General features: G+C 60.4%; 55 protein-coding genes, 2 tRNA genes and 2 pseudogenes (1 of these 59 running past the window's edge). 25 read left to right on the top strand and 34 right to left on the bottom strand.

The window, feature by feature from the left end:
• From HMPREF2526_RS10505 to gyrA, 5 genes are all read right to left on the bottom strand, one after another.
• Positions 1-76, bottom strand: the start of a protein-coding gene (locus HMPREF2526_RS10505; protein WP_070547235.1) for a hypothetical protein. Its footprint begins 1,718 nt before the window's first position; only the first 76 of its 1,794 coding nucleotides appear in the window; its start codon is at positions 74-76; the stop codon falls past the left edge of the window.
• A 492-nt stretch (positions 77-568) separates the two neighbouring features.
• Positions 569-641 (bottom strand) — tRNA-Ala (locus HMPREF2526_RS10500).
• A 9-nt stretch (positions 642-650) separates the two neighbouring features.
• A tRNA-Ile gene (locus tag HMPREF2526_RS10495) sits at positions 651-727 on the bottom strand.
• A 101-nt stretch (positions 728-828) separates the two neighbouring features.
• On the bottom strand, positions 829-1,176 hold the full coding sequence (locus HMPREF2526_RS10490; protein WP_070512874.1) for a DUF3566 domain-containing protein: 348 nt from the start codon (positions 1,174-1,176) through the stop codon (positions 829-831).
• Positions 1,177-1,179: 3 nt separating this feature from the next.
• Positions 1,180-3,768, bottom strand: coding sequence for a DNA gyrase subunit A (gene gyrA / locus HMPREF2526_RS10485; protein ID WP_070547234.1), 2,589 nt, complete (start codon positions 3,766-3,768; stop codon positions 1,180-1,182).
• A gap of 79 nt (positions 3,769-3,847) precedes the next feature.
• Here gyrA and HMPREF2526_RS10480 point away from each other — a divergent pair, with 79 nt between their 5' ends.
• Genes HMPREF2526_RS10480 through HMPREF2526_RS10465 form a run of 4 tightly spaced genes read left to right on the top strand, consistent with a single transcriptional unit; the run spans position 3,848 to position 5,284 of the window.
• A complete protein-coding gene (locus HMPREF2526_RS10480; RefSeq protein WP_046648693.1) occupies positions 3,848-4,069 on the top strand; it encodes a hypothetical protein in 222 nt (73 codons plus the stop codon).
• Positions 4,066-4,326: a cell filamentation protein Fic gene (locus HMPREF2526_RS10475; RefSeq protein ID WP_070547233.1), complete on the top strand. Its 261-nt coding sequence runs from the start codon at positions 4,066-4,068 to the stop codon at positions 4,324-4,326. The genes HMPREF2526_RS10480 and HMPREF2526_RS10475 overlap by 4 nt, the downstream gene beginning before the upstream one ends.
• A 54-nt stretch (positions 4,327-4,380) precedes the next feature.
• Positions 4,381-4,827: a hypothetical protein gene (locus HMPREF2526_RS10470; protein ID WP_070547232.1), complete on the top strand. Its 447-nt coding sequence runs from the start codon at positions 4,381-4,383 to the stop codon at positions 4,825-4,827.
• Between the two features lie 10 nt (positions 4,828-4,837).
• Entirely contained in the window at positions 4,838-5,284 is a 447-nt protein-coding gene (locus tag HMPREF2526_RS10465; RefSeq protein ID WP_070547231.1) for a DUF6918 family protein, read from the top strand.
• A gap of 117 nt (positions 5,285-5,401) precedes the next feature.
• Here the strand turns inward: HMPREF2526_RS10465 and gyrB are convergent, their stop codons facing one another.
• The 5 genes from gyrB to dnaA form a co-directional block, all read right to left on the bottom strand.
• Positions 5,402-7,450, bottom strand: a complete 2,049-nt coding sequence (gene gyrB / locus HMPREF2526_RS10460; RefSeq protein ID WP_070547230.1) for a DNA topoisomerase (ATP-hydrolyzing) subunit B — start codon at positions 7,448-7,450, stop codon at positions 5,402-5,404.
• 129 nt (positions 7,451-7,579) lie between these two features.
• Complete coding sequence (locus tag HMPREF2526_RS10455; protein ID WP_049155655.1) at positions 7,580-8,122, bottom strand: DciA family protein; 543 nt, start codon at positions 8,120-8,122, stop codon at positions 7,580-7,582.
• The gene (gene recF / locus HMPREF2526_RS10450; protein ID WP_070547229.1) at positions 8,115-9,293 is read right to left on the bottom strand and encodes a DNA replication/repair protein RecF; all 1,179 of its coding nucleotides are present in this window, start codon (positions 9,291-9,293) and stop codon (positions 8,115-8,117) included. Before recF ends, HMPREF2526_RS10455 begins: the two co-directional genes overlap by 8 nt.
• A gap of 5 nt (positions 9,294-9,298) precedes the next feature.
• Positions 9,299-10,480 carry a DNA polymerase III subunit beta gene (gene dnaN, locus HMPREF2526_RS10445; RefSeq protein ID WP_046648700.1) on the bottom strand — a complete coding sequence of 394 codons (1,182 nt, stop codon included), beginning with the start codon at positions 10,478-10,480 and terminating at the stop codon, positions 9,299-9,301.
• Between the two features lie 574 nt (positions 10,481-11,054).
• The gene (dnaA, locus tag HMPREF2526_RS10440; protein ID WP_046648701.1) at positions 11,055-12,704 is read right to left on the bottom strand and encodes a chromosomal replication initiator protein DnaA; all 1,650 of its coding nucleotides are present in this window, start codon (positions 12,702-12,704) and stop codon (positions 11,055-11,057) included.
• Positions 12,705-13,500: 796 nt separating this feature from the next.
• On the opposite strand from dnaA, the gene rpmH reads away from it, so the two are divergent.
• Genes rpmH through HMPREF2526_RS10400 form a run of 8 tightly spaced genes read left to right on the top strand, consistent with a single transcriptional unit; the run spans position 13,501 to position 18,437 of the window.
• On the top strand, positions 13,501-13,644 hold the full coding sequence (gene rpmH / locus HMPREF2526_RS10435) for a 50S ribosomal protein L34 (protein ID WP_003847033.1): 144 nt from the start codon (positions 13,501-13,503) through the stop codon (positions 13,642-13,644).
• Between the two features lie 3 nt (positions 13,645-13,647).
• Entirely contained in the window at positions 13,648-14,016 is a 369-nt protein-coding gene (rnpA, locus tag HMPREF2526_RS10430; RefSeq protein WP_046648702.1) for a ribonuclease P protein component, read from the top strand.
• A complete protein-coding gene (gene yidD / locus HMPREF2526_RS10425) occupies positions 14,004-14,282 on the top strand; it encodes a membrane protein insertion efficiency factor YidD (RefSeq protein ID WP_175975006.1) in 279 nt (92 codons plus the stop codon). Before rnpA ends, yidD begins: the two co-directional genes overlap by 13 nt.
• Positions 14,283-14,291: 9 nt before the next feature.
• Positions 14,292-15,281, top strand: coding sequence for a membrane protein insertase YidC (gene yidC, locus HMPREF2526_RS10420; RefSeq protein ID WP_070547228.1), 990 nt, complete (start codon positions 14,292-14,294; stop codon positions 15,279-15,281).
• A 23-nt stretch (positions 15,282-15,304) separates the two neighbouring features.
• Positions 15,305-15,934, top strand: coding sequence for a 16S rRNA (guanine(527)-N(7))-methyltransferase RsmG (gene rsmG / locus HMPREF2526_RS10415; protein WP_046648704.1), 630 nt, complete (start codon positions 15,305-15,307; stop codon positions 15,932-15,934).
• A 10-nt stretch (positions 15,935-15,944) separates the two neighbouring features.
• The gene (locus tag HMPREF2526_RS10410; RefSeq protein ID WP_046648705.1) at positions 15,945-16,793 is read left to right on the top strand and encodes a ParA family protein; all 849 of its coding nucleotides are present in this window, start codon (positions 15,945-15,947) and stop codon (positions 16,791-16,793) included.
• Positions 16,794-16,799: 6 nt separating this feature from the next.
• Entirely contained in the window at positions 16,800-17,855 is a 1,056-nt protein-coding gene (locus tag HMPREF2526_RS10405) for a ParB/RepB/Spo0J family partition protein (RefSeq protein WP_046648706.1), read from the top strand.
• A 6-nt stretch (positions 17,856-17,861) separates the two neighbouring features.
• Positions 17,862-18,437, top strand: a complete 576-nt coding sequence (locus HMPREF2526_RS10400) for a hypothetical protein (RefSeq protein ID WP_046648707.1) — start codon at positions 17,862-17,864, stop codon at positions 18,435-18,437.
• A gap of 158 nt (positions 18,438-18,595) precedes the next feature.
• On the opposite strand, the gene HMPREF2526_RS10395 is transcribed toward HMPREF2526_RS10400, so the two are convergent.
• The 9 genes from HMPREF2526_RS10395 to HMPREF2526_RS10355 form a co-directional block, all read right to left on the bottom strand.
• Positions 18,596-19,780, bottom strand: a complete 1,185-nt coding sequence (locus HMPREF2526_RS10395; protein WP_070547227.1) for an N-acetylmuramoyl-L-alanine amidase — start codon at positions 19,778-19,780, stop codon at positions 18,596-18,598.
• A gap of 65 nt (positions 19,781-19,845) precedes the next feature.
• On the bottom strand, positions 19,846-20,169 hold the full coding sequence (trxA, locus tag HMPREF2526_RS10390) for a thioredoxin (RefSeq protein ID WP_046648711.1): 324 nt from the start codon (positions 20,167-20,169) through the stop codon (positions 19,846-19,848).
• 7 nt (positions 20,170-20,176) lie between these two features.
• Positions 20,177-21,103, bottom strand: coding sequence for a thioredoxin-disulfide reductase (trxB, locus tag HMPREF2526_RS10385; protein ID WP_049155640.1), 927 nt, complete (start codon positions 21,101-21,103; stop codon positions 20,177-20,179).
• Positions 21,104-21,157: 54 nt separating this feature from the next.
• Positions 21,158-21,700 carry an RNA polymerase sigma factor gene (locus HMPREF2526_RS10380; RefSeq protein WP_049155637.1) on the bottom strand — a complete coding sequence of 181 codons (543 nt, stop codon included), beginning with the start codon at positions 21,698-21,700 and terminating at the stop codon, positions 21,158-21,160.
• A 138-nt stretch (positions 21,701-21,838) separates the two neighbouring features.
• Entirely contained in the window at positions 21,839-24,349 is a 2,511-nt protein-coding gene (pepN, locus tag HMPREF2526_RS10375) for an aminopeptidase N (RefSeq protein WP_070547226.1), read from the bottom strand.
• Between the two features lie 186 nt (positions 24,350-24,535).
• Complete coding sequence (locus tag HMPREF2526_RS10370; RefSeq protein ID WP_070547225.1) at positions 24,536-25,069, bottom strand: YceI family protein; 534 nt, start codon at positions 25,067-25,069, stop codon at positions 24,536-24,538.
• A gap of 210 nt (positions 25,070-25,279) precedes the next feature.
• A complete protein-coding gene (murJ, locus tag HMPREF2526_RS10365) occupies positions 25,280-28,522 on the bottom strand; it encodes a murein biosynthesis integral membrane protein MurJ (protein ID WP_070547224.1) in 3,243 nt (1,080 codons plus the stop codon).
• A 9-nt stretch (positions 28,523-28,531) separates the two neighbouring features.
• Positions 28,532-30,673 (bottom strand): hypothetical protein, encoded by a 2,142-nt coding sequence (locus HMPREF2526_RS10360; protein WP_070547223.1) that lies wholly within the window; start codon positions 30,671-30,673, stop codon positions 28,532-28,534.
• A complete protein-coding gene (locus tag HMPREF2526_RS10355) occupies positions 30,670-31,272 on the bottom strand; it encodes an NUDIX hydrolase (protein WP_046648718.1) in 603 nt (200 codons plus the stop codon). The genes HMPREF2526_RS10360 and HMPREF2526_RS10355 overlap by 4 nt, the downstream gene beginning before the upstream one ends.
• A 28-nt stretch (positions 31,273-31,300) precedes the next feature.
• On the opposite strand from HMPREF2526_RS10355, the gene HMPREF2526_RS10350 reads away from it, so the two are divergent.
• From HMPREF2526_RS10350 to HMPREF2526_RS10335, 4 genes are read left to right on the top strand one after another with little or no spacing between them, the layout of a single operon-like run.
• Positions 31,301-32,734, top strand: coding sequence for a CCA tRNA nucleotidyltransferase (locus HMPREF2526_RS10350; protein ID WP_046648719.1), 1,434 nt, complete (start codon positions 31,301-31,303; stop codon positions 32,732-32,734).
• A 2-nt stretch (positions 32,735-32,736) separates the two neighbouring features.
• Positions 32,737-33,336 (top strand): YqgE/AlgH family protein, encoded by a 600-nt coding sequence (locus HMPREF2526_RS10345; RefSeq protein WP_049155619.1) that lies wholly within the window; start codon positions 32,737-32,739, stop codon positions 33,334-33,336.
• A gap of 35 nt (positions 33,337-33,371) precedes the next feature.
• Positions 33,372-34,088 carry an AzlC family ABC transporter permease gene (locus HMPREF2526_RS10340; protein ID WP_070547222.1) on the top strand — a complete coding sequence of 239 codons (717 nt, stop codon included), beginning with the start codon at positions 33,372-33,374 and terminating at the stop codon, positions 34,086-34,088.
• The gene (locus HMPREF2526_RS10335) at positions 34,073-34,405 is read left to right on the top strand and encodes a branched-chain amino acid transporter permease (RefSeq protein ID WP_070547221.1); all 333 of its coding nucleotides are present in this window, start codon (positions 34,073-34,075) and stop codon (positions 34,403-34,405) included. The genes HMPREF2526_RS10340 and HMPREF2526_RS10335 overlap by 16 nt, the downstream gene beginning before the upstream one ends.
• 10 nt (positions 34,406-34,415) lie before the next feature.
• Here HMPREF2526_RS10335 and HMPREF2526_RS10330 read toward each other — a convergent pair whose 3' ends face one another.
• From HMPREF2526_RS10330 to HMPREF2526_RS10315, 4 genes are all read right to left on the bottom strand, one after another.
• Positions 34,416-34,724 carry a hypothetical protein gene (locus HMPREF2526_RS10330; RefSeq protein WP_049155610.1) on the bottom strand — a complete coding sequence of 103 codons (309 nt, stop codon included), beginning with the start codon at positions 34,722-34,724 and terminating at the stop codon, positions 34,416-34,418.
• Positions 34,725-34,730: 6 nt separating this feature from the next.
• Positions 34,731-35,690, bottom strand: a complete 960-nt coding sequence (locus HMPREF2526_RS10325; protein WP_070512929.1) for a bile acid:sodium symporter family protein — start codon at positions 35,688-35,690, stop codon at positions 34,731-34,733.
• An 80-nt stretch (positions 35,691-35,770) separates the two neighbouring features.
• Entirely contained in the window at positions 35,771-36,142 is a 372-nt protein-coding gene (locus tag HMPREF2526_RS10320; protein ID WP_070547220.1) for a Rieske (2Fe-2S) protein, read from the bottom strand.
• A gap of 511 nt (positions 36,143-36,653) precedes the next feature.
• Positions 36,654-37,118: an SdpI family protein gene (locus HMPREF2526_RS10315; RefSeq protein WP_070517670.1), complete on the bottom strand. Its 465-nt coding sequence runs from the start codon at positions 37,116-37,118 to the stop codon at positions 36,654-36,656.
• Between the two features lie 156 nt (positions 37,119-37,274).
• Between HMPREF2526_RS10315 and HMPREF2526_RS10310 the strand changes: the two genes are divergently transcribed.
• A complete protein-coding gene (locus HMPREF2526_RS10310; RefSeq protein WP_070547219.1) occupies positions 37,275-38,510 on the top strand; it encodes a dicarboxylate/amino acid:cation symporter in 1,236 nt (411 codons plus the stop codon).
• Positions 38,511-38,870: 360 nt separating this feature from the next.
• Positions 38,871-40,076: an HNH endonuclease signature motif containing protein gene (locus HMPREF2526_RS10305; protein WP_246819111.1), complete on the top strand. Its 1,206-nt coding sequence runs from the start codon at positions 38,871-38,873 to the stop codon at positions 40,074-40,076.
• Between the two features lie 113 nt (positions 40,077-40,189).
• Here HMPREF2526_RS10305 and trpA read toward each other — a convergent pair whose 3' ends face one another.
• From trpA to HMPREF2526_RS10275, 6 genes are read right to left on the bottom strand one after another with little or no spacing between them, the layout of a single operon-like run.
• Positions 40,190-41,011, bottom strand: a complete 822-nt coding sequence (gene trpA, locus HMPREF2526_RS10300; RefSeq protein ID WP_070547217.1) for a tryptophan synthase subunit alpha — start codon at positions 41,009-41,011, stop codon at positions 40,190-40,192.
• Positions 41,011-42,225, bottom strand: coding sequence for a tryptophan synthase subunit beta (trpB, locus tag HMPREF2526_RS10295; RefSeq protein ID WP_070547216.1), 1,215 nt, complete (start codon positions 42,223-42,225; stop codon positions 41,011-41,013). Before trpB ends, trpA begins: the two co-directional genes overlap by 1 nt.
• A 45-nt stretch (positions 42,226-42,270) precedes the next feature.
• Positions 42,271-43,653, bottom strand: coding sequence for a bifunctional indole-3-glycerol-phosphate synthase TrpC/phosphoribosylanthranilate isomerase TrpF (gene trpCF / locus HMPREF2526_RS10290; RefSeq protein WP_070547215.1), 1,383 nt, complete (start codon positions 43,651-43,653; stop codon positions 42,271-42,273).
• Positions 43,631-44,668, bottom strand: a complete 1,038-nt coding sequence (gene trpD, locus HMPREF2526_RS10285; RefSeq protein ID WP_070547214.1) for an anthranilate phosphoribosyltransferase — start codon at positions 44,666-44,668, stop codon at positions 43,631-43,633. The genes trpCF and trpD overlap by 23 nt, the downstream gene beginning before the upstream one ends.
• Complete coding sequence (locus tag HMPREF2526_RS10280; protein ID WP_070547213.1) at positions 44,668-45,312, bottom strand: anthranilate synthase component II; 645 nt, start codon at positions 45,310-45,312, stop codon at positions 44,668-44,670. The genes trpD and HMPREF2526_RS10280 overlap by 1 nt, the downstream gene beginning before the upstream one ends.
• Positions 45,309-46,808 (bottom strand): anthranilate synthase component 1, encoded by a 1,500-nt coding sequence (locus tag HMPREF2526_RS10275; protein ID WP_070547212.1) that lies wholly within the window; start codon positions 46,806-46,808, stop codon positions 45,309-45,311. Before HMPREF2526_RS10275 ends, HMPREF2526_RS10280 begins: the two co-directional genes overlap by 4 nt.
• A 431-nt stretch (positions 46,809-47,239) precedes the next feature.
• Between HMPREF2526_RS10275 and HMPREF2526_RS10270 the strand changes: the two genes are divergently transcribed.
• From HMPREF2526_RS10270 to HMPREF2526_RS10260, 3 genes are read left to right on the top strand one after another with little or no spacing between them, the layout of a single operon-like run.
• Entirely contained in the window at positions 47,240-48,223 is a 984-nt protein-coding gene (locus HMPREF2526_RS10270) for an ABC transporter substrate-binding protein (RefSeq protein ID WP_070547211.1), read from the top strand.
• Complete coding sequence (locus tag HMPREF2526_RS10265) at positions 48,220-49,077, top strand: ABC transporter permease (protein WP_046648734.1); 858 nt, start codon at positions 48,220-48,222, stop codon at positions 49,075-49,077. The genes HMPREF2526_RS10270 and HMPREF2526_RS10265 overlap by 4 nt, the downstream gene beginning before the upstream one ends.
• Positions 49,078-49,080: 3 nt before the next feature.
• The gene (locus tag HMPREF2526_RS10260; RefSeq protein ID WP_070547210.1) at positions 49,081-49,869 is read left to right on the top strand and encodes an ABC transporter ATP-binding protein; all 789 of its coding nucleotides are present in this window, start codon (positions 49,081-49,083) and stop codon (positions 49,867-49,869) included.
• Positions 49,870-50,097: 228 nt separating this feature from the next.
• On the opposite strand, the gene HMPREF2526_RS13840 is transcribed toward HMPREF2526_RS10260, so the two are convergent.
• The 3 genes and pseudogenes from HMPREF2526_RS13840 to HMPREF2526_RS10255 all read right to left on the bottom strand — a co-directional run bounded on the left by HMPREF2526_RS13840 (position 50,098) and on the right by HMPREF2526_RS10255 (position 51,113).
• Positions 50,098-50,325: a DDE-type integrase/transposase/recombinase gene (locus tag HMPREF2526_RS13840; protein WP_371326150.1), complete on the bottom strand. Its 228-nt coding sequence runs from the start codon at positions 50,323-50,325 to the stop codon at positions 50,098-50,100.
• Between the two features lie 70 nt (positions 50,326-50,395).
• Entirely contained in the window at positions 50,396-50,620 is a 225-nt protein-coding gene (locus HMPREF2526_RS13835; RefSeq protein ID WP_371325943.1) for an IS3 family transposase, read from the bottom strand.
• Between the two features lie 150 nt (positions 50,621-50,770).
• Positions 50,771-51,113, bottom strand: a pseudogene (locus tag HMPREF2526_RS10255) (transposase).
• A 470-nt stretch (positions 51,114-51,583) separates the two neighbouring features.
• On the opposite strand from HMPREF2526_RS10255, the gene HMPREF2526_RS10250 reads away from it, so the two are divergent.
• From HMPREF2526_RS10250 to HMPREF2526_RS10235, 4 genes are all read left to right on the top strand, one after another.
• A complete protein-coding gene (locus HMPREF2526_RS10250; protein WP_231732355.1) occupies positions 51,584-52,945 on the top strand; it encodes an MATE family efflux transporter in 1,362 nt (453 codons plus the stop codon).
• A 151-nt stretch (positions 52,946-53,096) separates the two neighbouring features.
• Positions 53,097-54,254: an ABC transporter substrate-binding protein gene (locus HMPREF2526_RS10245; protein ID WP_049156259.1), complete on the top strand. Its 1,158-nt coding sequence runs from the start codon at positions 53,097-53,099 to the stop codon at positions 54,252-54,254.
• Positions 54,255-54,295: 41 nt separating this feature from the next.
• Positions 54,296-55,375: a FecCD family ABC transporter permease gene (locus HMPREF2526_RS10240; protein WP_049156286.1), complete on the top strand. Its 1,080-nt coding sequence runs from the start codon at positions 54,296-54,298 to the stop codon at positions 55,373-55,375.
• Positions 55,375-56,190, top strand: coding sequence for an ABC transporter ATP-binding protein (locus tag HMPREF2526_RS10235; protein ID WP_049156256.1), 816 nt, complete (start codon positions 55,375-55,377; stop codon positions 56,188-56,190). Before HMPREF2526_RS10240 ends, HMPREF2526_RS10235 begins: the two co-directional genes overlap by 1 nt.
• Before the next feature lie 28 nt (positions 56,191-56,218).
• Here HMPREF2526_RS10235 and HMPREF2526_RS13830 read toward each other — a convergent pair.
• Positions 56,219-56,437, bottom strand: a pseudogene (locus HMPREF2526_RS13830) (integrase core domain-containing protein); the annotation flags it as partial.
• A 90-nt stretch (positions 56,438-56,527) separates the two neighbouring features.
• Positions 56,528-56,879: transposase (locus HMPREF2526_RS13825; protein ID WP_371326149.1), on the bottom strand; the 352-nt coding region annotated here is incomplete at its 5' end.

Below are 56,879 nucleotides of genomic sequence, written 5' to 3'. Positions count from 1 at the left end.
CGGCAACACCGGAGATACCGGTGGCAACTGCGATAGCACCTGCGAGAGCGGCGGTGCGAACACGGTTCTTGAACATGTAATTCCCCTATGAGAGTTGAGGTCGGACTGTGAAAATTATCTTACGATAACCGTCGTGTAGGGCGACGCTAGCAATCGTTCTTCATGAATGATCTTCACATTCTCAACGAGTAGTGCAGCTTTTGTCGCTGCAGCAAGATTATCGAAGTCTGGCGGGTCTTTCCAGTCAAACACAACTTATTTTTAAACTTTTTCCAACCAGCTGGCGGCGATGCCTAGCATTTTAGCTGGTAGATGGCATTCTTCTATACAGGAGTTGAAATTGAAACTATTTCGAACCTTTGTGACAGCTGTGAATGAACTACCCCTATCTGGGTAATAATTACACGAATGTCATTGCACTTGCTAGGGTGTCGGCCCAACTTTCACCCCTTGCTCCCCCTGATACCTAGAACGGGTGATTCCTGTGGGCCTTCGTGGGGCTTAAGTGGAAAAAGGAAAGACACCCAGCTTCGTTGTCGTCGCTGAGCGTCTTTCCTTACTTATATTGTGGAGCATAGGAGAATCGAACTCCTGACCTTCTGCTTGCAAAGCAGATGCTCTACCAATTGAGCTAATGCCCCATTGTTCCGTGGTGGGCCTAGCTGGAATCGAACCAGCGACCTCATCGTTATCAGCGATGCGCTCTAACCGACTGAGCTATAGGCCCTTGACCGGAACGAGTAGTTACTCTACATAGGACTGGCGATTTATTACAAATCGCCTGGTCATATGCAGTATTTGAAGCTCTTTTTGCTTCACTTTGTATCGCTATTGATGCGGCTCATCTTGCAGGCGGATCTTGAATCCACCGAAGACGTCCACGATGGCGTTATATATAACAGCCATGAGTGGCGCCAGAATCGTCATCAGGACGGCGATGATAGCGCCGAACAGGGCGGCTGCAGAGACGACCAATCCGAAAGAGACCTCAAAACCGCCGCCGACACCGCCGACAAGGCTGTTGAGGGAATCCCAGATGCCCGCCTGGTCAAGGCCGATGTACAGCAGGCACACGGCGATGATCCAGGCCACGAGGCCGACGAGGGACATGGCCAAGCCAACGCGGAACGCCGACATGGGCGAAATCCGGGCTAGGTGAAGCTCTCGTCCAATCATGGGTTACTCCTCGTCCTTATCGGAGTCCTTGTCTTCGCCCTTTTCCTGCTTGGAGTTCTCTCCAAACTTGAGGTGCTCGGGCTTGACGTCCTCGACGGACTTTTCACCCTTGGCAACTGCCTGGGCGTCCTCTTCGCCGTCGTCCTCGACGTTGCGGTCGATGGCCAGCAGCTCGACGTCATCGGCCAGGTTGACCAAGCGCACGCCCATGGTGGCGCGGGAGCTCGGGCGAATCTGGTTGACTTCGGTGCGGACAACACCACCTGCAGAGGTGATGGCAAAGATCTCGTCGTCCTCGTCGACGGCGATTGCTGCAATGAGCTTGCCGCGCTTTGGCGTGTACTTGAAGGTCATCACGCCGAGGCCACCGCGGCCCTGCGGTGTGTACTCCTCAATGGCGGTGCGCTTGCCGTAGCCGCCGGAGGTAGCCACCAGGAGGAACTGGCCGTCATTGACCACGGACATGGACAACAGCTGGTCATCGCCGCGGAAGCGCATGCCCTTCACGCCGGCGGTAGCGCGGCCCATCGGGCGCAGCTGGTCATCGTCCGCAGTGAAGCGGATGGCCTGGCCCTGCTCAGAGGTGAGAAGGATGTCATCGCCCTCGTTGACCAGCTGGGCACCGATCAGCGCATCGCCCTCGTTGAGGTTGATGGCGATAAGCCCGGCGGAACGTGCGGACTCGTAATCGGTCAGGCGGGACTTCTTTACGCGGCCCTGCTGGGTAGCAAGGACCAGGTATGGGGCGTCCTCGTAGGACTGGATCTGAATGACCTGGGCAATTCGCTCCTCCGGCTGGAACTCCAGCAGGTTGGCCACGTGCTGGCCGCGAGCGGTACGGCCTGCCTCCGGGAGTTCGTAGGCCTTGAGGCGGTAGACGCGGCCGAAGTTGGTGAAGAACAGGATCCAGTCGTGCGTGGAGCAGACGAAGAAGTTCTTCACAATATCGTCCTGCTTGAGCTCCGCGCCGCGCACGCCCTTGCCGCCGCGCTTCTGTGCCTTGTAAGCATCCACCTTGGTGCGCTTGGCGTAACCGGTAGCGGTGATGGTGACAACGACGTTCTCGCGAGCGATGAGATCCTCATCGGACACGTCGCCGGAAGCGGCGACGATCTGGGTACGACGCTCATCGCCGTACTTTTCGACGATTTCCTCGAGCTCATCGTGGACGATCTGACGCTGGCGCTCCTCGCGGGCCAGGATGTCCTTGAGGTCCGCGATGATCTCCTCGATCTCCGCCAACTCATCGATAATCTTCTGGCGCTCCAGGGCGGCCAGGCGGCGCAGCTGCATAGCGAGGATGGCATCGGCCTGGACATCGTCGACGTCGAGAAGCGCCTTTAGGCCCTCGCGTGCCTCATCAACCGTGGGGGAACGGCGGATGAGCGCGATGACTTCATCGAGCATGTCGAGCGCCTTGACCAGACCGCGCAGAATGTGGGCGCGCTTTTCAGCCTCATCGAGGCGGAACTGGGTACGGCGGACAATGACCTCGATCTGGTGGGCCACGTAGTAGCTCAGCATCTGATCCAGGCGCAGGGTGCGCGGCACGCCATCCACGATGGACAGCATGTTGGCACCGAAGGAGGTCTGCAGCTGGGAGTGCTTGTACAGGTTATTAAGGACAACGCGTGCAACGGCGTCTCGCTTGAGGGTGACCACGATGCGCATGCCCACGCGGTCGGAGGATTCATCCTCAATCTTGGCAATTCCGGCAATCTTGCCGTTAACCACAGACTCCGCGATATTGGAGATCATGTTGTCCGGGTTGACCTGGTAGGGCAGCTCAGTGATAACGATGGTCTGGCGGTTGCCCACCTCCTCAATGGAGGTCACGCCGCGCATGCGGATAGAACCGCGGCCGGTGGTGTAGGCATCCTTGATGCCCTGGTCACCCACGATGAGACCCGCGGTGGGGAAATCCGGGCCCTTGACGCGCTCCATACAAGCAGCCAAGGCTTCTTCCTCGGAAGCATTCGGGTTATCCAGCAACCAGTAGATGGCATCCGCCAGTTCGTTGAGGTTATGCGGCGGAATGTTGGTGGCCATACCGACGGCGATACCGCCGGAGCCGTTCATCAGCAGGTTCGGAACGCGGGAGGGCAGGATGGTCGGTTCCTGCGTCTTACCGTCGTAGTTCGGGGCGAAGTCGACGGTGTTTTCGCGGATGTCGCGGACCATCTCCATGGCCAACGGCGTCATGCGACACTCCGTATAACGCATAGCTGCCGGGCCGTCATTACCACGGGAGCCGAAGTTACCTTGGCCGTCGACCAGCGGATAGCGCATGTTCCACGGCTGGGCCAAGCGCACGAGGGTGTCGTAGATGGCGGAGTCACCGTGCGGGTGGAACTGGCCCATCGTGTCCGAGACCGGGCGGGCGGACTTTACGTAGCCACGGTCCGGGCGGTAGCCGGAGTCATACATGGCGTAGAGGATGCGGCGGTGAACCGGCTTGAGGCCGTCGCGCACCTCCGGCAAGGCGCGGCCGACGATGACGGACATGGCGTAGTCGATGTAGCTCGACTCCATCTCCTCATTGATGTCAATTGGTTGGATGCGATCGAAGAGATCACCGTTGTTATCACTCATGAGGCCCTATCTTACCGTTTAGGGCTGTCTGAGACGGTTTCTGGCGCGGCAGTGGTATCACGGTGATACCATTTCTACCATGGCTATGACACTGCGCCTGACCCCAGAGCAAGACCACGCGCTGACCTTGTTGGCTTCCGCGCAAGGTACTTCCAAGCACGAGGCGGTAGTCCGCGCCGTCGTCGCGGCGGCCGCACGGACCTTGTCGGATGCTGAGGTACAGGACACCGCACGCCGGCTGCTGCCCGGGCGCTCGGAATTGGAGGCGGAGATCCGCCGGGCACGAGGGGTGCGTCAGTGAATGTTGAGCAACTGGTTGTAGTCGCACGGGAGTTCTGCCGGGTTTATCGCGTACGGATTACTGACTTCGCCGCCTTGGCTGCGGCAGCTGCCGCGAGCACGGCCTCCGTCGAGGGGATTGCAGTGCATGGCAGCCGCGCTGCGGCGGCACACTCGCTGGAGACGGTCTTGCGCTCAGTGCCCGCGTTGAGCGGAAAGAATGAAGAATTCGCGCGATTGTGCGCGCAGGTCTATCTTTCTGTTGCAGAAGTTATGTAAGTTAAACAAGATAAGGAAGTCTCCCTCCCCTATCTTTCGAGAAAGGAATCCCCTATGTCCTCTGTGTCTTTGAAGAAGTTCCTCGCCGCCGGCGTTGTGGCCACCACCCTCACCACTGCCATCGCCCCCGCCGCGAGCGCTGAGACCGCAGACGATTCCTGGAAGAAGAACGTCAACCCCGACTTCCAGCAGGGCGAAGGAGGCTCCTCCCTGACTGGCTCCACGCCCATCGACATGACGCTCATCATCGGCGGTTCCATCGCTGCTGCGATGGCGCTGCTCAAGCTCGTCGTGGACAACAACCCAGCTCTGCGCGCCCAGGCAGATGAATTCGCCGCGCAAATCGGCATGGCAGGCTCCTCCGGTTCTTCCGAGCACAACCGTCTCTACGAGGGTGGTCTCGACTTCGACCTCGAGCGCCTCGCTCGCACCAATGGTTTCCCGGAGATTGCTGACCAGCTTGCCGCGCTCAAGGCAGGCTCCAGCGCCCCGGCACAGTAAGCTCGCCTGTATGACAAACCTCTCCCAACTCCTCCAGTCCCCTACCCGCAACGCCGTGGTGGCGGACTTGTCCACAGCAGCAGACGATGCTGTAGCATCCCTCACCGGTATCACCGGCATGGCCTTCAAGGGCGCCTTGGTGGCCGCAAAGAAGGCGGACTCCAAGGTTCTGTCGAAGGGAATCAACCAGATGCTGCCGGAGCTGCTCAACAGCCTGGATTCCTATTGGAAGGAATTTGAGGGCTCAGAGCAGTCCGACTTTGGCACCTACTTGGACGGGCGCAGCGGCGAAATTACAGAGTCCCTTATGTCTGCAGCTGATAAGTCCGCCGAAGATATTAAAGCCCCCGGTATCGCGCGGACCTACAAGTCGCTGCGCGGCAAGGCCTCGTCCATTGTGGAGCCTCACGTGGCGACCATCGGCCGTGTGGTGCAGCGCCACATGGATACCGTATAAGTGGATTAACTATCCGGGCCCCAGGCACCGAAGAACAAAAGACCAGCACCTCTTTCTGAGGGCTGGTCTTTTTTTTGCTTTCTCTTGTTCCCCTATGGGCTCGTGCTCTGAGACGCCTTAGACGTCGAGGAAGCGAACGTCCTTCGCACGGCGGGTAATGAAGGAGCGACGAGCGGCCACGTCATCACCCATCAGGATGGAGAAGAGCTCATCGGCGCGCTGCGCATCTTCCAGATCCACGCGGCGCAGGACGCGGGTGGTCGGATCCAAGGTGGTTTCCCACAGCTCGGCAGCGTTCATCTCACCCAGACCCTTGTAGCGCTGGATGCCGTCGTCCTTGTTGATTTTGCGGCCCTCTTCCAGGCCCTCAGCCAGCAGCTTGTCGCGCTCAGCATCGGAGAAGGCGTAGCCCGGCTGGCCCTTGGCCCACTTCAGCTTGTACAGCGGCGGATTCGCCAGGTAGACGTGACCATCCTCAACCAGCTGCGGCATGAAGCGGAAGAGCAGGGTCAGAAGCAGCGTGGCGATGTGCTGGCCGTCCACGTCGGCATCGGCCATGAGCACGATCTTGTCGTAGCGCAGCTTGGAAATATCGAACTCTTCGTGGATACCGGTGCCCAGGGCGGTGATGATGGCCTGGACCTCAGCGTTCTTGAGAACCTTGTCCATGCGGGCCTTTTCCACGTTGAGGATCTTGCCGCGCAGCGGCAGGATGGCCTGGAACATGGAATCGCGGCCGCCCTTCGCGGAACCACCTGCGGAGTCACCCTCCACGATGTAAAGCTCAGAAAGCTTCGAATCCTTGGAGCGGCAATCCGCCAGCTTGCCGGGCAGGCCACCGAGGTCGCCGGCGGACTTACGACGCACCAACTCACGTGCCTTACGCGCGGCTACGCGGGCGTGTGCGGAGGACACGGCCTTGTTGATAATGACCTTGGCCTCAGCCGGGTTGGCGTCGAACCAATCGTTGAGGTGCTCGTTGACAGAGCGCTGGACAAAGCCACGGATCTCCGAGTTACCGAGTTTGGTCTTGGTCTGGCCCTCGAACTGCGGATCCGCCACCTTCACGGAAATAACGGCAGCAAGGCCTTCACGGCAGTCATCGCCGGAGAGGTTGCCATCCTTTTCCTTGAGGAGCTTGTGCTCCTTGGCGTAGCGGTTCATCAGGGTGGTCAGAGCCGCGCGGAAGCCTTCCTCGTGCGTGCCGCCTTCGTGAGTGTTAATGGTGTTGGCGAAAGTGTGGACGGACTGCTTGTAGCCCTGGTTCCACTGCAGCGCTATTTCCACCTCATGGTCCTCACCCTTAACGTCGAAGGCAACGATGGTGGGGTGGATGGCGGACTTATTCTTGTTGAGGTGCGCAACGTAGTCCTGCAGACCGTTCGGGTAGTGGTAGGTGACTTCCTTCTTCTTCTTGGAAGTCTTGCCCTCGCCGTCCTCGCCCTCCTGGCCGGCTTCGTCCTTGTTATCCAGGGAGCTCAGGCTGACGGCGGAATCGCCGGCCTCGGCGATCTCCTCGAGCTCGGCCTGCTCCTTGGAGATGGCGCGCTCGTCACGCAGAACAATGGTCAGACCCTTGTTCAGGAAGGCCATCTCCTGCAGGCGGCGAGCGATGGTGTCGTAGTTAAACTCGACGGTTTCAAAGATCTCCGGGTCCGGCCAGAAGCGGATGGTGGTGCCGGTGCCGCGGGCATTATCGCCCTCCACCAGCTCATCGGGGATAGCGTTGTTGAAGTTCTGGTACCAGTGCTTGCCATCGCGTTTGATGTCCGCCTCGACGCGGGTGGACAGGGCGTTGACCACGGAGATACCCACGCCGTGCAGACCACCGGACACGGCATAAGATTCAGAGTCGAACTTACCGCCGGCATGCAGCTGGGTCATAACCACCTGGACGGTAGGGATACCGGAGGCGTGCATTTCGACCGGGATACCACGGCCGTTATCGATGACCTCGATGCCCCCGTCCTCACGGAGGGTGACAATGACCTTGTCGGCATAGCCCGCCATTGCCTCATCGACGGAGTTGTCGACGATCTCCCAGATCAGGTGGTGCAGGCCGCGGGCACCGGTGGAACCGATGTACATACCGGGGCGCTTACGGACGGCCTCAAGGCCCTCCAGAATCGTAATTGACCCCGCATCATATGCGTGTTGTTCAGCCACGGATTCGTGTACTCCTTTTGGCTAGAGCTAAATCTAAGACTTTAGCCATTCTACACTGTGTCCCCCCACGCGAGGACACTGCACGCCCGTGAGAGCCCCAAATTTGCGTGAATTTCGCGATCGCCCCGATCAGCCGTACGTATCCTGTGAACCTTGCGGCTTGACCCATTGGCGGCCCTCATAGTTGCGGTGCTGCTTGGGGCCCTGAATGTGGAGCTTAACCACCACGTCCGGGCCCAGGCGGTCGGCGATCTTTTGCAAGATGGGCCGCTGCAGGTAGCGCAGCTCAGTGGCCCAGCTGGAGGAATCGCACGCCACGTAAACAACCTGCTCCTTGATGTTCAGCGGCTGAGTATGCGCGGCGATGCGTTCACCCACGAGGTTTTCCCAATTGCCCATGACCCAGCCATGAGCTAATTCGTGCTCCCAGCCGCGCTTGCCAATCTCGCGTTGGATCTGCGCGCCCAGGCTAGGGATGTCGAGGCTCCGGCGCCGGCGGCGACCGTCGGGTCCACTCGGCCGCCCGCGCCGAAAAGGCTTCGGCTGCTGTTCTTGTGACGTTGGCGCCAGGTTCATCTTGGGGGCCGGTTTATTGAACTTCGGCGGGTTCTTGGAATTACTCCGCGTGCGCTCAAAGAGCGCTTTGACGGGATCAAATTCCTGCTCAGTCATCGCTTTCACCGCCCGCATCGTACGGTGCGATCTCTGATACTCGGCCCTCGTCGGTATCGCGCACGCTGACGGTGAAGCGCTCGATGGGCTGTAGGTTGCCGGGCAAATCCTCATCCACCGCCGCAGTGATGAGCACTTGTTCCGCGCCTGCGGCGAGATGGACGAGCTTCTCGCGGCGCTTGGCATCGAGCTCAGCAAAGACATCGTCAAGGATGAGGATCGGATCCGTGCCATCCTGGCGCAGCAGGTTGAACTCCGCTAGGCGCAAGGAGATGGCATAAGACCAGGTCTCGCCGTGGCTGGCAAAACCCTTGGCGGGGCTCGTCCCCAGGTTGAGCACGAGATCATCGCGGTGCGGGCCGACGAGCGAGATACCTCGTTCGATTTCGCGCTGGCGTTTATTTGCCAGCTCGGTCAGCATCATGGCCTCCATGACCTCGCGGTCGGAGGTATCCACCGTGGACTTGTACTCGATGGCCGCGGGGCGCGATTCCGGAGCTAGGCCGGCATAGGCGGCGGGGATGAGCTCGCGGAGTTCGTCGACAAGCGCCAGGCGTGCCTGGATCACCTGCGCACCGAGAGAGGAAAGCTGCGTATCCCACACATCAAGGGTGGCTAGTGCTGAGGCGCCGTCGCTGTCGTTGTAGCCGCGGCGCAGGCTCGGTGACGCCGACTTCAACAGCGCGTTGCGCTGCTTGAGCACCTTGTCATAGTCGGCCTTGATACCCGCCAGGCGCGGAGTGCGGGAGGCAATGATGTCATCCAAATACTGGCGGCGCGTTGCCGGCTCGCCGCGCACGAGGGATAAATCCTCCGGGGAAAAGAGCACTGTTTGCACCACACCCAGCAGCTCCCGCGGGGACTTCAAACGGGTGCGGTTGATCTGCGCTTGGTTCGCCGCGTGGGGTTTGATGAGCAGGTGCGCGGTAAGCTCGCGCCCCTGGTTGACCGCCGTGGCGGAAATGCGGGCGTTGGTTGCACCGTGGCGCACCAGCGGGGCGTCATGAGCGACGCGGTGCGAGGACAGGTGTGCGACGTAGCCGATGGCTTCGACGATATTGGTCTTGCCAAAACCGTTGCGGCCGATAAAAAGGGTAATCCCCGGTTGCAGCCTGAGAGTGAGCTCGGGCCAGGAGCGGAAGTCCCTGACATCGAGATCGCGAATAAACATATGGCCTAGCCCGGCAAGCGCACTGGCATCAGCAGGTAGGTGAAGTCAGTCTCCGGGGTGGGGAAAGAGCCATCCTCGTTGGCCTCCGGCAGCTCCTCCGGCTCCGGAATCATAATCGCCGGGCGCGAGGGCTCGGTAAAGCCGAAGACCACGCGGTCCGTGTGGACCACGGCCAAGCCATCCTTGAGGTAGGACGGGTTAAACGCAATGACGAAGTTGTCGCGGCCGTTAAAAGCACAGGGCAGGGACTCGCTCGCGCGGCCGGAATCGGCGCCGGCGGCCAAGGTCACTTCACCTTCGCTGAACTCCATGCGGATCTGGGCGTTGCGGTCCGTCAGCAGGGATACGCGGCGGATGGCTTCCTGCAGCGGGGCGACCTCAATGCTGGCCATGGCCGTGTGGGTCTTCGGCAGCAGGGGTGCCACATTCGGGAAATCTGCATCGAGCATGCGCGTGGTGGTCTCGCGGTTATCGGCATGCAGGCCGAACAAACCTTCCGCAGCGATGTTCTCACCCGTGCCCACGGCGATCTCCACCGGGATGTTGAGGTGTGTGTCGAGGGAGCGGCCGGTCTCCTGCAGCGTCTTGGCTGGGACCAAAAGCTTGGCCTCTACGTCGGGGGAAACTGGATCCCACTCGAAGGTGCGCATGGCCAGGCGGAAGCGGTCCGTCGCCGTCATCTGCACGTGGGAGCCATTGATATCGATGTGCACGCCGGTGAGCATGGGCAGGGTGTCGTCCTTGCCGGCGGCGGCGACAACTTGGCTGATGGCTTCCACGAAAAGCTGCGGGTTGATCGTGCCGGTGACCTCCGGAAGGACCGGCAACTGCGGGTAATCATCCAGCGGGATGAGCGGTAGCTCGAAGCGGGAGGAACCACAAACCAGGAGAACCTTGTTGTCCTCCTGCGTCATCTCAATTTCCTTGTTGGGCAAGGAAGCGACGATGTCAGAGAGCAACTTACCGGCCACGGCGATGCGGCCTGGCTCATCGACCATGCCGGCGATGCGCACGCGAGTCGACACCTCGTAGTCGAAGCCCGTGAATTCCAAACCATTGTCATCCGCGGTGATCAGCATGGCGCGCAGCACCGGCTGGGTGACCTTCGACGGCAGGCTGCGCGCAACCCACGCGACGGCGTTGGCGAGGTCATCTTTGGCAACGCGAAATGACACGGACTGCTCCATGGTGATGAGACGCTCCTCTAGTTCCGGATGGAAGATTCTTGCAAGCTCACTCCAACTTACAGGATCAGCACCAAACCTCAGGAGTTTTGTCATTCACCCTCTTCGGCCCTCGATGAGACCGTGTGGGCAGGCTGGGCGCCGGCGAATCACACACATCCTTTTTCTTCTTAGTTAGGGAGAAAACAAAATAGGAGTAGTAATAAGCGCTGTGGGATCTGTGGACAACCCAGCAAAGGCCAAGCTCTCAGCCGCGAACCGATCTGTGAGTCAGGGTGTGGGATCACTGTGATCAAATGACAAGAAATGTGAGTAACTCGGTCGGGGCCGAAGTTATCCACAATCCATCCCCAGATCTATCGCCGCTGATCACAGGGTTGCTCACAAGGCTGAAGAGGTCGCTGATCTGCTGTGGAAGAAGAAAACGTGACGAGGATCTACAAATTACAAGAGTGGAATTACACAGCTGTGAATAACTATGTGGATAAGTTTTCACCGATCAAAAAGACGCCCCCGGCCCACGCCCGCGGGGAGGTTGTGCGGGACGGGAGGGGACGTCGCCAAGCGCCGTGCGGTTCTAGCGCTGGTTGTGGTTCTTCACGCGCTGGGTCAGCGCCTGGATCTCGTCGTAGGTGTTGCGGTTTTCTGTCATTTCCTTGCGGATCTTGCGGTCGGCATAGATGACGGTGGTGTGGTCCTTGCCGCCGAACTGATCGCCGATCTTCGGCAGGGACAGTTCGGTGAGCTCGCGGCACAGGTACATCGCCAGCTGGCGGGCGTGGGCGACGGCGCGCTTCTTACCGGAACCGCGCAGGGTGTCCACGTCGATGTTGAAGTAGTCCGCCGTGACCTCGATGATGGCCGCCGCGGTGATCTGGCGATCGGCAGAATCAGGAGCCAAATCGTGCAGGGCAATCTCCGCCATCTCCAAGCTGATTGGTTCATTGACCAGGGAAGAATACGCAGAAACACGGATGAGCGCGCCCTCGAGCTCGCGAATTGATGATTCGAAGCGGGAGGCGATGAGCTCGAGTACCGAGCGATCGACGTCTGTGCCGTCCGCAGAAGCCTTCTTCATGAGGATGGCGATGCGCGTTTCCAGGTCTGGCGGCTGAATATCCGTAATCAGACCACCCTCGAAACGGGTGCGGAGGCGATCCTCCAGGGTCGTCAGCTGCTTCGGCGGGCGGTCGGAAGACAAAATGATCTGCTTGTTGGCCTGGTGCAGGGCATTGAAGGTGTGGAAGAACTCTTCCTGCGTGGATTCCTTGCCTTCCAAGAACTGAATGTCATCGACCATGAGGATGTCCAGGTTGCGGTAGCGGCGCTTGAAGGATTCCTGGCGGTCATCACGCAGCGAGTTGATGTAATCGTTGGTGAATTCCTCCGAGGACACATATTTCACCCGCAGGCCCGGGTGCAGGACCTGGGCGTAATTGCCGGCCGCGTGCAACAGGTGCGTCTTGCCCAGCCCGGAGCCGCCCCAAATGAACAGTGGGTTATAGGCGCGGGCGGGGTTTTCGGCCACGGCCACGGCGGCACCGTTGGCAAAACGGTTGGAGGACCCGATGACGAAGTTTTCAAAAGTGTGCTTCGGGTTGAGAGATTTTTCGTGGTTTGGGTTGTGCGCGGGTTCCTCGCGCGGAATGCGCGCGCCGGCTGCCTCCGAGTAGTCTGGGTAGCCGCTGGGAGCGGTGTGTTGCTGTTCGCTGTAGTGCTGAGCCAACTCATCCAGGCTGGCCGGGGAATGCGCGGCATCCCATGAGCGCGGCTGATGATGAGCGGGCGGAGCGGGTTGGGCCGGCTGGGTCGGTGGCGTGGGCGGCATGGCTTGTTGGAAAGACTGAGCCTGGTGGCCCATGCCGTACTCCGGTGCCTCGGTCTGAATGGGGCGCTGGGGGGCGGGAGCTTCGGGTTCTTCCTGCGGAGCAGGCTGCGGGGGCGCGGCAATGGTCACGGCCAAGGAACACGGCCGGCCCATGTGCTGCGACAGAGCGCGGGTGATGTACTCCCCCAGCTCAGCCTCAATAACACTCTTGGCATTCTCGTGCGGGGCGGCAATCAACGCGTAGCCATCCCCGATCATGATGGGCTCTACGAGCTGGAGGTTGAGGCGTTGGCTGTGGGTGAAGTTGGGAACGTCCGAGTTCGGTTGTTCGGACTGTGCCAGCAAATCACTGACCACAGCTTTCCAGCTGGCCCTTAGGGCTGCTTGCGGATCAGACAAAACGCCTACCTTCTGTGTGCTTCACGGCCACGCGGTGCCGGCGGGTGGGGCCGGCCACAGCTACTTACGTGCCTGAAAGAGAGGCTTCAGGGCCGCAGTATGTACTGCGTGAACGTGGGTTGGATCGGGGACGGATGGACGGATGAGGAAGAGACGGGGATGCGGAAATTCCAATTTCTTGTGATTTCCACCGGGGATTCCACACGATGTTTTAGTGTGTAACCTCGGATTCCACAAAGTTATCCACAGGTGTGAATAGGTGGTTTATCCACAGCCTATCTCATGGCTGTGGATAACTTTACATCGGCTCCTTAATGCAGTTGACCTGCTCAAATAGCAAAAGTCTCAAGTCATGATTGAGAGTTATCCACACCCTGTGGGCGGCTGTGGAATTAGATTCCTCAGTTGTACCGCGTTATGGGGATGCTGTCTAACGCACTTCTTTGCACGCCTGGCGCGACCGCGGCTCGACCGCGCCACGGTCGGTGGGAGGAGGCGTTGACCGCGCAGCATGTGGGTGAAAAGTGGCGCTCTAGCTGCGGATAAAAACATCCTTGTAATTTCGGGGACACCCAGTGTGTCGATTTGTTTAGCGCGCTACCTGTCACGTAACCTGTGATGGTCTATCGCAACAGTGCATGGTGCACATGTTGCATGTGGGAATGCCTCGCCACGCCTCATGGCGCTTCAAGTGCGAAGCCTCATCCCCACGTACACCATTCATCAGTGGATGTTTAAGCCTGAGCGCCGGCGGCGCTGGGCTGTGCCATCCACCAACAACTTCAAGGAGTTAATCGTGGCAAAGGGTAAGCGTACCTTCCAGCCGAACAACCGTCGTCGCGCTCGCAAGCACGGCTTCCGTACCCGCATGAGCACCCGCGCCGGCCGCGCTATCGTCGCCGCTCGTCGCAAGAAGGGTCGCGCTAAGCTCACCGCTTAATTCATGCTTCCAGCCCAGCACAAGCTCACGTCCCCGAGGCAGTTTCGGCGGACCATCAAGGGCGGGCGCCGGGCGGGCACGCGCACTGCCGTCGTGCATTTGCGCTTTAATGACGGTGAAGACGACATCGCGGCCACTGGGCCGCGGTTCGGCCTCATTGTGTCGAAAGCCGTCGGGAATGCCGTGGTTCGCCACCGCACCTCCCGGCGGCTTCGTCATGTGTGCATGTCGCTCATGCGCGATGGAGTCAACGGGAAAGCTTTACCCGCCAATGTCGACATCGTTATTCGTGCGCTGCCCGCCAGCAGCGAGGCCACCAGCCAGCGTCTTGAGCGTGATATCCGCAAAGCGTTAAGCACATGGGATATCTGAACTCCCAAGGCCAAGAGATCCCCGAAGCCCGCGGGTTCGGCAGGGTCTTGGTTTACGGGGTGCGCTTCTACCAAAAGCATGTGTCAGGCCTTAAGATGGTCTCCACCTGTCGTTTTGAACCGACGTGCAGTGCCTATGCCCTCGAAGCCATCTCCATCCATGGAGCCTTCAAGGGAACGGGCATGGCGCTCGCCAGGTTATGCAAGTGCGGTCCCTGGCACCCGGGTGGGTTTGATCCGGTACCGACCAAACAACAACTGAGGTAAACAACTCTCGTGCTTAATTTCATCTATTGGCCAATTTCAGCCGTCTTGTGGTTCTGGCATTGGCTCTTGAGCTTCGTCCTCGATTCCGCATGGGGCGGAACCTGGATCATCGCCATCGTCCTGCTGACGTGGACGCTCAAGGCCATCATGGTCAAGCCGACCATCACCCAGCTGCGCTCTTCACGCAAGATGCAGGAGATCCAGCCGCAAATCCAAGAGCTGCGCACCAAGTACGCCAATGACCAGACCAAGGCGGCGCAGGAGATGCAGCGCATCTACAAGGAAGCCGGCGTGCGTCCCGTGGCGGGCTGCCTGCCCATGTTCGCGCAGATCCCCATGTTCATTGGTCTCTTCCACGTGCTGCGTTCCTTCGACCGTACTGTGGCCGTCGCCGGTGGTATCGGGCACCCGGCCGGTGAGGCGATGTCAGAGGAAATGAACGCCTCCATCGCCAACTACATCTTCAAGCCCGAGCTGGTGAAGCAGTTCGTGGATGCGAAGATCTTCGGCGTGCCGCTGGTGGCCAACCTGCGCCTGAACTCCGGTGTGGAGATCGTTAAGGAAACCACCACCATGCAGGCGGCCGTTATTATCGTGCCGCTCATCGCCATCATTGCGGTGCTCACGCACTTCAACGCCCGCATGTCCCTCAACCGCCAGGAGGCACGCCGCGCCGCCGGCAAGACCGCTACCCCGCAGGGCCAGAACGCGGAAATGATGCAGCAGCAGATGGCCATGATGAACAAGATGATGCTGTGGTTCATGCCGGCCATGCTGGTCTTCTCCGGCTTCATTTGGCCCATCGGTCTGCTCTTCTACATGCTGGCTAACACCGTGTGGACCTTCTTCCAGACTCGCATCGTCTACGCCAAGATGGACCGCGAGGAAGAAGAAGAGGCAGCCGCCAAGGCTGAGCTCAAGCGCACCTCCGCGCCGAAGCCGGGTGCACGCAAGAAGGACAATCGCTCCAAGAAGCAGCGCCGCAAGAACAATAACTAGAAATTAACCCAGGAGTTTTCACAGTGACTGAATCTGTGTCCGACACTGTGCCACTGGACCCGTCTGACGTCTTCGGATCGCGTCTGCCGCTCGCGCAGAAGTATCACGATTCGCTCGCCACGGACGGGTCCACTCGTGGTTTTATTGGCCCCCGCGAGGTCCCGCGCCTGTGGGAACGCCACCTCATCAACTGTGCCGTGGTCGCGGAGGTGATGCCGCAGGGCGCCACGCTTATCGACGTCGGCAGTGGCGCCGGCCTGCCCGGCATCCCGCTTGCCATCGCGCGCCCTGACCTGAAGATCACTCTCATCGAGCCGTTGCTCAAGCGCTCGACCTACCTCAACGAGGTCGTCGACCTGCTGGGTCTGGATAACGTCACCGTCATCCGCGGCCGCGCCGAGGAAGGCCCCGTGAAAAAGCAGGTGCAGGGCGCCGACATCGTGACCTCCCGCGCGGTGGCCCCGCTGGGCAAGCTGGCCAAGTGGTCCTTGCCGCTGGTGCGTAAAGGCGGCGAGATGATCGCTCTCAAGGGCTCCTCAGTGCATGAGGAGCTGGAGCGCGACGCTGCCGATATCAAGCGCGCGGGTGGCGGAAAAGCCGAGGTCATGACCATCCACGGCACCACGATTATCCGTGTCCCGCGCGTGAACTAAAGTAGACGGCATGACTCATCCTCGTCTTATCACCATCGCGAACCAGAAGGGTGGCGTGGGTAAAACCACCTCCGCCGTCAACCTTGCCGCCGCGCTCGCTGAGGCCGGCAAGAAGGTCTTGGTGATCGACTTGGACCCGCAGGGCAACGCCTCCACCGCGGTAGGCGCGGAGCATACCTCCGGCACCAAATCCAGCTATGAGGTCCTTTTGGGTGACTGCAGCGCGGACGAAGCAATGCAGCACTGCCCCGACGATGAGAACCTCTACTGCATCCCGGCCACCATTGATCTGGCCGGCGCTGAGATCGAAATGGTTTCTCTGGTCCGCCGCGAGTTCCGCCTTTATGACGCCCTGCACAACGGTTTTCTTGAGGAGCACGGCTTCGACTACGTCTTCATCGACTGCCCGCCCTCCCTGGGCCTGCTGACCATCAATGCGATGACGTGTGCGGAGGAAGTCATCATCCCCATCCAGTGCGAGTACTACGCGCTGGAGGGCGTGGGCCAGCTGTTGGGCAATATTTCCATGATCCGTGAACACCTCAACGAGGACCTCCACATCTCCGGCGTGCTGCTCACCATGTTCGATGCCCGCACCAAGCTGGCTGAGCAGGTGGCCAACGAGGTGCGTGAGCAATTCGGCGCCGTCGTTTTGGGCAACGTCATCCCGCGTTCCGTGCGCGTTTCGGAGGCGCCGGGCTATGGTAAGACGGTTATCGCTTATGACCCGTCGTCGACAGGCGCCCGCGCCTACTCCGCCGCCGCACGCGAGCTGGACAAGCGCGGAGACTACACGCCGCACCCCACCACGGGTGCCATCGGCGTGAGCCCAGAGATTTTCGCGGAATTGGAAGGATAGGACACCATGGCAGATAAGAAGGCAGACCAGAAGCCGGAGCAGCGCCAGGGCGGACTAGGCAAGGGACTGGCCGCTCTCATTCCGTCTGGCCCGGGTGCTCCCTCCCGCAAGCCGCGTCTTGGGGATTCGGCGGCTGACATTATCCTCGGCGCTTCGACCGGCGGGGCTCAGGGCTCTGCGGCAAAGAAGGTGCAGGGTGCGCCGACCATCCAGCAGTCCACTGGCTCGAAGAAGCGGCAGGCGAAACCTTCGGTGATTGGTGCGACGTACCGGGAGATCTCCGTCGGGGACATCATGCCCAACCCGAAGCAGCCGCGTTCTGTCTTCGACGAAGATGAGTTGGCGGAGCTGGTCCACTCCATCAAGGAGTTTGGCCTGCTGCAGCCGGTCGTTGTGCGCCCCGCCGAGGAGGGCGGCTTCGAGCTCATCATGGGTGAGCGCCGCTGGCGCGCCTCCTCCAAGGCGGGCCTGGCCACCATCCCGGCCATTGTGCGCGATACCAAGGATGATGATCTGCTGCGGGATGCGCTTCTGGAGAACATCCACCGCGTGCAGCTCAACCCGCTGGAAGAGGCCCACGCCTACCAGCAGCTGCTGGAGGAATTCGGCGTGACCCAGAACGAGTTGGCTGATCGCATCGGCCGCTCCCGCCCGCAGGTCACCAACATGATTCGCCTGCTCAAGCTGCCGGTCAGCGTGCAGAAGCGCGTCGCCGCTGGCACCTTGTCCGGTGGCCATGCCCGCGCGCTGCTGGGTCTGCCGGATGCCGAGGCCATGGAGCTCATTGCGAACCGCATCGTGGCCGAGGGCCTGTCCGTGCGCGCCACGGAGGAAGCCGTCACCCTATACAAGCGCGACGGCAAGCCGGCCGAGCCAAGCAAGAAGCCTGCCGCCCCGCAGCCGCAGTTCTTTACCGATTCCGCTGAACGTCTGGCCGATCGCTTTGACACCAAGGTCACCGTCACCATGGGCAAGCGCAAGGGCAAGATGGTCGTCGAATTCGGCGACCAGGAAGACTTCGAGCGCATTCTGGCCCTCATTGAGGGCAAGGAAAGCAGCTAGCTGACCATGCTTGTCCAAGCCGTCAACGAAGGCGTTGCCATCAACCCCTTGGCGGCCCGATCCATCTTCTGGGAGCTGAAGACCACGGTCGCTGATCCGGCCTTCGAGAAGGAAGCATGGATCAGCTCCACGCTGCTGCGCTGCGGCGAGTGCGGGTTTACCGTGGGTGATGAAGCCACCGTGTTCTTCTGCCCGCCCGATCTTGCCCCCGGTGCCGCAAAGCTGCCCACCTCCCCTGTTTCGGAGGACGCGGTGCTGGTGTCCTCCCTGTTCGTGAAGTCGCACCGTGCGGCGAAGGGCTTGGAGGCAGTGCTTCTCGATGCCACCATCATGCACCTCACCTCCCGCGAAGCCAGCGCCGTTGAGGCCTTTGGTTACCGCGATGCCCGCGCCGCCGAGAATCTTTTGCGGGATAAGCCCGGCCGTATCGGCCTACTACCGGTAGAAACGCTGGAATCCGCCGGTTTCAGGGTGGAGCGCGATCACCCCATCACGCCGCGCCTGCGCCTCGAGCTGCCGCCTGCCTTCGATCTGCTGACCGCAGCCGCCGTGGAAGACCTCCTCGCCCGCGCCTTGGCCTAGATACAGGATGGTTCTAGTAAGAAGGTTCTACTCAAACGGTTCTGTTGGGGGCAAGGGAACCTTTTGGAAAGTCCTAGAAGGTTTGTTTGGGGGCAAGGAAACCGTTTGACTGGAACCATTTGAGGGGAACCGTCTGGGACGGCACCCCCTAGGCTCCATTAGGAAGAGCGCTCCGCGCGCAGGAGCTCGTCGAAGCGGTAGGTGCCGGTCACGGCGGTGTCATCGTCGAGGAGGTAGAGGCGCTTGACGGAGACAACGATGGCCTCGGCGATGTCATCGCGGCACTCTGGGTTAGTCAGAATCGCCACGTCCTTCGGGCTGGTCAGGTAACCCAGAACTACCTGCACCACCGGCATCTGCGTCAAGCGCAGCAGCGCCCACGTGCGGCCGTGGTTGCGGCAGTTGCCCAGCTCGGTACGGGCAACGATTTCGCGCTGGATGAAGCCGGAGAGCGTCTCCCCAATGAGGGAGGAATTGCCGGACTCAGAACCGAAGTAGAAGGTGGCTACGCCATTGGCTTTTTCCGTGGGGTACTCATCGCAGGCGAGTGAAATGACCAAGTCAGCGCCAAAGGCATTGGCGATGTCGGCGCGATCGTGGATGGAGGGATCATCGGTACGCGGGCGGGAGATGATGGTCTCCATGCCGGCGGCAATCATGCGGCCGGCGACGCGCTCGGCTAGATCCCAGAGGGTCTCTTCTTCCGTGATGTCGCCATAGCGGCCCTTGACCGTGCGGCCCTTGTTGAAGCCGCCGAGGCTGGGGTCGATCACCACGCGCTTGCCCGCCAACTTGGGTCCCGCGTTGCGCACGCGCTCGCGCTCTTGGATATTGTGCGCCGAGCCACCGGTGATCCGCCGACCCAGCAGATTGAGCGCGTTGATGGTGGCCGGGCCGCAAATGCCATCGCTGCGCAGGCCGGAGTTCAGTTGGTATTCCGCCAGCGCCGCGTAGGTGCGGGCCCCAAAATGGCCATCGATGCGTTCTTGGTAGAAGCCGAGTTCCTGGAGCTGTTGCTGCAGCTGGGATACATCATCTCCCACCTGCACGTTGCCCGGTTCATAAGCCAGTACCCGCGCGCCTAAGGTGTAGGAAGCCTGACGCAGCTCACGCAAAGTAAGGTCATCAATATCGCCGCTGGGCACGATGCCGCGGGATTGCTGGAAGGCTTTGAGCACTTGCGCCAGCTCGTTATCAAAGTACTTATCGGCTTCGGAATACTTCTGCTTCTTCCAGTCGGACAAGGTCCCCTGGTAGTCAGTCATCAGGCCGAGGCGGGCAAGGGTTGCGCGTGCTTCGGCGACCCGAACGCTCTGGTCACCTACACGTAAAACGCGGTTCACACCTACCCCTTTCGTGATCAAGGAGGCGCACCTTAGTGCGCCGTCAACGAGTTAAAGACTACCAGTTAGAGCTGCTTCTTTACCTGTGCCACGATGTCGGCCTTAGAACGCAGGCCAACGAACTCATCGACCTTCTCGCCGTTCTTGAAAATCAGGACGGAGGGAATGGACATGATCTGGAACATGGCACCCAAAGTGCGCTCTTCATCCACGTTGACCTTGACCACGGAGACGTCATCACCGAGCTCCTCGGCGACCTCCTCGAGGATCGGGGACAGCTTCTTGCACGGCCCACACCATTCGGCCCAGAAGTCCACGACGACGGGCTTGCCTGCCTCCACGACGTCGGCGCGGAAGGAATCAGTAGTGACGTTTTTAATGTTGCTCATGTGATCACTAACGGTTCTCGGCGAGGAAATGTTCCGCATCAATGGCCGCGCGGCAGCCGGAGCCCGCAGCGGTGATGGCCTGCTGGTAGTGGTCATCCACCAAGTCACCACAGGCAAAGACACCTGGCAGCGAGGTCTTGGTGGACGGCTGCTCTACCACCACGTAGCCAGCTTCATCGGTCTCTACCTGGCCGTTAAGGAAGCCGGAGCGCGGATCGTGGCCAATGGCCACGAACATGGCGGTCAGGTCGAGTTCACTGGTCTCACCGGTCAGCACGTTTTTTACCTCGAGGGCACCGACCTTGCCATCCTTCTCCAGGACGCGCTCGACGGTGGTGTTGGTCAGCCACTTAATCTTTGGATTGTCCTTGGCGCGCTCCAGCATGATCTTGGAGGCGCGGAAGTTCTCCGAGCGGTGAATAATGGTGACGGTCTCGGCGAACTTGGTGAGGAAGGTAGCCTCCTCCATGGCGGAATCGCCGCCGCCGACGACGGCGATGTTGTGGTCCTTGAAGAAGAAGCCATCGCAGGTGGCACATGCGGACACGCCGCGGCCGGTCAGCTCCGATTCGCCCGGAATACCCAGGTAGCGCGGAGCGGCACCGGTAGCGAGGATGACAGCACGGGCTTCATAAACCTCGTCGCCCACGTGCAGCTTCTTCACCTCGCCTTCGAGCTCGACGGAATCTACGACTTCCATGCGCAGGTCGGCACCGAAGCGGATGGCCTGGGCGCGCATCTCTTCCATGAGCTCAGGGCCCATGATTCCCTTCTGGAAGCCCGGGTAGTTCTCTACCTCGGTGGTGTTCATGAGTTCGCCACCGTATTCAAAGCCCTCGAAGACGATGGGATTGAGCTCGGCGCGTGCTGCGTAGAGCGCTGCGGTGTAGCCGGCGGGGCCGGAGCCGACGATGGCGACATCGTGGATAGTCACTAAAAACTCCCTTGAAACGATAATTTTTAAGTAAGACTCAGATTCTACTCGCCCTCAGTCTATCGCCGCACGCAACACTTGCCGAGCCCGGGCTCGGCGCGACTTCACCGTGCCCGGCGCAACCCCCTGCACCTTGGCCACGGTATCGATGGGATAGCCAGCCACGTCGGTGAGGTACAGCGCCTCGCGCTGGTCCTCGCGCAAGGTTTCCATCGCTTGGGCCACCGTGATGCGTTCCGCCAGGTTTTCGCTGGGGTTGTGTGCGAGCGCATAGTTGCGGTCATCCTCAATGATCTCCGCATCCAGGGATGCGTTCTCTCGGTTCGATCGGTGGTTGAGGAAGTCATAGCCGGAGTTCATCACCAGCCGGTGCAGCCACGTACTCAGGGTGGCGTCGTGCCGGTAGGAGGCCATGTTGCAGCTGGCCTTGAGCAGCGCCTCCTGCACGATGTCCTGCGCATCATCATCGTTGCGCGTGTAGCGTCGCGCCATGGCGGTCAGGCGCGCGCGGTGCTTCTCGACGATTGCCGAAAAGGCCTTAGTATCTCCGCCAATGAAGGCGTCGACGAGTTCACGATCGGTCGGCTGTGCTGACAAGAAGAATCCCCCCGGAAACTTGAGCAATGACATTTGGGTCAACACAGCCCCCAGCCGAAGCCGATGGTTTGTGATTGTCCCCCCGTTAATGTGTCTGCGAGTTTACGGGAAGATTCTTCTGTCCGCTACGCGAAGCGCTTATTGCGCGGCACGGACGCGTTGCGCGCGACGCAGCGCATCCTGGCATTCCAGCAGCACGCGGCGCAGCGCACGTGGGCGCTCGGTGGCCAGGAACTCGCTGGTGGCGGCGTCGGCCATTGCGAGATCCGGGTAGAGCCCGCGCACGAGGCGGTTGGCAATTTCGATGGGGTGCTCCTCCCACAGCTGAGACAACGAGTCGAAGTATTCCTGGGCAAAGGCCTCGGTGAGGTGGGCCGAGCGCGGCGCGTTGAACGCCGCGAGCAGGGAATCCACCTCCGCGTTGGAGTACTTACCCGGCGTGCGCACGAGGTCGAAGACTTCGCGCTTGAGCTCGGCAGACGGGAAGGCGTGGGAGGCGCCCAGGTAGGCGGCGGCACCGGTGAGCGTGTTATCGCGCTCCTTCTCCGCCTCGAGCTCCTCGGCGCTGACGGCATCGCGGGCGGCCAGCGCGCGCAAGATGGCCCAGCGGATGTCCGGGTCGAGGGCGAGGCCGTCGAGGGAGCCGTCGTAAAGCGCGCGCAGGCGCTGCGTGCCGGACTCCGCCGGGGTGGCGGCAAGTGCCTGGATGGCGGCGCGGGCGACGGTGAGCTGTGCGTCGGAGCCTGCCGGTGCTTGCTGTAGCACCTCCCAGAGGCGCTCGGCGTAGTCGGCGCGAATCTCCTCGCGAGCCTCCTCGCCCACAAAGTGGTTGATGGCATAGGCGGCGTTGGCGAAGGCCGTGGTCAGAAGCGTCGGGTTGGACTCCGCCGGGGCGTGGTTGAGCACCGTGTCGAGGTAAGAGCGCACGGGCCACTCGCCATCGCGGGTGAGGTTCCACAGGGAGGTCCAGATGACCGCGCGGGAAAGCTCATCCGGGACTTCAGACAGGCGCGTGCGAATGGTCTCCAAGGAGGTCTCGTCGAAGCGGACCTTAGCGTAGGTGTGGTCGCCGTCGTTCAGCAGCAGCAACGCCGGCGCCTGAAGCCCCGATGCCTCGTCGAGGATGGTGCGCTCGCCCTCCAGATCGACGTCAAGGGTGGCGTATTTGTTCAGGGAGTCATCGAATAACGTCACGTCGAGGCGGTGCGGGCGCGTGGTGTCCTCGGCTTCCACCGTGATGGCGAGCTCGTGGATTTTATCGCCGTCCGTGTGTAGTTCCGGGGTCAGCGTGTCCGGGCCCCACGTGCGCAGCCACGCGGTGGACCAAGCATCGAGGTCGCGGTCGGTGTGCTTCTTCAGCGCCTTGAGCAGGTCCTCGAAGGTTGCGGCAGCAAAGGCGTGCTCCTGGAAGTAGTCGCGCGCGCCGGCGTAGAAGTTCTCGCGGCCCACGTAGTGCACCAGCTGCTTGAGCACCGCAGCACCCTTGGCATAAGTAATGCCGTCGAAGTTCTGGCGCGCGGCATCCACGTCCGGGATCTCGGCCTTGATCGGGTGCGTGGTGGGCAGCTGATCCTGCAGGTAGGCCCAGTTCTTGCGCTGGCCAGCGAAGTTGACCCAGGCCTCGGTGTACTCGGTGGCGTGCACCGAGGAATCCGCGCCCATAAACTCCGCGAAGGACTCCTTGAGCCACAGGTCATCCCACCACTGCGGGGTGACCAGGTCCCCGAACCACATGTGCGACATCTCGTGCAGGATCGTATTCGTGCGCCCGGCATGCTGCGCGCGCGTGGCGGCGGAACGGAAGAGGTAATGCTCCGTGAACGTCACCAGGCCGGGGTTCTCCATGGCGCCCAGGTTGTATTCCGGAACGAAGATGGAATCATACTTGCCCCACGGGTAGGGATAGCCAAAGCTGCTGTGGAAAAAGTCCATGCCTTGTGCTGTGACCTGCAGGATTTCATCATCCAGGTACTCCGCCATGGAGGCGCGGGCGAAGGCGCGCAGCTCCACCTCGAGGGATCCATCGGGTGCGGTCCAGGTGCTGTGCTTCTCGACGTACGGCCCCGCCGCAAACGCCGTCAAATACGTTGACAGCAGAGGGGTCGGCGCGAAGTGTGCCACTTCCCCGCCCTCGGTCTTCTCGCGGCCAACCTCCGGCTGGTTGCTTAAGAGCTGCCAGCCTTCCGGGCCGGTGAGGTGCACCTCGTAGCTGGCCTTGAGATCCGGCTGGTCAAAGCAGGGGAAGATGCGGCGGGCATCAGATGGCTCGAGGTGCGAGTAGAGGTACGTGGTGTCATCGGCTTGGTCGTGCATGCGGTGCAGACCCTGGCCGGTGCGGGAGTAATAGGAGGAGCCGGTGATTTCTACGGTGAGCTCCTTCCCCACCGGAAGATTGCTCAGGTACACCCGTCCGCCGTCGAAGGTGTTCTCTACCTCCTCGCCGTTGACGCGCACTGCGTGCACGGTCTTGCCCAAGTAATCCACGAAGGTTTCGGGTTCGGTGGTGGTGAATGTAATACGTGAGGTGACCTCGTAGGAATCGGCGTCGGTTGGTGCGCTCGTGACGTCGAGGTGCAACTCGTAGGTGCTCAGGCGCAGCGCGGCGCTGCGTGCGGAAGCTTCTGCATGGGTGAGGTTTTCGGTAGTCATGCGCTACATCTTAAACGTCGCTGCGGTGCGTATCACAGGTAAGCCGCCCGGAGTTGTTTCAGAGTTGTTTATTACTCCATTGTTGTCCCTCTAGTTGTTAAAAAGTTGTTGCCCGCAGTACCGAAATGGGCACTACGGGCAACAACTTAGAACTACTTCCTACGGTGAGGTTTCGCGCTTTATGGCTTACTGCTTAATCGCAGAAACCTCGAGCTCGATCTTGATCTCCTCGGAGACCAGCACGCCGCCGGTCTTCAGCGGGGCGTTGAAGTCGATGCCGAAGTCGAGGCGGTTAATGGAGGTCTTGGCCTCGAAGCCCAGGCGAGTGTTGCCGAAGGGATCCTCGGCCACGCCCGTCTCCTCTACCTTGAAGTCAACGGACTTGGTGGTGCCCTTGATGGTGAGGTCACCGGTGACGGTGCCCTCGCCTGCCTCGTTAACGTCGAACTTAGTCGCGGTGAAGGTCATCTCTGGGAACTTCTCAACGTCGAAGAAGTCCTCGCCCTTCACGTGGGCATCGCGGTCAGCGCTCTTGGTGTCGATGGATGCCGTCTTTACCGTGGCGGTGGCGGCGGAGTCAGCAATGTTCTCCCCTACGGTCAGGGTGCCCTCGAATTCGTTGAAGTTGCCGCGCACCTTGGTGATCATGGCGTGGCGGGCGACGAAGCCGATGGTGGTGTGTGCCGGGTCCAGTGCGTACGTTCCTGCAGTGATAGTCATGGGGTTCCTCAGTTCTCTAGGTTGTTGACGTGACAACAATAATTATACGCTCCTTCACTCAGCTGTCAAGGGAAGAAATCGCAAGAACACTAAAGCCCCAGACCTGCTACCCGAAACCTGCAGGTGGGCGTCGTCAAGCGCGTGGCGCGTCTGAGTCAGCGAGCAGGGAGTTGCGGGATCGAGGTCTGGGGGAATGCGTGAGGTGGTGTGTTAGTTGGTGGGGATGCCCACCAGGGTGGCCTCCTCCAGCGTGACGGAACCGGACTTGGGCATGTCAGTGAAGAGGATGAGGGCGCCGTCGAAAGCCGCCGGCTTCTTCTTCAGCTCGATGTCCTGGCGCGCGCTGGTCAGGGTGCCGTGCGCGAGTTCGGTGAGCGTGCCGGATTCCGGATCCGTGGGATCGAAATCCTTGGTATCCACCCCGTAGACCACGTACTTCGCACCGATGGAATCCTCCTGCTTTAGCGGTAGCACGTGCAGCTGCGTGGGCTTGTCAATGCTGAGCAGAAGTCCGGATTCTGCTTCCTTCGTGGTCCACTCGCCGGTGACTTCCTTGCCCTCCGGAACGGACGTGCTCTTGACGTCCTTGAACAGGACCGGCGGGACGTTGGGGAACGTGGCCTCCGTCGAGGCTTCGCTCTTGGTCACCACCGGGGAAGTCTTTTCGTTACCTACCTGGGAGAGGATCCACACGCTCAGCGCGGCCATCGCCACGACGAAGAGGGTGGCAAGAACGCCCAGCACGATGGTGCCGGAGCCTGAGTAGCCGCGGCCGCCGAAGCCCGGTGCGGGGCTCGGGTCCTCCTTGCGCGGGGTTTCCTCCACTGGAACCTGGAGGGTTTCCTCGCCCTCTTCGCCATCGCCGGCGAAGGCCGCCAGGCGGTGAGCGATGTCCTCGAGATCGGAGTCCTCGCCCTTTTCGGCATCGGCAGCAATCTCCTGCAGCACCTCCGGGGTGGGCTTGGTGGACTCCACGAGGAGCGAGATGGCGGAGGCCAGCGCCGAGCGGTCCGTCTCCTCATCGTTGCTGTGCAGTACCGCGGGGAAGGCCAGCGTGGCAACGCCCTCGGTGGAAATGCGGATGCGGTTGCGGTTCTCAATACCCAGCACGAGGTCCGCCGCGTGGGCGGCGGCCGTGGTGCGCACCAGCGGTACCAAGGCGTGGGCCACGGCGCGCGGATCGAGGTCCTTGTCTTCCGACACCGTCTTCAACGAGGTGCCCTCGACCCAGTCCGCCACGACGAGGCAGCCCTGGCGGTAGGACAGGATATCGATGTTCTCCGCCACGGCATCCAGCTCCATTTCCGCCAGGCGGCGCGTGGCGCGGGAGACCTCGGCGGAGCGGCGGGCGGCCACGGCCGGGGTGGCTGGTGCCATCGGTGCCTCGCCCGTGGTATCCACGAAGGTCAGCGATACCAGGCGTCCGGTGGCCTGCTCGCGGGCCTTCCAGAAGCGGGTACCCGCGGCAGAGCCATAATCCTTGAGCAGGCGGAAGCGGCCATCGGAGACTGGGGCACCCGGTACCAGGCGCGGGCCGCGGACGATACCGGCAGACATCGGCGGCGGCACCGGCGAGGAGTTGAAGGCATCCACGCTGAAGATGGGCTGGAACTCCAGCTGCTCCGGGGCTTCGACCTCGATGGCCTCTGCATGCTCGATCTTGATGATGCGGGACATACCCGGAATGCGCTGCAGCTGGCGGCCCAGGTTGATGACTTCCGGCAGACCCGAACGCGAGAGCACGATGCCGGTCACGATCACGAAGACCAGGCCCACGACGGCCAGCTTGAGCAGGTACACAAACGGCGGCACCTGTGCCGGGAGCACGAAGTTGATGCCGTAGTTGATGGCGTAGGCAACGACCAGACCCACGATGGAGGCCAGCACTGACCAGATAGTCGTCGCGATGACCGCGCGGCCACCCAGGCTGCCCAGCTTGCGCTTGAGCAGGAAGCCACCGATGACTGCGCCGGCCACGAAGCCGAAGCCGTTGGCCGTGCCCAGCAGGATGACCACGCGCTCCGGGGAGTCCGCCACGTGCGGGGCCAGCAGGGAGAGCACCACCTTGGTCAGCGTGATGCCGGCGATGATGAAGGTGGGGGTCCACGCTTCCTCACGCGCGTAGAACACGCGCAGGTGCAGCAGCACCAGGGCGTACGGGATGAGGGTAAAAGCGGAGAAGCTCAGCGTGAGGCCGAGCAACTCGGCCGCATCCGCGTCGAAGGCGCCGTACTGGAAGAGGCCGCGGGCAATCGGGATGCCGAAGCCCGTCATGAAGATGACGATGGGGATCAGCGCGATAAACGTCAGCTTCGTGCCGAGCGTGAGATCCCGAACCACGGCCTTGACGTCACCGTCCGCGGCGTTGCGGGACAGTCGCGGCATAATCGCGGTCAGCAGGGTGACACCAATGACGCCGTAGGGCACCTGCAGAAGCAGCCAGGCCTGTTGGTAGGTAAAGGGCGCACCTTTATCGGCATGCGCCGCCACGCGGGAGGTGATGACATAGCCCAGCTGGGAAATGGCCACGTAGGCCACAATGGCCAACGCCATGCCACCGAACTGTTTGAGCCGGTCATCTAGGCCCCAGAGCGGCTTGAGGTTGATGCCTGCCTTCTTGAGGTACGGGAACAAGATGAGGCATTGCACCACCACGCCCGCCGTGGTACCAAGCGCCAAGAGCAGCACGTGCCCGTCCGTGATCGGCGAGGGCGCATTGGGATGTAGGCTGCCCGGCACCAGCTGATAGGCCACGAGCACCGAGATCGAGATGATGTTATTGACCACCGGCGCCCACGCACCCGGCCCGAAGATGTTCTTGGTGTTGAGCACCGCTTGGAAGAGCGCGAAGAGCCCGTAGAAGAAGATCTGCGGCAGCAGGAGATAGGCAAAGGAGGTGGCCTGCACGGCGTTGACCTTGCCGTCCTCCGGCAACATCATGCGCGTGAGCTGCGGGGCAAAGATGCAGGAGAGCACCGTGATCGTCGCCAGCAGGGAGAAGGCCAGCGTGAAGAGGCGGCGGACGAAGGCCTCGCCGCGGTCGGAGTCTTCCTTCTCCGCGCGCACGAGCACGGGCACGACGAGCGAGGTGAGCACCGCGCCCAGCACGATCTCCGTGATGAGGTTGGGCAGCTGGTTCGCAGTGGTGAAAGCGGAAGAAATGGCCGGGCCCAGCGAAGAGCCAATGAGCACGTTGCGGATGAAACCCGTGATGCGGGAGATCATCGTCGCGATGGCCATCGAACCGGTGGCGCGCACAACGGCGCGGTCGGAGTTCTCTTCGCCGGGGGACTCACTCGGGGCCGAGGCAGACTTGCCCTTCAGTCCCGAACGGTCCTCGAGTTCGTCGTCGACAGCAACGACGCCACTCGGCGCGCGCTTTTCCGGGACCGGTGCCGGCGGCGAGGGCGTGACAATGCGTCGACGGGCACCAGACATAGGTTCATGTGTCATAGAGAAAAACTATCCGTGAGACTTCTTTTTCTTCCGCTTACCTAGCCGGAACAGGGCGGCAAGGACGAGGGCGAGCGCGGCGATCGCGCCGACTCCATAGACGCTAACGATACCGGCACGCGTCTGCACCGTAATGTCGATTGGATCCGAAATGAGGTGCTCAGATGGTGTTGCTAGCCACAGGCGCAGCGACATCTGGTCAACGTCGCTCGGCAGGTCAGCGGTCATGGACACGGTAATGGATCCCTTGGCCGGAATGTGAATCAAGTCCTGCGTGTTCAAGGTGGCGCCGTCCGGGGCATCGTAGGCCAGGTGGGCGTCGACAGGCAGCGGCAGGCCGTTCTCCGCCACGATGAGCAGCGGCGATGACTCCGAAACGCGAGTGTAGACGTTGCCCGGCGGGATGAGGGAGACGGAGGCGCGGAGCTCGCGCAGCATATTCGCGTTCTTCTCCAGTCGCGTGCGGCTCTGCTTCACCGAGGGCGTGAAACCGTGCAGGCTGGAGCGGTCGGTAGCGCTCAGCGCCGTGAGCAGATCGTGGCGCAGGGGCGCCGTGAAGCTATAGCGCGTCATGGCGATGCCCGGATCATTAACCATAATGGACATCAGCTCGTCGGTATAGCGCGCCTGCTGTGTCACCTGCGTGATCTCGGCGTCGTGAAAGGCCGCGGGATCTGGATACGGGCTGCCGGGGGTACCGCTGCCCTCCTCCACATCTAGCGCGGTGACGGGGCGCGGCTGGAGGCGCCCAGAATCAAGGAGCCTCTGCGCTGCTTCCATCACCGCGCGCGCGGCCGCAGGGTCTTGGTAGTTCGGCAACTTGGCTACGGTCTCCTCTTGCGCGGACGCCACGCTTATCGACGCCCCCGCCGTCAGCGCCCGCGCCTGCTCCGAATCCATGGAAAAGTCATAGCGCAGCTCCGGGTTGGAGTACCCGGTGGTCTGCGGTTTCGAGCCGGTTTGGGCTAAGAGTGCGCCTAGGGAAGCATCGAAGGTGGCGGCCTTGCCTGCCCATTCGGAGTTATCCGCTACCAGCAGCGGGACGGGCATTGCGTGCTCGCTTGTCCCGGAGGCCGGCGCGGTCAGATGCGTGCTGAGCGGGGCGCCGAGGATGCGCTCGATGGTGGCCGCGCCCTGCTCGACGGCCTCGTGGGTGAGCCACTCGTTTCCTACTTTGGCGACGGCGTCGGTATCCGCGTTGGCCCATGGCATGAGCATGCGGCAGTCCACCTTCTTGAGCTTCTCTAGCCACGCGGCGGCGTCTTGGGCACCCGCGCCCGGTTCACCGCGATCGGAATCGGACTGGGTGAACCAGGAGTCGCGCAGGCGGGTGGGGCGTTTGGCGATAGATGGGCGGGTCTCGTTGACGGTGTAGCCGGCGGACATGCGGTCGGCGGCGTCGACAAGCGCGGGGTCCAAGGCCACGCAGCCGGAGCCGTGCAGATCATGCTTCAGGTAGGCATCGAGCAGCTGATCGAGGCGCCCGCCCGGCGAGAGCTGCTCTGCCAGCTGCTCGCTTTCTAAGATGAGCTCCTCGCCGCCGGTATCACCTGGAACCACGTCCACTTGGGCGGTGATGGGATAGACCAGGGAAAAGGAATGCTCGCCCTCCTCTTCGGCATCCGGCTCTTCTCCTTGGAAATCCAGGATCGTCCGCTCCTCCGCGAAACTGGCCGCTTGGCCGTCGCGGGTGCCGGTCAAGGTAAACAGGAGCGGGTACGCGCCGGGCTCCGTGATGGCCAGGGTCGAGTCCTCCCCCAGAGCGGTGGGCACCTTGACGGTGACGTCGCGGCTCTCCCCCGGTTGGAGCGTCCCTGCGCCGAGCGAGGCCCCATAATAAGGAAAGGATCCTGCGGCCAGCTCTTGGCGGGCCTGCGTAGTGGAGGTCACGGCAGTGCTGCGGCGGGAGGTGATCTGAAGATCATCAACGGCGCTCTCGGTTGGGTTGTGGATGCGCAGCTGCAGCTCCAGCGTCTCCCCTACCCGCGCCTCGCTCGCGCTGAGCAGGCTCAGCTCCAGCTCATCAGGTCCGCGGGAGCCGAGCCAGTAGTGGGAGTCGGTGATCCCAGTATCGAGGGTTTCCGCCTGGGCCACGGGGACGGTGCAGCCCACCGCCAAGGCCGCGATGGCCGCCGCTGCGCGCCAGCTCACCGCGGGGTCGCCTTTCCTTCGGCAGCTTCCTTTCGCGCGAGATCCGGAAGAAGGTCGTGGGCGATGCGCGCCAGCTTGCGCTCGTCGGCATAGGCCAGGTGCTCGATGAGCTCGGAGACCGGGATCCAGGACACCTCCGTGACCTCCGGGTCCTCGTCGTTCATGATGCCATCGACAAAACGCAGCAGGTGATGGTGCACGGTCTTGTGAATGCGCACGCCATCGGAGACGAACCAATAATCAATCATGCCCAGGTCCGCGAAGACCTCGCCGTGGATGCCGGTCTCCTCCCAGACCTCGCGCTCGGCGGTCAGCTCCTTGGCTTCGCCGTTTTCCACATGTCCCTTCGGCATGGACCACAGCAGGCGCCCGCGGCGGTCCAGCCTGCCGATGAGCGCCACATAGATCTGTGAGAGGTCTACGTTGCCGTCCTCGTCGACGGCCTCCGCCAATCCGGACACGACGAGTCCGCCCGCGGACGTCTCATCCCGCGTGGTCATGCGGTTGGTGGACGTGCGCTGGGGGCGTCCCGTGCGGTGGTTCCGGTGGCCCGCGCCCCGCCGGCGGCGGCGCTTGGACCCTGGCGTGTTCTTAGTCATCCCTGCTAATCGTAGTAGACTTCGATCCGTGAATTTTCAGGACACTCAGCTAATCGGCGTTCTCGCCCGCGCGGACGCCACCGTCGCCCGGCTCAGTGGCCTCTTAAGCGGCCTGGTGGAACGCTTTGCGCTTCACGACGCCCCCCTCTACCTCGTCGGCGGCTCCGTCCGCGACGCGCTGCTCGGCCGCCTGGGCAACGATCTCGACTTCACCACCCCGGCCCGGCCCGACGTGGTCTATTCCATCCTCGAGGAGTGGGCGGAGACGGTGTGGGATACCGGCATTGACTTCGGCACGGTCTCGGCGGCCTATAAGGGCCAGCAGATCGAGATCACCACGTTCCGCTCAGATAGCTATGACGGGCAGTCCCGCAACCCCGAGGTCATGTACGGCGATACCCTCGAGGGCGATCTCGTGCGCCGCGATTTCAAGGTCAACGCCATGGCCATCGAGCTGCGGCCCGACGGCACCCGCGAATTCCACGATCCGATGGGCGGTCTCGAGGACTTGGCGAATCGCATCCTCGATACCCCAGATGCGCCGGAGATTTCCTTCCACGATGATCCTCTCCGCATGCTCCGTGCTGCGCGTTTTGCGGCGCAGTTGGAGTTTGACGTCGCCCAGCGCGTGCGCGATGCCATGACCGACATGGCGGGCGAAATCCAGCGCATCACCGTGGAGCGCGTGCAGGTGGAGCTCAACAAGCTCATCTGCGGTGTCGCGCCGTGGAAGGGTATTGACCTGCTCGTTGACTCCGGGATTGCTGATTATGTTTTTCCGGAGATCCCGGCGTTGCGCATGGCTCCCGACGAGCACGCGCAGCACAAGGACGTGTACGCGCACTCGCTGACCGTACTGCGCCAAGCCATGGAGCAGGAGGAAGACGGTCCCGATCTCATTCTTCGGTGGGCCGCCCTGCTCCATGACATTGGCAAGCCGGATACCCGCGATACCACCGACGGCAAGGTGAGCTTCCACCACCACGAGGTGGTGGGCGCGAAGCTCACCCGCAAGCGCCTGCGCAAGCTGAAGTTCCCCAAGGCCACGACCGAGGACATCGGCCAGTTGGTCTACCTGCACATGCGCTTTCATGGATTCGGGGATGGCCAGTGGACCGATTCCGCTGTGCGCCGCTACGTCACCGATGCCGGCGATCTCCTTCCGCGCCTGCACAAGCTCGTTCGCGCTGACTGCACCACCCGCAACGAACGCAAGGCCCGCCGCCTGCAGCGCACCTACGATCAGTTGGAGGAGCGCATCGCGGATATCGCCGCCAAGGAGGATCTTGCACGCGTGCGCCCGGATCTCGATGGCAACGAGATCATGGAGATCCTCGGCCTTGAGCCCGGCCCCGAAGTGGGCCAGGCCTGGTCTTACCTCAAGGAGCTCCGCCTCGAAGAGGGGCCCCTCGAGCGCGAGGTGGCTATTGCGAAGCTGCGCGAGTGGTGGAATTCTAGATAGGGATGTACGCAGACAGACTTTTCAACGCCCTCGAGCGCAACGATCCCGCCCCTGGCCAGCTCCTTGTGGCGGCGCCCGACACTCTCACGCCCCACTACAACCGTTCCGTCATTCTGATTACGGAGCAGCACGCCGGGCGTACGTATGGCGTGGATCTAACCAACCGCTCCGAGGTCGCCCTCTTCAACGTCATGCCGGAATGGGTACCCGTAGCGGCCAAGCCGCAGGCCCTCTATATCGGCGGCCCGCACAACCAGCAGGCGGCCATCGGTGTGGCGCTGACCCGCCAGGGCGTGGACATTGAGAAAGAGCCTTCGCTGAATCGCCTCGCCCCGCGCGTGGCGCTCGTCGATCTGCGCGTGAGCCCGGAGGACGTCGCCGATCTGGTGGAGGGTATGCGCTTCTTCGCTGGTTTCTTTGAGTGGGGCCCGGGCGAGCTGGATGAAGAAATTGACCGTGGCGAGTGGTACGTGGCCCCCGCCCTGCCCCAGGACGTGGTCTCCTCTGGCTCGACCGATACGTGGTCGGACGTGATGCGCCGCCAAGCCATGCCCTTGCCGCTGTTTGCGACCTTCCCGCGCTACATCGATGAAGATAATTAGAGCTCTTCGCCTCTCCCTGCGCTAACATCTCTGCCATGCGCGCGGAGATCATCAAGGCTATACGGACTTGCATGCCTATCGCCGTGGGAGTGGTGCCGCTGGGCCTCGCCTTCGGCGTGCTCATGGTTCAGACCGGCTTCGACTGGTGGTGGACCCCTATCTTTTCCATCGTTATTTACGCCGGCTCGATGGAATTCCTTGCTATTTCCATGGTGACCGGCGGCGTGACGCCCGCCGTGGCTGCGCTCACTGGTTTCATGGTCAATTTCCGCCACATTTTTTATGGATTGACCTTCCCGCGCGATCAGATTTCTAGTCCCCTCGGCCGCGCCTATTCCACCTACGCGCTTACCGACGAATCCTATGCCGTCCTCTCCGCCTTTCCCCGAGACTCTCGCCCAAGCGGCGCCTTCGTCTTCACGGTGCAGTTTTACTGCCAAGTGCTGTGGGTCGGTTCCGGCATCATTGGCGCGGTGGCCGGTCAGGCAATCCCGCCCTCTGTGAAGGGACTGGAGTTTGCCCTCGTCGCACTGTTCATCGTCCTTGCCATCGATTCCTTCCAGAACAACAAGGACTACTCGCTTCCGCTGTCTGCCGTGGTGCTCGGGATTCTTGCGGGCTTCTTGTTTCCTGGTCAGCTTCTTATGGTGGCGCTGTCCGCCTACTTTGTGTTGCTCGTGGTGCGCTACCTCTCCCCTCGCGTCGATACCGCACTGATTCTACGGAGGGAGGCGTCATGCCAGCCGGAGTAACACTGGCCAGCATCTTCGCCGTGCTGATCCCCGTCGGGATTGTGACCGTCGTGCTGCGTTGGCTTCCCTTCGCCTTCGTGAAGGCCCTGAAGGGTAGCCAGTTCATCAGCATGCTCGGGTTCACCATGCCGGTCGGCGTGATGGCAGTTCTGGTGGTCTATACCTTATTCGGCCAAGCTCGCGATACGGGAAGCATTGTTGCTCCCCTCGTAGCCGCCGCTGTGACCGCCGCGTTGCACCTGTGGCGCCGCAATTCCGGTCTTTCCATCTTCGGCGGGACTGCCTTCTATATGGTGCTGGTGAATCTCGTTCTGTAGCGTGGGTACGCTAAAAGTCGCCGAATAGCGCGATGGCCTCGGTCCACAGGGAGTGGAACTGGAAGGCGTCGATAAGCTCGGCGTCGATGTCGGGGAACGTGTCGTAGGTGTCAGGGTGCGGCACCACTTGCTGTGGGATGTTGGCGTCACCCACCGAGGCGGTCGGCGTTGCGGCGCCGACGATGGCGTCATTCGGCGCGAGGGCAATCATGCGCAACATGGAGCAAGCCTCGTTGCTGATTTCCTCGAGTTCCGCGATGTGGATGGCGGTGCCGACCTCCGGGACAGTCATGGTGGTGCGAACGTAAAGCTTTTTCATGTGGTCTCACTCTACCCGCGAATAGCGAGCCGCCATAGACGCGCAGATCATCAATTGCACCTGGTGGTAGATCATGAGCGGGAGGATGAGAAGCCCCAAAGACGTGCCACCAGAGGCGAAGATCACTGAGGCCATGGGCAGGCCCGTGGCGAGGGACTTTTTCGAACCGCAGAACTGGATGGCGATGGTGTCCTCCCTGTCGAATCCCAGCTTGTTGCTCACGACCTTGGTGAGCCACAGCATGAAGAAGACGAATGCAGTTGAGAACACAACCTGGAACAGAATCTGCCATACGCTAATCGACGCCCAAATCCCGTCGACCATTCCCTTCGAAAAGGCCGCGTAAACAACCATCGCTATGGAGCCGCGATCCACTACTTTGGTGGCTTTGCTGGCTGCAACTTTTCCTACCCATTTTCTTGTTAATTGCCCGAGTATGAAAGGCAGAAGCAGAAGTACGGAAATCTCTAGGAAGACGGAGCTATCGATGCGGATGCCGTCGCCAGCCCCCATGAGGGTCATGACGAGTAACGGGGTGAGGACAACGCCGGCGAGGTTAGACACTGATGCGGAGACGATCGCTCCAGGAACGTTGCCGCGCGCGATGGACGTGAAGGCTACCGATGATTGGACCGTTGATGGAACTAGGGTGAGGTAAAGAATGCCCAGGTATAAGTCGGTTGGGATGAAAGCCGTGAGTGGACGGAGTGCGAGACCGATGATCGGATACACCACGAAGGTAAAGACCAAAATGGTCAGATGGAGTTTCCAATGCTTGACGCCGTTGATCGCCTCGCGCGTCGACAGCCGGGCTCCGTAGAGAAAGAAGAGGACGGCAATTGCGATGTTCGTGAGGACGTCGAAGGTATCCGCAAAGCTGCCTCGCGCGGGAAGAACGATGGCGACCGCAACGGCGCAGAGGATGAGGACAATGAGGGGATCGAGTCTTTTGAGGCGCTCAAGCATATAACAGAGTGTAGACGCACCCCCACCGTTTCACGTGAAACATCGGTTTGAGCGAAGCGGCCCGAAGCTTCGACCGTGCGTTAGGCGGTGACGTTGCGTACCGTTCCCCCGTCATTCTCCACGCCGTACTCCGTGAGCGGTTTGGCGCTGGGACCGCCGGTCACTTCGCCGGTGCCGAGGTCAAAGCTGGAATAGTGGCTGGTGCAGGTGGCGGTCATGCCCTCGATTTTTGTAATGAGGGATCCCTGGTGCGGGCAGGTTTGGGAGTAAGCTTTGAACTTCCCTTCCGTGGGTTGAGCAAAGATCACTTTGTCCACGATGATGGCTGATCCAACGGGTATATCCGTCGCGGCTATTTCGGCGGTAGGTTCTTTGCCGCAGGCGGCGAGATAGGCACCAGCGAAGGTGGTGGCAGTACCGAGGAGGAAGAGGCGGCGGGAACACGTAGTCATGGTGCTTACTCTATCTGATCGGCGTGTTCCATAGTGTGAGGTATAGCGTTCTTAACTGAGTTTGCCATCCCACACAGGTAACTCTTCTTCCCTACTGCCGCTGAAATCGTAGGATCCGTACGATGTACCGACATCGCTATAGATGGTCCCTGGCGAAGCTACGTGTCGTCCGCCCCGTGAATCATTCGTGAAGGCATAGGTTGCCCCAGCGCCCAGAACGCTAATGCTGAGTGCGGCTGCGGCGATGATTCGGATTGCTCGGGTGTTAACGCTTTTCTTCATGCCATCCATAGTGCGCCGTAGGTTAAAGGTTGTCACGAGACGATGCCGGCTTCCCACGAAGTTGGCGTCGAGTTCCCAGTCATCTTTCAGACTGGGGTCTGCACACAAAGGGCCATTCCAATGGTGAGTATCGCCCACCATTGGAATGGCCTTTGGAATAATAATGTTAGTGACGAAACGCGAGCAATCAAGATGTCACTATAATAACGTCACTGTACGTTATTGATTGCTAGCGAGGATTGCTGTTATCGGCACGTTTTGCGGCAGCACGGGCCGCGGAGACGTCGACAGTCGGTGCCTCTCCCCCGCACCCACCGTCGCCACAGTTGCAGGATTCACCGCAACCCTCATCCTCTTTGTGGGCTTGATCCCAGAGATACGCCGCGCGGGCGCCCATATTGGAACCGACCGAGAGTGCGAGAACAGCTACGACGAACGTGAGTGCTGGGATCAACCACATCCAACCCTCGGCCCGCAGCGCGATGATTCCGCCAAACACTAAAGCGACGCCGGCGAGGAACCAGAACGGTCCTGCAACGGCGTGGGCATTATCCCAAGCTTCCTTAGTCTTGCGGATCTCCGCGAGGCGCAAACCGACGACGCTATTACCCGGGAGCTTCCGGAGCGAGGCTAGGCCGCCGACGACGATAAAGATGGCGGCCACGATGAGGAAGATGATTCCGACTACGAGCATGCCCATAGTCTATCCCGCCCCGTAGTTAGGGAGAAAGTCAGTTCAATTTATTCGCATGCTGCTGTAATATACATTTCGTGTCGCTTGGTAGATATTAAAGACTTTATTATCGAGCGAACTGATCAGCGTGGTAGCAACCATAGAAAAGATTCAATCATGACATTTAAGAGTGTTCTCAACTCTCTGTTGTTCAAGATTATCGTCGCGATAGTCTTGGGCATCATCGTTAGCCAGTTTGCCCCGGAATGGTTTGGCAGGGCTTTCGCAACCTATAACGGCCTGTTTTCAAACTTCCTCGGCTTCTTCATTCCAGTCCTTATCCTTGCGCTCGTGGCCCCGGCAATCGCAGGCCTTGGGCGTGGTGCCGGTAAGTGGTTGGGCATTACTGCGGGAATTGCCTACGGCTCGACTATCGTGGCAGGGCTTATCGCATACGGCTTGACCCAGGTCCTCTACCCCACTTTGCTGGCCGGACAAACGCTCAATACCGAGGTTTCTGACATCGATGCGGGAGCTCTGGAGCCCTACTTTACGGTTGAGATGCCAGCGCCTTTCGAAGTGATGACGGCGCTGCTGCTGTCCTTCTGTATCGGCGTAGCCATGACGACTGTGAAGTCGGATAATCTTTACGCAATTACGAAGGAATTTGAGAACGTCGTCATCAAGGTCATTTGGGGTTTCGTGATCCCCCTTCTGCCGATCTACATCTTCGGTATGTTCCTCTCCTTGGGTATGAATGGAAATATCGGTACCGTGCTGATCGCCTTCACTAAGGTGCTTCTGCTCGCGGTTGTGATGACCTTGGTCTACCTGGTCCTGCAGTACATTATCGCTGGCGCGATTGCGGCCAAGAATCCATTCTCCGCACTGAAGAACATGGCCCCGGCGTACTTTACTGCGTTGGGTACGTCTTCCTCTGCGGCTACTATTCCGGTCACTCTCGACGCCGCACTGAAGAATGGAATCTCCAAGCCGGTGGCAGGTTTCGTGATTCCGCTTTGCGCGACGATTCACCTTTCTGGTTCGATGATCAAGCTCACCCTGTACGCTTTCGCGATCGTGTACATGGCTGATGGTATGGAGGCTGACCTTGGGAAGGCTCTTGGCTTCATCTTGCTGTTGGGCATCATGATGGTCGCTGCTCCTGGCGTTCCGGGTGGCGCGGTGATGGTCGCGGTCGGACTTCTGCAAGCGAATATGGGCTTTGATGACTCGATGGTCGCATTGATGATTGCCGCCTACATCGCTATTGACTCCGTGGGTACCGCCGCAAACGTTACAGGGGACGGCGCCATCGCCATGATCGTCGACCGCTTCGCGCGCGATAAGATTGAGGGCCTAGAGGCCGAGGCAGATGCCGAGGCTGCTGACGAAGAGCTCAGCAAGGCCTAAGTTTCACGTGAAACCCTGAAGCTTCTACTCCCCCTTTTCCGACATGATACCCGCGATGGATAGTTGGGCGAAGGGGGATTTTTCTTGCCCTAATTTCGGAGAGTGTGCGCAGCCGTGTAGGGGGCTAGTGGCCCGATGCGTAGACTGCGGTTCTGGCCGTGGCGGTTCGGGCCTAAGCCCCATTTTCTTGGGAGAGGGCTTGCGCTTTATTGTAAGAACAGGTATTCTATAGCTGGGTGTGGGGGAACGAATTGTTCCGCAAATTTAGGGGTGCAGCTACCCATGGCAACCACAGCACAATCATCTACGTCACTTCCCACTGCATACTTTTCCCACTCAAATCCGCGTGATCCTGAATGCATGGCTGGTCAGCTCATGCGCAGAATCGAGTACGAATTCTGGTCAGGCGTCCAACCACCACTCGATGAGGACTCCGATACCGCCTTTATGCGCATCGGGCAAAAGACCGGAAAATCTCCGGCTCACGTTGCGCGCAATGTCATGGCGCTGATCCGTCTTGATGAAATGCCGAAGCTGCGTGCCCTGCAGAAGGCGGACTGTTTACTGGACATGCAGATGCTAGTTGCTATCGATCAGGTGATGGCAAAGCTTGGCAATCCGACGGCGGCTGTTATAGCGGAAGTGGATGAGAAGCTATCCGTCTGGTTAACGCCGACCAAGCCGAATCAAGTCTTTCCCTCAGTAGAGAAGATACGGCGCAAGGTTCGAGACATCTGCAAGGTGCTCGATGACTCCGTATCCTTCCGTGACAAGCGCAAGAAGAATCGCTACTCTCTTCTCACCCGCGGGGAACGTGGGTTAATCGAGCTAGAAGTGGATAGCAACGTGGGTGTCGTCATCCACGAAACCATCAAGTTGGCAGCAAAGGAACATGGCGTCTCCATGGCCGATGCGCTGGTACTGCTCATTACCGGCAAGATCGAGCCAGAGGCGGGTAAGGTCGTCGTCCACGAATACAAGGCAAAAGACGTCGAGGGTGCGCCGGTCTATGTCCAAGGACATGGGTGGAACGGCGAGGGCGTTCCGGCTTCGAAGACCGTGAGGCGCGATTTCACCACTGCCCCGGAAGCTTGTCAGGGCTACCAGCCGTCGGAATTCTTGAGAAAGTATGTCGAAGGCCGCGACGGCACATGCCGGGCGCCTGGTTGTAATCGTCCTGCATGGGCCTGCCAGTTGGATCACCGGATTAACTACGCGGATGGCGGCCCGACGCATCCGGATAACATGGTGGCCCTTTGCCAGCACCATCACAATATGAAGACAGATGGGCGGGCCTTTTACATCCTGGATCCCGCAACCGGCGATGTCGTGTGGCTGTACGAGGACGGAACCTGGGCGGTCACGGAAGCGACCGGCCCTTTGGCACCAGCCTCGAAGGTGTGGGCCCGGACCATTGCGGAAGACGTCGTTGCTCACCGTCGCAAGATGCACGAAGCCGCGCAGGCTCTGAAGGTGGAAATGGATAACGGAACCATGGTCGAAGTATTCGACATGACTGATCCGGCAGATCGCTACACGAATGGCGGAGAGGAGATTCCCTTCTAGGGAAGTGTTTCACGTGAAACGGCCCCCTTCCGCTCTGCCGCGCGTAGGCGCGGATTCTGACGGAAAGAGACCGTTGCGAGGCGTGCCTGTCGAAGCCGGCTACTGTTTCGTGGCTACTGTTTGGTGGCTGCCTTCATGGTGGATACGAAGTCGGTGACCGCAGCGGCGAGAGTGTCGTTGGGGCGGTTGTCATCGTCGAGGTGGGCATCAACGACCTTGGCCAGAGCGGAACCGGTGATTGTTCCCGCAGCGCCAGCAGCAATGGCGTCGGCAACGTGTTGCGGGGTGGAGATTCCAAAGCCAAGGAGAATCGGTGCACCTCCGAAACGTTTCACGTTGTCCACTACGTCAGCGAGCCCGCGTGTCTCTGACTCCTTCTCGGTGCCGGTAACGCCGTCGCGGGAGATCGCATAGATATAGCCCTTGGAATACTTCGCGACGCCCTCGAGGGTTTTCTCGGAGGCTTGTGCTGGTGCGATGAAGATGGGATCGATTCCTGCTTTGTCGGCTGCAGCGGCGAAGGGGGCGCCTTCGCGAACGGGGACGTCGGGAAGCAGGATGCTATCGGCGCCGGCCTCGTGAAATTCGGAATAGAAGGTCTCGAGCCCGCGGGTGAAGGGAACGTTGCCGTAGATGAGCATGCCGATGGGCAGGTCCGGGAATTCACTGCGGATCTGACGGATCTGCTCGATAGCGGAATCCACCGTCGCACCGCCGGCGAGCGCGCGAATGTGGGAGGCCTGGATCGTTGGGCCGTCGGCGACAGGATCCGAGAACGGGACACCAAGCTCGAGGGCGTCGGCGCCACCGGCGACGGCCGCGCGGACGATGGTGAGTGCGGTCTCGGGATCGGGATCGCTGAGCATGATGAAAGGAACGAAAGCGCCTTCACCGCGTGCGGCTAGGGTGGAGAAGAGTTTCTCGTAACGGCTCATTACTTGTCCTCCGTGATCTTGAGTTCGGGGTGCTCGCTAAGGGTTCGGCGGACGTGGTCGATGTCCTTGTCGCCGCGCCCAGAAAGGGAAACGAGAATGGTGATGTCTTCATCCTTGCGCTTGAGTGCGTAGGCCAGCGCGTGTGAGGATTCGAGGGCGGGGATGATGCCCTCGCGGCGGCTAAGGAGCTGGAAGGCTTCGAGGGCTTCTGCGTCGGTGATGCCGACATAGGTTGCGCGCCCCGTCTGAGCGAGGTGCGCGTGCTGTGGACCGACGCCCGGGTAGTCGAGGCCAGCGGAGATGGAATAGGATTCCTCAACCTGGCCGTCGGCATTGCGCATGAGATATGAGCGGGCGCCGTGGAGGATGCCGATGGTGCCGTTGTTGATGGTCGCGCCGTGGTGTCCGGAATCGAGTCCCTCTCCCCCGGGTTCCGCTCCAACGAGTTCGACGGATTCCTCATCGATGAAGTCAGCGAACATACCAATGGCGTTCGAGCCGCCGCCGACGCACGCGACGACGAGATCCGGCAAACCGCCGGTGCGCTCGATCATCTGGGCCTTGGCCTCTTCGGAAATCACCTTGTGGAACTCGCGAACGATCGTTGGGAAAGGATGCGGACCAGCCGCTGTGCCGAGGAGGTAGTGAGATTCGTGGAAGGTGGCGGTCCAGTCACGGAGAGCTTCGTTGACGGCATCCTTGAGCGTGCCGGAACCGGAATCAACCGGAACAACCTTCGCGCCCATCAGCTCCATTCGGTAGACGTTGGGCTGCTGCCTCTCGACGTCCTTCGCGCCCATGTAGATCACGCATTCGAGGTCCAGCAGAGCACAGGCGAGGGCGGTCGCCGTGCCATGCTGTCCGGCGCCGGTCTCGGCGATGATGCGGGTCTTCCCCATCCGCTTGGCCAGGAGCGCCTGGCCGATCACCTGGTTGGTCTTGTGGGCACCGCCGTGGACGAGGTCTTCCCTCTTGAGGAAGATTCGTGCCTTGCCGCCGAGTTTTGTTGCTTCGGTCAAGGGGGTTGGACGGCCGAGGTAGTCGCGAAGGTAGCCGGCCAGTTCTTCGCGGAAGGTGGGATCGTTCTGGGCATCGACGAAGGCCTTCTCTAATTGGTCGAGTGCCGGAATGAGGGATTCGGGAACGAATTGTCCGCCAAACTCCCCGAAATAAGCGGGTAGGAGGGTCTCCCTGGTGTCCTGTTGGTTGGTCATAGTGTTCCTTTTAGCTAGGGCTTGGAGCAAAGCTTGGGGTGGGGGTTAATACGTAAAGTGACGAATCGTGTCGAAGGCCTTGGCGATGAGCGCCGTGTCCTTCCTGCCGTTAACCTCTACGCCTGAATTGATATCGAGGCCAACGGTACCGACGCGCAGTGCATCCGGTAGGTTGTCGGGATTGAGGCCGCCGGCGAGTAGTGCCTTCTTCTTGACGCCGTCCGGAACAGTTGTCCAGTCGAAGGAGGTGCCAGTGCCGCCGGCACCAGAGTCGAGGATGAGCATGTCGGCGGCGTCGGCAAGCGCGGAGGCAAGGGCGGGAGCATGGGGCGCCGTCATGTCGATGGCGCGCCAGACCTGCCGCTCCCCCGCCACGGCGCGCACTGACTCAATGAGTTCGAGCTCAGCCTCGGTGCTTCCTTGGTAAGGCGCGTGGAGTTGTAGGGCGGCGATGCCGTCGAAGGCAAGCTCCTCCCAGCCGGAGATGCGGCGAGAGACCGCGACGTAGTTGAGGTCGGGTTCGTGGGCGATGATGTCGAGCGCGGTTTCACGTGAAACATTGCGCGGGGACGCCTCCTCGAAGATGAATCCTCCGTAGACGGCACCGGCAGCACGGGCGGCCTGGGCCGCTGACCACGTCGTGAGGCCGCAGACCTTGTTTTGGCCATAGACTAGCTCACGGGCGGCCCGGTCGATATCGGGCGTGCCGGTGAGCTGGGAGCCAACGAGGAAGGCATTCGCGTGAGAGCCCAGGCGGCGAACGGTCTGGTTGTCGCGGATGCCCGACTCCGAGACGATGACCTTGCCAGCCGGGACGTGGTGTGAAAGGCGCTCGGAGCGAGTGAGATCGATGCTGAGGTCGTGGAGGTTGCGGTTGTTAATTCCGATCACGTCGATGCCAAAGGCAGTGGCGCGGGCGACCTCCTCCTCGGTGATGGCCTCGGTGAGGACATCGAGCCCAAGGGAATCCGCCAGCTGCTTGAGTTCCGCGTAGGTGTCGTCATCGACGATCGACATCATGAGCAAAATGGCGTCGGCGCCAAAATAGCGAGCGGCGTAGACCTGAATGGGGTCAACGATGAAGTCCTTACACAAGACGGGCAGGTGCGTGGATAGAGCCACGGTCTGAAGGTGGTCGTAGTCGCCACCAAAGCGATCCGGTTCGCACAGCACCGAAATGGCCGAAGCGTAGCGCGAGTACACCCGTGCGATGGCCCCGGGCTCGTAGTGTTCGCGAATCAGCCCCAGCGACGGAGAGGCAGACTTGCACTCCATGATGAAGCGGTTGGTGCCGCGGAGCGCATCGTAGAAGGAGCGCTCCGAGCGCGGGAGGGAAGCTAAATCAACGTGCGCCAGGCGCTCACGGATTGCGGGCAGATGCGTGCGGCGCTTGGCGACGATCCCCTCAAGCACGGTCGGCAGAGCCATAGTTCGCCTCCTCGTGCTTCTTCAGCCATGCAGCCACGGTGCCATCCTTGATGAGCTGGTCGGCATGCGCGACGCCCTCTTGGATGGAGTCGGTCGTGCCATTGAGGTAGAACATCGCGCCGGCGGTCGCGGCGATCGCATCGTGGTGGGCGGGCTTGCCGGTGCCGGCGAAGACGGCGCGCAGAGCTTCGGCGTTTTCCTTGCCGTTGCCGCCGGCGAGGTCAGCTAGCTCGTGGCGGGAAATGCCGAGGTCCTCAGGGGTGAGTTCGTAGTGGGTTATGGTGCCGTCGCGAAGCTCCCAGACCTGGGTGGTGCCGTGGAGAGCGATCTCATCGGTGCCGGCGCCGTGGACGACGAGCGCGCGCGTGCGGCCAAGATCCTTGAACACCTCAGCAATGAGCTGACCCTGTTCGGGGTTGGCGATGCCCATGATCTGGAACTCCGGGTGGCCTGGGCTGAGCAGTGGGCCCATGGTGTTGAAGAGTGTGGAGACGCCAAGGCCCTTGCGAACCGGTTGCACGTGGGCAACCGCCGGGTTGTACGCGGGGGCGAAGAGGAACGTGAAATTCGAGGCCTCGAGTTGGCGGACCGCGCGGTCCGGATCGAGATCAAGCGGAATGCCGAGGGCCTCAAGGACGTCCGCGGAGCCCGACTTGGAGGATACGGAGCGGTTGCCGTGCTTGACCATCTTGACCCCGCCGGCGGAGGCGACGAGGGATGCGCCGGTGGTGACGTTGATGGTGTTCGCGCCATCGCCACCGGTTCCCGCGGTATCCATGAGGCCCTTGCCGGTAACCGGGAAGGGGCGGCCGGCGTTGAGGAAGGCGCGGGCGGCGCCGGCTACATCGGCGAAGGTCTCGCCGCGCGTGCGGATGTGGGTAAGGAGGGCGGCGATATGGATGTCGTCATACTCCCCCACCGTCAGCGGGGTGAAGACCTCGATTGCTTGCTCGAGGGTCGGTTCGGAGATATCGAGGAATTCCTGCAGTGTCTTGAGGGCGTGATTATTGGTCATTACTTGGCTCCTTCCATGGTGGGTAGAGAAGAAAGTTGTTCAATGCAGCGTTCGATCATGATGGGGCCGGTCGGAGTTAGCACCGACTCCGGGTGGAACTGAAGGCCGAGGGCCATGCCGTCGACGGTTTCCGCCGCCATCGTGACAGGGCCGATGTCGGTCTCCGTCTCCGCGAGGCTGCGCATCTGGGTGGGAATGCTCGCGCAGCCCAAGGAGTGATAGCGCGCAACGGGGACGAGGCGGCCCACGTAGTTCGGATTATCTGGCTCGGAATCAGTAGTGAGCCCTTGGAAGAGCGGGTGCTTCGCGCCAGCGTCGGTCAGCGTCATGGGCACAGAGGAACCGTGGACTGGGCCGCAGGGCTCGACGGTGCCGCCGAAGTGCTCGAGCAGCGCCTGGAAACCCAGGCAGATGCCGAGGATGGGGATGCGGCCGAGGGAGGCGTCGACGAGTTGCATCATCGATCCAGCGTCGCGCGGATGGCCGGGGCCGGGAGAGAGGATGATGATGTCGGGTTGGGCGGCGAGAACCTCCTCCACCGGCACCGTATTACGGAAAACGGTGGTGTTATAGCCGGCGAGGGCGTCGACGAGGTTGTAGACGAAGGAATCGTGGTTATCAATGAGGACGACGTGTGGGTTCATCGGATGACCTCCAGGGATGCGTTGTGTGCCTGGGCGATGGCACTGAGCACCGCGTAGGCCTTGTGGACCGTTTCATCGGCTTCGGACTGGGGGATGGAATCGCGCACGACCCCCGCGCCGGCCTGGACGACGGCCGTGCCATCCTTGACGTATGCGGAACGGATGACGATGCAGTTATCCATGGATCCATCGCCGCGCAGGTAACCGATAGCTCCCCCGAAGGAGCCGCGGCGAGTGCCCTCAGTTTCGCGGATGAGCTCCATCGCGCGCAGCTTCGGCGCGCCGGTCAGTGTGCCCATGTTCATGCAGGCGCGGTAGGCGTCGAGGGCGTCGAAATCCTCGTGCAGCGTGGCGACGACGCGGGAGACCAGGTGCATCACGCGGGAATAGCGGTCCACCTGGAGCAGATCAGCGACCTGTCGGGTGCCGGGGACGGCGACGCGGGCGAGGTCGTTGCGGGCCAGGTCCACCAGCATGATGTGCTCGGAGACCTCCTTGGAATCGGTGCGCATCTCGAGTTCATTGCGGATGTCCAGCTCGTGGGTCGCGCCGCGCGGGCGGGTGCCGGCGACCGGGTAGAGCTGTACCTGCCGGTCGGTGGCCGTGTACTTCAGGTTGGATTCCGGAGAGGCGCCGAACAGCTCGTGCTCGGCGCCGCGCAGGTAGAACATGTACGGCGAGGGGTTGGTCTCACGCAGCGTGCGGTAGGCAGCGAAGGCGTCGGGGCAGTCGAGGCTAAACGCACGGGAAGGGACCACCTGATAAATATCGCCGGCGTGGACGTTGCCCTGGAGGCGCTCCACGTGGCGTCGAAAAGCAGCGTCGTCGATGGAGGCGCGCGCGGAGATCGTGGTGAGTGGCTGCGGGGGCTGGGGCGTGATGGGCTCGGTGCGGGCGGCGCGGTCGAGCTCCTCCTCGAGCGCCTGCTTGTCGACGCCCCACCCCTCGATCTTCGCGGTCTCCGTCAGGTGGTCCACGGTGAGAACGTGCTCGGCGACGAGAAACTCATAATCGGGGTATCCGTTGAGTCCGTCGGGAACCGGGGGTAGCTTCTCGAAGGTTTCGACGTAGTCGAAGGCGAAACCGCCGCCGATGAAGGGCAGTGATTCACTGGAATACAGTTGGCTGAATTGTAAGGTGCGCAGGATATCCGCGGTGGAGGTGGCGCGGAGGCGGGCGCGCTCATCGTGCTCGGTGGAGAGCTCGAAACTAAAGGTGGTGCTATCCTCACCGTCCTGGCTGATCCTGGAGCGGAAGTCTTGGCGAAGCTCGTCGAGGAGCAGCTGGCCAGCGGGCGTTAATGCGGTAGCGGTGACCGCTTGGCCGCGGCAGACGACTTTGAGCGCTGCCTTGGTGATCGCGATACACGTGAGGTTCTTCTTGGATTCAATGTCCGCTGATTCTAAGAGCAAGGAGTCCTGCGGCGTGGCGAGGGCGTAAAAGAGCGCACTGGCATCGGGTGTGTACCCGACCTCGCGTTTGGCTGTAAACGGCATACGGTGTCTTTCTTTAACGATGTTGTGTGCTGCCGCGAGCTTTTTAAGAGAGCAAAACGCCGAAAAGCCCGCAGCTGCGGGCCTTAAATATGGGAGAACAACGAGGCCCGCGGGTTACGCGCGCCACCACCAAAGGTTAGAAATGTTCTTCACATCACTGACTCTAACACCGATACCTTCTGCCGTACAGATAAATGTGAGCGGGTACCCCCGTGGGGTCTGGGCGCAGCAGGGTCGCCTCGGCGTCAGTGATGTAGGAAACATGCAGCTTAAGCATGTGATATAGAACTCTAAAACTGTCACAGTATAGCTTTTGGAGGGCTAAAAGTACCCCCGCGCGGGAAAAATATTCACAAAACTGCTGCTTAAACGCATGGAAAGAGGCTTAAATAACGGTCACAACAGTCACTCTAGAGTAGAAAAGGACCGTTATGTTCTCTAAAACTGCTGCTGCTCTCTCCGCTCTCGCTCTGAGCGCCGCCGCCCTCGTGGGGTGCTCCTCATCCTCGGACAACGCCGGCGGTGATTCCGGTGGTGGAGACTCCTACTCCATCGGTATCAACCAGCTGGTTCAGCACCCCTCCCTCGACGCCGCTGCGGATGGTTTCCAGGAAGCCTTCGAGGAGGCGGGCGTGGACGTGGATTGGGACATCCAGAATGCCAATGGCGAGCAGGGCACCGCGGTGTCCATCTCGCAGCAGATGGCAAATGCTAACCACGACCTCTACCTGGCAATCGCCACCCCAGCCGGACAGGCCATGAGCAAGTCCATCAAGGACAAGCCGCTTCTGTTCACCGCGGTAACGGACCCGGTGGAGGCGGAGTTGGTGGAGTCCCTGGATAAGCCGGGCAAGAATGTCACTGGTACCTCTGACGCCGCGCCCATCGAGGAGCAGGTTGAACTGATTACCCAACTGGTTCCAGATGCCAAGACCGTCGGCGTGGTCTACTCCTCCGCCGAGGTCAACTCCAAGGTGCAGGTGGAACAGTTGGCAGAGGCCGCTAAGCCGAAGGGCATTGAGGTGAAGTCGCAGACGGTGACCTCCGTGACGGAGATCCCGCAGGCCGTAGAGGCGCTGGGCGATGTCGATGCCATCTACGTGCCGACCGACAACATGGTTGTTTCCGGCATTTCTTCGCTCATCAAGGTAGCGAATGACAAGACCATCCCGGTCATCGCAGCGGACTCGGGTGCCGTTGAAGGTGGTGCTGCCGCCACCATCGGTATCGACTACAAGGAGCTGGGCCGCCAGACCGGTGAGATGGCGCTGCGCATCCTCCAGGACGGCGCAGAACCGGCCGAGACCCCGGTAGAAACCGCCTCTGAGTACACCTACGTCATTAACGAGGATGCCGTGAAGGCACAGGGCGTTGAGGTACCGAAGGAGATCATGGAGAAGGCTGAGAAGCTGTGATTGGTGCACTCGAGCTAGGGCTCATCTATGCGGTCATGGCCGTGGGCGTCTACCTGACATTCCGCGTCCTTGACTTCCCGGACCTGACCGTCGATGGCTCCTTTACCACCGGGGCTGCGACGGCCGGCGTGCTCATTACGAATGGGGTTAATCCCTTTCTGGCATCGGCCGCGGGCTTTGTCACCGGCTTTATCGCCGGCTGCATCACGGGGCTTCTGCACACGAAAGGCCGCATCGACGGTTTGCTTGCGGGTATCCTCACCATGATTGGTCTGTGGTCCATCAACCTGCGCATCATGGGCAGCGCCAACGTTCCGTTGCTCTCCCAAGATTCGGTGTTTACCCCGCTGGATGCAGTAATGGGGTCGTGGGCCGGGGTGGGCTTGCTCGCCTTGGGTGCGGTGTTGCTCTGCCTGCTGATCGTGTGGTTCCTGTCCACGGACCTGGGACTTTCGCTGCGCGCAACAGGTGACAATCAGCAGATGATCACCTCCTTTGGCGTGTCCACCGATTTCACCAAGATCCTGACCCTGGCCCTGTCCAATGGCCTGGTGGGCCTGTGCGGTGCTCTCATCGCGCAGTACCAGGGCTTCGCCGACATTTCGATGGGTATCGGACTCATCCTGGTTGGTCTGGCATCCGTCATTCTGGGACAAGCGGTACTCCCCCAGTCGCGCTTGTGGATGGCCGTGGTGGCGGTGGCCTTGGGCTCTGTGATCTACCGTCTCATCATCTTCGCTGCGCTTCAGGTAGGCCTTAACCCGAATGACATGAAGCTCATCACGGCGCTGCTGGTTATTGTCGCTCTGCTGGTGCCGCGTATGACGAAGGTCCGCGGGAAGAGGAAGGCCTAGATCATGCTCAAAGTAGATAAGATTTCGAAGACCTTCTTCCCGGGTACGGTCAACGAACGCCGTGCGCTTCGCGACGTCTCCCTGGAACTTGCCTCCGGCGACTTTGTTACTGTCATCGGCTCTAACGGTGCCGGAAAGTCGACGCTGCTGAACTCCGTCGCGGGCCGGCTCATCCCGGATTCGGGAAAGATCTCGATCGACGGCCAGGACGTGACGAGCCAGCCGGAGCACAAGCGTGCAAGGAAGGTCGGGCGCGTCTTTCAGGACCCCATGGCGGGTACGGCACCAAACCTTACGATTGAGGAGAATCTCTCCTTGGCCTACCTGCGTGGCAAGAAGCGAGGCCTCGGTTTGGGTCTTAGCTCCGCGCGCCGGGCCATCTTCGTGGAACAGTTGGAATCCCTCGAGCTCGGCCTTGAGAAGCGTCTGGGGACCAAAGTGGGGCTGCTCTCCGGCGGTCAGCGCCAGGCGCTGTCGTTGCTCATGGCCGGCTTTACTAACCCGAAGGTGATGCTTCTGGATGAGCACACGGCGGCCCTCGACCCGCAGCGCGCCGAGCTGGTAACGACACTGACGAAGCGCATTGTGGAGCAAGGTCAGCTCACGACTCTGATGGTGACGCACAATATGGCGCAAGCGCTGCAAGTGGGAAACCGCCTCATCATGATGCATGAGGGAGAGATCATCTATTCCGCTGACGCCGAGCAGAAGGCGAAGCTCACGGTAGAGGATCTCATGGGGGAGTTCGCAAAGATTAAGGGAGCGACCTCCGATAGGACGCTGCTGCAGTAGCATTCCTGCGAGGTTGTTTCACGTGAAACCTAGGTGCTGCGTTCGACAGCATCTAGGTTTCTTTTGTTATGTCCATAGGGTTTTTGGACATGGAGTCCGGTGTCTTTTTGGACACGGAATCCATGGAGGTCTTGGACACTTCTAGCGGTTTATGGTTGCGGCCTGCGTTTCGGCCGGGGTTTGGATAGTTTCGGGTTCATCCGCGGTGGTTGGCGATGTTTCATTCCTTCAACGAGGTTGATGTTGATCTGGCCACCTGGTGGTCTGTGGCTTAACGTGATCGCTGACGTACTGCGAGCCGTGATCCGAATGGTGAATGAGACCTGTTGTTTCCTCAGCACACACGATCGCCTGATTAAGAGCTTGCAGCGGCAACGCTTCGGTGCGCATGGAGTCTGATAACGCCCACCCAACGATCCGTCGGGAGTAAACGTCGGTGACAAACGCGGCATACACAAAGCCTTTCTTCGTGCGCACATACGTAATGTCAGCCACCCACAGTTTGTTCGGGCCGGGGGCTTTGAACTCACGCTCGACCAAGTCTGGGCGCAGATCCGGCCTGTTGAGGTGTACGGGTTGTGATTGGTGATCTGCCTTTGCCTTTGCCAGAAACACCAGCTAGGCGCATCAGCCGGGCGGTTTGTTCACGACCGATGTCGATTCCGTCACGGTCAAGCGCATGCCACATTGTCCGCACGCCGTAGACACCGTAATTATCCCGATGAATGGCACCAATGCGTTCAATCAGCACAGCGTCACGAAGGCGACGAGCACTTAAGCCCACGGGCTTTTGATTGGCGGTATCCACGGGACGTGATGAAACCGCCAACACGGTGGGTGTTTAACGTCTCGCAAATGAACTCGATGGAGAAACGATCCCGATACTCATCGATGAACCGGATCATTTCCGACGTTTTGGGTCGAGTTCCGACGCGAAAAAAGCCGAGGCAGCCTTCAGTAGCTCATTGGTGTCGCGTAGCTCTTGATTTTCACGGCGTAGCCTCGCGTTTTCCGCGGCCAAGTCTTCAGGCACAGGTTCTGGGATGTTTCCCGCACGACGGGCCTGCTGGGTCCACTGACGAGCCGTGTGCCATGAAACCCCCAGCTTTGGAGCTACTGCCTGGCACGCGGCTTGCATCGACATATTTTCCGCCAAGATACGGTCCTCTACAAGACGGACCACACGGTCCTTTGCATCCTGGTCAAATTTTCTTGGCATATTCCAGATTTTCCCATCTACTCAGACGGAACAAAACCTGGGACACTTCAGTCTCTCCTATCCATCTTCACACTCCTTCCACCTGAAGTGTTTGAAGTGGAAATCTTCAATTATGGTAGCCTTACCTAAACTAGGTATAATCTTTATACTTTCCGAAGGGAGTCTCTGCCGCTGCAAACACCAGCCCTGAACGGGATTCGGTCTCAACCAACGGTGGTACCGCTGGGGCATCGGCCAGCACCAGCTGAATCCGCAGGGGCGAACCACTAATTTCCATGGTGCAGACGGCAGCGTCCGATTGCAACTTTGGTGCAGATGTATCGCAGCGCCATTCGCTTCAACGGCCTGGAGGCCGCAAATGAATCGGATGTGCTGCGTATCTACCGCTAGAAACCGCAGCACATTGGAGACCAGCCGCCAAAATGGGCGAGGTTTAGAAGATGAGAAGCGAGGGCCGAGACGAATGTTAGTCCGAAGTTGAAGGTGGCTGCGAGGTTGAAATCCATCCGGAAATATCGCGAAGTTCTGGGAATTTCCCTTCCCATCGCTGGAGTACAACTCGCCGGAGTTGCATTGACCACCACGGACGTATTGATGCTGCAGTCCGTGGGCGTACTGGCGATAGCCGGCGGCGGCCTAGCGATGCAGCTTTACAACCAGATCCGCACGATGTGCGTGGGCATGGTGACGGCCGGGGCAAATCTTGTGGCTGAAGCAGCAGCAAAAATGGAAAAAGAGAAAACCTCTTGTCAAAATTGCGAGGCGGGAGCAGAACAGATCCGGCGGGCTGTGCGCTCCTCCTTCGCGGTGGCCACTGGCACTGCAATTCTCGGCGCGTTACTGGTCATCGCCCTAGGCGGATTGGTCCTTGTTCTGCCCATCGACAAGCACGTTGCCCAACTCACCTTCGCCATGACCCTTGCGCTCGCACCCGGGTTAGTCCCGATGATGTGGCTCAACGTCCTGCGCCAATTCGCCGTGGGCATGCGAAAACCCGGCTCCCTGTTAACCATCACGCTGATATCGATATTTATAAATATCGCATTGAACTGGTTATTTATGACATGGGCAGCCTCGGATCACTGGAAGGTAGCGGGCATCGGGCTTTCTACAACTGTCATCCAACTGCTTACCTTCCTGGCCTTCCGGATTGTGGTACTGCGCATTCCCGAGCTACAGCCCTATTTCCACATCCTTCCGTGTAAAGGAGATGGGGAGACTATCTGCCGCCTCGTCCGCCTCGGGGTACCAGTCAGTCTGACCTATGGCTCGGAGGCTGCAATAACAACCATCGCCGGTTTAGTGATGGGGACCTTTAGCCCACAGATGCTAGCGGCGCACAATATTGTGAACCAACTGGCGTACATCGTTTACCAAGTGTGCATCGGCTTTTCTCACGGCGGCTCGGTGCTGATCACAAGGGCTCGGGCCGAGAGTGCCGACTCAGTGCGCGAGATTACCCGACGCATATTGTTCGTCGTGGTCACGTATCTGGGAATAATGGGCGCGCTGTGGCTTCTGTTGGGCAGGTGGGTACTGCATCCTTTCTTAAAAGAGGCAGATCCCACCACCTTTCACATTGCCGTCCTGCTCCTATGTCTCGCGGTACTGCAACAGTTCGCCAAAGGAATCCAAAACGTGGCAGTGGGCCTACTGAGAGGCCTGAAAGACACCACCTCAGGGCTACGCTGCACCCTCGTCGGGTACTGGCTGGTTGGCGTCCCCGGGATTCTGATATTTGGAAAGCTCCTCGGATGGGAAGGATATGGCGTCTGGTTAGGACTCATCATGGGTTTCGCAACCACGGCGGTACTGCTGCTACGCACATATTCCCGCCGACTGAATGAACTGACTTAACGGGAATGTTGGGGGTAAAAGTTTCATCACCCATTGTAGATAAACAAAGGTATGGCTAACCTAATAGATCCACTTGGAAGAAAGGATTGCCTTGTCCCTCACGACAACTAGGGCTCGCGGTTTTAAAACCCCACGCGCCCCTCACCACCGAATGGCCCGCGTAGTCGCCTCAGCCGTCACCGCCACTGCCCTCCTTATGACCGCTGCCTGCAGCACTAACGATGAACAACAGACCGCAGATGACGGAGAAAAGCAACAGATCACCGACATTCTCGGGCGCGAAGTCGAGGTCCCGAAGAACGTCGATCGGGTCCTCATGGGCGGGCAACGGATGCTTTACACGACATCCATCCTCAACAAAGAAAACCCGCTCCAGGGCATCGTTGCCTGGCCAGATGACCTGGAGCAGAACGACCCTGGCACGTACAAGAAGTACGAACAGAAATTCTCAGAGATCGAAGATATTGAGCAAACTGGTGAAGTTTACGACGGCTCGATGTCCGTTGAGCAAGCTTTGAATTCCCGTCCAGATGTCTTCATTGTCTCCGCAAGCAGCTTCGAAGCCGCCCAGGATGCTGGCATCGTAGACGGTCTAGAAAAGGCCGGAATCCCCACGGTTACCGTCGATTACTTTACCGACCCGGTGAAGAACACCGCACCGAGCGTGCGCTTGCTCGGCAAGGTACTCGGCCACGAGAAGGAAGCGGAAGAGTATGCCGAGTTCTATGAGTCCAAGGTGAACATGGTTCAGGAGCGCCTAGAAAAAGCCAAGGCCACCCCCACACCGACCTTCCTCTGGCGAGCTCCCGGCTACTTCGACTGCTGCTCTACCTTCGCTAAGTCCAACCTAGCCCAAATTGTTAACGCAGCGGGTGGCGAAAACGTGGGCGACGATATGATCGACGCCAAGCAGGGGCAAGTCTCTCCCGAGGCGCTAGCTGAAAAAGACCCAGACGTCATCATCGCCACCGGCGCAGACTGGACCGGCGCCAAGCAGCAGCCAAAGAAGAATGGCTTTGTACCCCTGGGCTACGACGAGTCCACCGAACAGGCAGCCAAAGACTTCCAACGCGTTGTTGACGGGCAACCTGTCCTTAAGGAAATGCGGGCGGTCAAGAACAAGCGGGCCTACGCTGCGTGGCATCACTTCTACGACTCCCCATACAACTACCTAGCCATCGAGTGGTTTGCCAAAGCCATGCACCCCGACCTGTTTTCCGATGTCGACCCGCAGGCCGATTTGGAAGAACTACATGAAAAATTCCTCCCTGTGGAGGCTAGCGGCACCTTCTGGACTGGTTTGCCATGAGCCACGGAGCACGAGCGCAATCAATTGCCACCGGAAGCGAGGTGGACGACCAAAACTCTACCCCGCAACGGCAACGCCCCCGGTCAAACTGGTACCGAACAGCTAGCAGGCGAAAGGTAGCGATCATCGCAGGGCTTACGGCCCTGCTATGCGTCACCATTGCCATAGATTTCCTCATCGGCAGCAGTTTGAACGCAAATGAGGCGCTCTACGTGCTCTTTCACCCCAGCGATTCCCGCCCAATTGACTGGCAGATCATCTTTGATATACGTCTGCCTATGACCGTCACAGCGGTGCTCATCGGTGGCACCCTCGCTGCTGCCGGCGCAGAGATGCAAACCATCTTGGATAACCCCTTGGCAGAGCCCTATACGCTGGGCATTTCCGCCGCTGCGAGCTTTGGCGCAGCCTTTGCCACCGTCTCAGGATTCACCGCGGCGGGAATCGGGGCAGCGCTGGGAATGGCGGGCAGTGCTTGGGTCTTCGCCCTCGCGGCCTGTGCGGTGATCGTCCTATTCTCTCGGTCAAAGAGCTCTGGTACCGAGGGAATGATTCTGCTGGGCATAGCCATCGTGTTCCTCTTCGATGCTCTACTAGCGCTAATGCAGTACCTCGCCTCGCAGACCCAATTAGAGCAGGTGGTTTTCTGGACCTTGGGCAGCCTTACGCGCGCTACGTGGCCTCAGATCGGCCTTCTCGCGGTCATCTCACTAATCGGAATTGCTTACTTCTACCGCAATGCGTGGACGCTGACCGCGTTTCGAATGGGCGACGACCGCGCTAGGTCCATGGGTATCAATATCCCAAAGCTGCGCACGTACACGCTGGTGGGAGTCTCCCTTATGGCGGCAACTGCCGTTTCGATGGCCGGGACAATTGGTTTCATCGGACTCGTCGGCCCACATATCGCCAGGATGCTCGTTGGTGAGGACCAACGCTTCTTCCTCACCACGTCCATCATCTCAGGTGCGCTTTTGCTGACCTCAGCCTCAGTGGTATCCAAGCTGATCCAGCCTGGGGCGATTCTGCCTGTCGGCATCATCACCGCGATTGTGGGCGTTCCCGTGTTCGTCGTCCTCATTGTTTTGCGACGCCGCCCCCGAACTGTCTCCTCAACCTAATGATCGCCTCTCCCAGTACTTCCTGCCCCAGAAAGGACCCCCTCGTGGAACAACCGCCCACGGTTCCGCCAGAACCCACACTCCGGGTAGATAACCTGTGCTTTTCCCATGGAGACGAACAGATACTGAATGACGTATGTCTCCCAAAGATCGAAGCTGGAACCGTCACCGCCCTCGTCGGCCCTAATGGCGCTGGTAAGTCGACTTTGCTGCGCTGCATGGCTAACCTATGCCGATTCAGCGGCGACGTCACTGGGCCCGAGGCAGTATATTTGCCACAGGATCCCCCGCCGGAAAGCACCCTTACCGTATTCGAATCGGTACTTCTGGCACTCCAGCATTCCCGGACGGGATTCAGCGGACTACGGGTAGCCACATCCACACAGGACCGAGTCAGCTCGGTCCTCACGCGGCTGGGGCTAGAAGACCTAGAATCCCGAACAATGTCCCAGCTCTCCGGCGGCCAGCGTCAATTAGTAAGCTTCGCCCAGGCCATCGTATGCCGGCCGCAGGCATTACTACTGGACGAGCCAACCAGCGCTCTTGACCTAAGGAATCAGCTCATCCTCATGGAGCATATTCGCGCCTATGCAGCTGAAGCACCCGCGGCGGTCGTGGTTTCGATGCACGATCTTTCACAAGCAGCGCGCTTCGCTCACCGCATTGCGGTACTCCACGCGGGCACTGTATACGCACACGGAGCAGCTAAGGACGTGTTAACCGCAAAAATGTTGCGTGAAGTCTACCGCGTAGATGGAAAAGTCACCCTTACTGATGACGGTTCTGCAGCAATCACCACATCCAGAGCCATATAAGGGGCTTGAAGTGCCCCGAGTTTTGTTCCTAGGCATGTTCCTTGATTTCTATTATTCCCTGTTGCGGGTTCTTCTTCCACAATTCGGTTTCCACCTCGGCTGGGGTTCGATATCCCAGGCTTTGGTGGAGCCTTACCTCGTTCCACCATGACACCCACTCGAACGTCGCGATTTCTACCTCGACAACATCATTCCACCTGCGAGTATGGATGAGCTCATTCTTGTAAGAGCCGTTAACGTTTTCAGCTAGAGCATTGTCATTTCAGTCACCGACGGTCCCAGTGGAAGCGGCAATCCCGTGCTGGGCGAGACGCTGGTTGTAGACAACGCTGACGTACTATAAGCCGTGATCCGAATGGTGAATAAGGCCTGTTGTTTCCTTCGCGCTCACAATCGCTTGGTTGAGTGCTTGCAGCGGTAATACCTCGGTGCGCATCGAGTCCGATAATGCCCATCCGACGATCCGCCGGGAGTAAACGTCAGTGACAAACGCGGTGTACACAAAACCCTTCTTCGTACGCACGTAGGTAATGTCGGCCACCCACAGCTTGTTTAAGGCCTTGGGCTTTGAACTCACGCTCGACCAAATCCGGGCGCAGATCCGGCCTGTTGAGGTGTACGGGTTGTGATTGGTGATCCGCCTGTGCCTGTGCCAGGGACCTGACCCCTGTTTGGTAGACACCTGATAT

The organism is Corynebacterium sp. HMSC070E08 (assembly GCF_001808895.1).
Lineage (GTDB): Bacteria > Actinomycetota > Actinomycetes > Mycobacteriales > Mycobacteriaceae > Corynebacterium > Corynebacterium hiratae.
Note: the sequence above shows the minus strand (reverse complement) of the source record. Positions and strands in the feature narration are given on the sequence as shown.

Bases quoted from the DNA above. Each gene is read 5' to 3' on its own strand.
- HMPREF2526_RS10260 (WP_070547210.1), top strand. From the start codon at position 49,081: ATGCTCAAAGTAGATAAGATTTCGAAGACCTTCTTCCCGGGTACGGTC.
- HMPREF2526_RS10405 (WP_046648706.1), top strand. From the start codon at position 16,800: ATGGCAGATAAGAAGGCAGACCAGAAGCCGGAGCAGCGCCAGGGCGGA.
- trpA (WP_070547217.1), bottom strand. From the start codon at position 41,011: ATGAGCCGTTACGAGAAACTCTTCTCCACCCTAGCCGCACGCGGTGAA.
- dnaN (WP_046648700.1), bottom strand. From the start codon at position 10,480: ATGGAGCAGTCCGTGTCATTTCGCGTTGCCAAAGATGACCTCGCCAAC.
- trpB (WP_070547216.1), bottom strand. From the start codon at position 42,225: ATGACCAACCAACAGGACACCAGGGAGACCCTCCTACCCGCTTATTTC.
- murJ (WP_070547224.1), bottom strand. From the start codon at position 28,522: ATGACACATGAACCTATGTCTGGTGCCCGTCGACGCATTGTCACGCCC.
- pepN (WP_070547226.1), bottom strand. From the start codon at position 24,349: ATGACTACCGAAAACCTCACCCATGCAGAAGCTTCCGCACGCAGCGCC.
- trpD (WP_070547214.1), bottom strand. From the start codon at position 44,668: ATGACCAATAATCACGCCCTCAAGACACTGCAGGAATTCCTCGATATC.
- HMPREF2526_RS10270 (WP_070547211.1), top strand. From the start codon at position 47,240: ATGTTCTCTAAAACTGCTGCTGCTCTCTCCGCTCTCGCTCTGAGCGCC.
- rnpA (WP_046648702.1), top strand. From the start codon at position 13,648: ATGCTTCCAGCCCAGCACAAGCTCACGTCCCCGAGGCAGTTTCGGCGG.
- yidD (WP_175975006.1), top strand. From the start codon at position 14,004: ATGGGATATCTGAACTCCCAAGGCCAAGAGATCCCCGAAGCCCGCGGG.
- HMPREF2526_RS10465 (WP_070547231.1), top strand. From the start codon at position 4,838: ATGACAAACCTCTCCCAACTCCTCCAGTCCCCTACCCGCAACGCCGTG.
- HMPREF2526_RS10370 (WP_070547225.1), bottom strand. From the start codon at position 25,069: ATGACTATCACTGCAGGAACGTACGCACTGGACCCGGCACACACCACC.
- HMPREF2526_RS10490 (WP_070512874.1), bottom strand. From the start codon at position 1,176: ATGATTGGACGAGAGCTTCACCTAGCCCGGATTTCGCCCATGTCGGCG.
- HMPREF2526_RS10320 (WP_070547220.1), bottom strand. From the start codon at position 36,142: ATGACTACGTGTTCCCGCCGCCTCTTCCTCCTCGGTACTGCCACCACC.
- HMPREF2526_RS10280 (WP_070547213.1), bottom strand. From the start codon at position 45,312: ATGAACCCACACGTCGTCCTCATTGATAACCACGATTCCTTCGTCTAC.
- HMPREF2526_RS10325 (WP_070512929.1), bottom strand. From the start codon at position 35,690: ATGCTTGAGCGCCTCAAAAGACTCGATCCCCTCATTGTCCTCATCCTC.
- HMPREF2526_RS10335 (WP_070547221.1), top strand. From the start codon at position 34,073: ATGCCAGCCGGAGTAACACTGGCCAGCATCTTCGCCGTGCTGATCCCC.
- HMPREF2526_RS10310 (WP_070547219.1), top strand. From the start codon at position 37,275: ATGACATTTAAGAGTGTTCTCAACTCTCTGTTGTTCAAGATTATCGTC.
- HMPREF2526_RS10470 (WP_070547232.1), top strand. From the start codon at position 4,381: ATGTCCTCTGTGTCTTTGAAGAAGTTCCTCGCCGCCGGCGTTGTGGCC.
- trxA (WP_046648711.1), bottom strand. From the start codon at position 20,169: ATGAGCAACATTAAAAACGTCACTACTGATTCCTTCCGCGCCGACGTC.
- HMPREF2526_RS10305 (WP_246819111.1), top strand. From the start codon at position 38,871: ATGGCTGGTCAGCTCATGCGCAGAATCGAGTACGAATTCTGGTCAGGC.
- HMPREF2526_RS10275 (WP_070547212.1), bottom strand. From the start codon at position 46,808: ATGCCGTTTACAGCCAAACGCGAGGTCGGGTACACACCCGATGCCAGT.
- HMPREF2526_RS10345 (WP_049155619.1), top strand. From the start codon at position 32,737: ATGTACGCAGACAGACTTTTCAACGCCCTCGAGCGCAACGATCCCGCC.
- HMPREF2526_RS10245 (WP_049156259.1), top strand. From the start codon at position 53,097: ATGGCCCGCGTAGTCGCCTCAGCCGTCACCGCCACTGCCCTCCTTATG.
- trpCF (WP_070547215.1), bottom strand. From the start codon at position 43,653: ATGGCTCTGCCGACCGTGCTTGAGGGGATCGTCGCCAAGCGCCGCACG.
- HMPREF2526_RS10455 (WP_049155655.1), bottom strand. From the start codon at position 8,122: ATGACTGAGCAGGAATTTGATCCCGTCAAAGCGCTCTTTGAGCGCACG.
- gyrA (WP_070547234.1), bottom strand. From the start codon at position 3,768: ATGAGTGATAACAACGGTGATCTCTTCGATCGCATCCAACCAATTGAC.
- HMPREF2526_RS10330 (WP_049155610.1), bottom strand. From the start codon at position 34,724: ATGAAAAAGCTTTACGTTCGCACCACCATGACTGTCCCGGAGGTCGGC.
- recF (WP_070547229.1), bottom strand. From the start codon at position 9,293: ATGTTTATTCGCGATCTCGATGTCAGGGACTTCCGCTCCTGGCCCGAG.
- HMPREF2526_RS10410 (WP_046648705.1), top strand. From the start codon at position 15,945: ATGACTCATCCTCGTCTTATCACCATCGCGAACCAGAAGGGTGGCGTG.
- HMPREF2526_RS10315 (WP_070517670.1), bottom strand. From the start codon at position 37,118: ATGCTCGTAGTCGGAATCATCTTCCTCATCGTGGCCGCCATCTTTATC.
- HMPREF2526_RS10400 (WP_046648707.1), top strand. From the start codon at position 17,862: ATGCTTGTCCAAGCCGTCAACGAAGGCGTTGCCATCAACCCCTTGGCG.
- HMPREF2526_RS10235 (WP_049156256.1), top strand. From the start codon at position 55,375: ATGATCGCCTCTCCCAGTACTTCCTGCCCCAGAAAGGACCCCCTCGTG.
- HMPREF2526_RS10355 (WP_046648718.1), bottom strand. From the start codon at position 31,272: ATGACTAAGAACACGCCAGGGTCCAAGCGCCGCCGCCGGCGGGGCGCG.
- HMPREF2526_RS10340 (WP_070547222.1), top strand. From the start codon at position 33,372: ATGCGCGCGGAGATCATCAAGGCTATACGGACTTGCATGCCTATCGCC.
- HMPREF2526_RS10480 (WP_046648693.1), top strand. From the start codon at position 3,848: ATGGCTATGACACTGCGCCTGACCCCAGAGCAAGACCACGCGCTGACC.